Origin of the sequence: Collimonas sp., assembly GCF_035566375.1 — a bacterium.
In the GTDB taxonomy this organism is placed as follows: Bacteria; Pseudomonadota; Gammaproteobacteria; order Burkholderiales; family Burkholderiaceae_D; genus Collimonas.
In genome coordinates, this window is the sequence record NZ_DATMRK010000068.1 from 1 (window position 1) to 45,522 (window position 45,522).

48 protein-coding genes and 3 tRNA genes are annotated in these 45,522 nt (G+C 56.9%); 21 read left to right on the forward strand and 30 right to left on the reverse strand.

Going from position 1 to position 45,522, the window contains the following annotated elements:
• Together VNZ60_RS20840 and VNZ60_RS20845 are read right to left on the reverse strand one after the other, a co-directional pair.
• A partial coding sequence (locus VNZ60_RS20840) for an MFS transporter (protein ID WP_325662593.1) occupies nucleotides 1-1,097 on the reverse strand: 1,097 nt, incomplete at its 3' end.
• Between the two features lie 243 nt (nucleotides 1,098-1,340).
• Complete coding sequence (locus tag VNZ60_RS20845; protein WP_325662595.1) at nucleotides 1,341-2,255, reverse strand: LysR substrate-binding domain-containing protein; 915 nt, start codon at nucleotides 2,253-2,255, stop codon at nucleotides 1,341-1,343.
• A 258-nt stretch (nucleotides 2,256-2,513) separates the two neighbouring features.
• On the opposite strand from VNZ60_RS20845, the gene VNZ60_RS20850 reads away from it, so the two are divergent.
• From VNZ60_RS20850 to VNZ60_RS20870, 5 genes are all read left to right on the forward strand, one after another.
• Nucleotides 2,514-2,954, forward strand: a complete 441-nt coding sequence (locus VNZ60_RS20850) for a hypothetical protein (RefSeq protein ID WP_325662596.1) — start codon at nucleotides 2,514-2,516, stop codon at nucleotides 2,952-2,954.
• A complete protein-coding gene (locus tag VNZ60_RS20855; RefSeq protein ID WP_325662598.1) occupies nucleotides 2,951-3,211 on the forward strand; it encodes an acyl carrier protein in 261 nt (86 codons plus the stop codon). Before VNZ60_RS20850 ends, VNZ60_RS20855 begins: the two co-directional genes overlap by 4 nt.
• Nucleotides 3,208-3,342 carry a hypothetical protein gene (locus tag VNZ60_RS20860; protein ID WP_325662599.1) on the forward strand — a complete coding sequence of 45 codons (135 nt, stop codon included), beginning with the start codon at nucleotides 3,208-3,210 and terminating at the stop codon, nucleotides 3,340-3,342. Before VNZ60_RS20855 ends, VNZ60_RS20860 begins: the two co-directional genes overlap by 4 nt.
• Before the next feature lie 246 nt (nucleotides 3,343-3,588).
• The gene (locus tag VNZ60_RS20865) at nucleotides 3,589-4,278 is read left to right on the forward strand and encodes a hypothetical protein (RefSeq protein ID WP_325662601.1); all 690 of its coding nucleotides are present in this window, start codon (nucleotides 3,589-3,591) and stop codon (nucleotides 4,276-4,278) included.
• Nucleotides 4,279-4,314: 36 nt separating this feature from the next.
• Entirely contained in the window at nucleotides 4,315-5,214 is a 900-nt protein-coding gene (locus VNZ60_RS20870; RefSeq protein WP_325662603.1) for a recombination-associated protein RdgC, read from the forward strand.
• A gap of 42 nt (nucleotides 5,215-5,256) precedes the next feature.
• Here VNZ60_RS20870 and VNZ60_RS20875 read toward each other — a convergent pair whose 3' ends face one another.
• The gene (locus VNZ60_RS20875) at nucleotides 5,257-6,387 is read right to left on the reverse strand and encodes a GGDEF domain-containing protein (protein ID WP_325662604.1); all 1,131 of its coding nucleotides are present in this window, start codon (nucleotides 6,385-6,387) and stop codon (nucleotides 5,257-5,259) included.
• 327 nt (nucleotides 6,388-6,714) lie between these two features.
• Between VNZ60_RS20875 and VNZ60_RS20880 the strand changes: the two genes are divergently transcribed.
• Nucleotides 6,715-7,233: a hypothetical protein gene (locus tag VNZ60_RS20880; protein WP_325662606.1), complete on the forward strand. Its 519-nt coding sequence runs from the start codon at nucleotides 6,715-6,717 to the stop codon at nucleotides 7,231-7,233.
• Nucleotides 7,234-7,524: 291 nt separating this feature from the next.
• On the opposite strand, the gene VNZ60_RS20885 is transcribed toward VNZ60_RS20880, so the two are convergent.
• The 3 genes from VNZ60_RS20885 to VNZ60_RS20895 form a co-directional block, all read right to left on the reverse strand.
• A tRNA-Asp gene (locus VNZ60_RS20885) sits at nucleotides 7,525-7,601 on the reverse strand.
• Nucleotides 7,602-7,635: 34 nt separating this feature from the next.
• A tRNA-Val gene (locus VNZ60_RS20890) sits at nucleotides 7,636-7,711 on the reverse strand.
• Between the two features lie 86 nt (nucleotides 7,712-7,797).
• Complete coding sequence (locus tag VNZ60_RS20895) at nucleotides 7,798-7,956, reverse strand: hypothetical protein (protein WP_325662607.1); 159 nt, start codon at nucleotides 7,954-7,956, stop codon at nucleotides 7,798-7,800.
• A gap of 106 nt (nucleotides 7,957-8,062) precedes the next feature.
• On the opposite strand from VNZ60_RS20895, the gene VNZ60_RS20900 reads away from it, so the two are divergent.
• The 7 genes from VNZ60_RS20900 (at nucleotide 8,063) to VNZ60_RS20930 (ending at nucleotide 11,725) form a co-directional block, all read left to right on the forward strand.
• The gene (locus tag VNZ60_RS20900) at nucleotides 8,063-8,533 is read left to right on the forward strand and encodes an energy transducer TonB family protein (protein WP_325662609.1); all 471 of its coding nucleotides are present in this window, start codon (nucleotides 8,063-8,065) and stop codon (nucleotides 8,531-8,533) included.
• A gap of 152 nt (nucleotides 8,534-8,685) precedes the next feature.
• Nucleotides 8,686-9,096, forward strand: a complete 411-nt coding sequence (rnk, locus tag VNZ60_RS20905) for a nucleoside diphosphate kinase regulator (protein ID WP_325662610.1) — start codon at nucleotides 8,686-8,688, stop codon at nucleotides 9,094-9,096.
• Nucleotides 9,097-9,207: 111 nt separating this feature from the next.
• The gene (locus tag VNZ60_RS20910; RefSeq protein ID WP_325662612.1) at nucleotides 9,208-9,717 is read left to right on the forward strand and encodes a hypothetical protein; all 510 of its coding nucleotides are present in this window, start codon (nucleotides 9,208-9,210) and stop codon (nucleotides 9,715-9,717) included.
• Between the two features lie 176 nt (nucleotides 9,718-9,893).
• The gene (locus tag VNZ60_RS20915) at nucleotides 9,894-10,193 is read left to right on the forward strand and encodes an ElaB/YgaM/YqjD family protein (RefSeq protein ID WP_325662614.1); all 300 of its coding nucleotides are present in this window, start codon (nucleotides 9,894-9,896) and stop codon (nucleotides 10,191-10,193) included.
• 24 nt (nucleotides 10,194-10,217) lie between these two features.
• On the forward strand, nucleotides 10,218-10,604 hold the full coding sequence (locus VNZ60_RS20920) for a phage holin family protein (protein WP_325662615.1): 387 nt from the start codon (nucleotides 10,218-10,220) through the stop codon (nucleotides 10,602-10,604).
• Between the two features lie 14 nt (nucleotides 10,605-10,618).
• Nucleotides 10,619-10,996 (forward strand): hypothetical protein, encoded by a 378-nt coding sequence (locus tag VNZ60_RS20925; protein WP_325662617.1) that lies wholly within the window; start codon nucleotides 10,619-10,621, stop codon nucleotides 10,994-10,996.
• A 66-nt stretch (nucleotides 10,997-11,062) separates the two neighbouring features.
• Nucleotides 11,063-11,725 (forward strand): YiaD family glycine zipper/OmpA-like lipoprotein, encoded by a 663-nt coding sequence (locus VNZ60_RS20930; protein ID WP_325662619.1) that lies wholly within the window; start codon nucleotides 11,063-11,065, stop codon nucleotides 11,723-11,725.
• A gap of 144 nt (nucleotides 11,726-11,869) precedes the next feature.
• Here the strand turns inward: VNZ60_RS20930 and VNZ60_RS20935 are convergent, their stop codons facing one another.
• Nucleotides 11,870-12,472, reverse strand: a complete 603-nt coding sequence (locus VNZ60_RS20935) for a c-type cytochrome (protein WP_325662621.1) — start codon at nucleotides 12,470-12,472, stop codon at nucleotides 11,870-11,872.
• Nucleotides 12,473-12,672: 200 nt separating this feature from the next.
• On the opposite strand from VNZ60_RS20935, the gene VNZ60_RS20940 reads away from it, so the two are divergent.
• Nucleotides 12,673-12,748, forward strand: a tRNA-Arg gene (locus tag VNZ60_RS20940).
• Between the two features lie 66 nt (nucleotides 12,749-12,814).
• Here the strand turns inward: VNZ60_RS20940 and VNZ60_RS20945 are convergent.
• Complete coding sequence (locus tag VNZ60_RS20945) at nucleotides 12,815-14,284, reverse strand: AlkA N-terminal domain-containing protein (protein ID WP_325662623.1); 1,470 nt, start codon at nucleotides 14,282-14,284, stop codon at nucleotides 12,815-12,817.
• A gap of 164 nt (nucleotides 14,285-14,448) precedes the next feature.
• Here VNZ60_RS20945 and VNZ60_RS20950 point away from each other — a divergent pair, with 164 nt between their 5' ends.
• Nucleotides 14,449-15,300 (forward strand): isocitrate lyase/PEP mutase family protein, encoded by an 852-nt coding sequence (locus VNZ60_RS20950; RefSeq protein WP_325662625.1) that lies wholly within the window; start codon nucleotides 14,449-14,451, stop codon nucleotides 15,298-15,300.
• 90 nt (nucleotides 15,301-15,390) lie between these two features.
• Here VNZ60_RS20950 and VNZ60_RS20955 read toward each other — a convergent pair whose 3' ends face one another.
• From VNZ60_RS20955 to VNZ60_RS20965, 3 genes are all read right to left on the reverse strand, one after another.
• Nucleotides 15,391-15,750 (reverse strand): hypothetical protein, encoded by a 360-nt coding sequence (locus VNZ60_RS20955; RefSeq protein ID WP_325662627.1) that lies wholly within the window; start codon nucleotides 15,748-15,750, stop codon nucleotides 15,391-15,393.
• A gap of 127 nt (nucleotides 15,751-15,877) precedes the next feature.
• Nucleotides 15,878-16,747, reverse strand: coding sequence for a class I SAM-dependent methyltransferase (locus tag VNZ60_RS20960; protein WP_325662629.1), 870 nt, complete (start codon nucleotides 16,745-16,747; stop codon nucleotides 15,878-15,880).
• Nucleotides 16,748-16,847: 100 nt separating this feature from the next.
• Nucleotides 16,848-17,477, reverse strand: coding sequence for a response regulator transcription factor (locus VNZ60_RS20965; RefSeq protein ID WP_325662631.1), 630 nt, complete (start codon nucleotides 17,475-17,477; stop codon nucleotides 16,848-16,850).
• Nucleotides 17,478-17,731: 254 nt separating this feature from the next.
• Here VNZ60_RS20965 and VNZ60_RS20970 point away from each other — a divergent pair, with 254 nt between their 5' ends.
• Complete coding sequence (locus tag VNZ60_RS20970; RefSeq protein WP_325662633.1) at nucleotides 17,732-18,439, forward strand: response regulator transcription factor; 708 nt, start codon at nucleotides 17,732-17,734, stop codon at nucleotides 18,437-18,439.
• Nucleotides 18,440-18,445: 6 nt separating this feature from the next.
• Here the strand turns inward: VNZ60_RS20970 and VNZ60_RS20975 are convergent, their stop codons facing one another.
• On the reverse strand, nucleotides 18,446-18,787 hold the full coding sequence (locus VNZ60_RS20975; RefSeq protein WP_325662635.1) for an L-rhamnose mutarotase: 342 nt from the start codon (nucleotides 18,785-18,787) through the stop codon (nucleotides 18,446-18,448).
• Nucleotides 18,788-18,810: 23 nt separating this feature from the next.
• On the reverse strand, nucleotides 18,811-19,575 hold the full coding sequence (locus tag VNZ60_RS20980) for an SDR family oxidoreductase (protein WP_325662637.1): 765 nt from the start codon (nucleotides 19,573-19,575) through the stop codon (nucleotides 18,811-18,813).
• Between the two features lie 215 nt (nucleotides 19,576-19,790).
• Between VNZ60_RS20980 and VNZ60_RS20985 the strand changes: the two genes are divergently transcribed.
• Nucleotides 19,791-20,585, forward strand: a complete 795-nt coding sequence (locus VNZ60_RS20985) for a FadR/GntR family transcriptional regulator (RefSeq protein ID WP_325662639.1) — start codon at nucleotides 19,791-19,793, stop codon at nucleotides 20,583-20,585.
• Nucleotides 20,586-20,612: 27 nt separating this feature from the next.
• Here VNZ60_RS20985 and VNZ60_RS20990 read toward each other — a convergent pair whose 3' ends face one another.
• From VNZ60_RS20990 to VNZ60_RS21000, 3 genes are all read right to left on the reverse strand, one after another.
• A complete protein-coding gene (locus VNZ60_RS20990; RefSeq protein ID WP_325662641.1) occupies nucleotides 20,613-22,655 on the reverse strand; it encodes a primosomal protein N' in 2,043 nt (680 codons plus the stop codon).
• Between the two features lie 842 nt (nucleotides 22,656-23,497).
• Nucleotides 23,498-24,577, reverse strand: coding sequence for a uroporphyrinogen decarboxylase (hemE, locus tag VNZ60_RS20995; RefSeq protein ID WP_325662643.1), 1,080 nt, complete (start codon nucleotides 24,575-24,577; stop codon nucleotides 23,498-23,500).
• A gap of 107 nt (nucleotides 24,578-24,684) precedes the next feature.
• Entirely contained in the window at nucleotides 24,685-25,599 is a 915-nt protein-coding gene (locus tag VNZ60_RS21000; protein ID WP_325662645.1) for a LysR family transcriptional regulator, read from the reverse strand.
• Between the two features lie 161 nt (nucleotides 25,600-25,760).
• Between VNZ60_RS21000 and speB the strand changes: the two genes are divergently transcribed.
• Nucleotides 25,761-26,714: an agmatinase gene (speB, locus tag VNZ60_RS21005; RefSeq protein ID WP_325662646.1), complete on the forward strand. Its 954-nt coding sequence runs from the start codon at nucleotides 25,761-25,763 to the stop codon at nucleotides 26,712-26,714.
• A gap of 60 nt (nucleotides 26,715-26,774) precedes the next feature.
• Here speB and VNZ60_RS21010 read toward each other — a convergent pair whose 3' ends face one another.
• Nucleotides 26,775-27,629 (reverse strand): AraC family transcriptional regulator, encoded by an 855-nt coding sequence (locus VNZ60_RS21010; protein ID WP_325662648.1) that lies wholly within the window; start codon nucleotides 27,627-27,629, stop codon nucleotides 26,775-26,777.
• Between the two features lie 128 nt (nucleotides 27,630-27,757).
• On the opposite strand from VNZ60_RS21010, the gene VNZ60_RS21015 reads away from it, so the two are divergent.
• A complete protein-coding gene (locus VNZ60_RS21015; RefSeq protein ID WP_325662650.1) occupies nucleotides 27,758-28,714 on the forward strand; it encodes a phytanoyl-CoA dioxygenase family protein in 957 nt (318 codons plus the stop codon).
• 27 nt (nucleotides 28,715-28,741) lie between these two features.
• Here VNZ60_RS21015 and VNZ60_RS21020 read toward each other — a convergent pair whose 3' ends face one another.
• The 7 genes from VNZ60_RS21020 to gabT form a co-directional block, all read right to left on the reverse strand.
• Nucleotides 28,742-29,911: an MFS transporter gene (locus VNZ60_RS21020; RefSeq protein ID WP_325662672.1), complete on the reverse strand. Its 1,170-nt coding sequence runs from the start codon at nucleotides 29,909-29,911 to the stop codon at nucleotides 28,742-28,744.
• A gap of 266 nt (nucleotides 29,912-30,177) precedes the next feature.
• Nucleotides 30,178-31,632: an NADP-dependent succinate-semialdehyde dehydrogenase gene (gabD, locus tag VNZ60_RS21025; protein ID WP_325662652.1), complete on the reverse strand. Its 1,455-nt coding sequence runs from the start codon at nucleotides 31,630-31,632 to the stop codon at nucleotides 30,178-30,180.
• 234 nt (nucleotides 31,633-31,866) lie between these two features.
• On the reverse strand, nucleotides 31,867-32,700 hold the full coding sequence (locus tag VNZ60_RS21030; protein WP_325662654.1) for an ABC transporter permease: 834 nt from the start codon (nucleotides 32,698-32,700) through the stop codon (nucleotides 31,867-31,869).
• Between the two features lie 4 nt (nucleotides 32,701-32,704).
• The gene (locus VNZ60_RS21035; RefSeq protein WP_325662655.1) at nucleotides 32,705-33,994 is read right to left on the reverse strand and encodes an ABC transporter permease; all 1,290 of its coding nucleotides are present in this window, start codon (nucleotides 33,992-33,994) and stop codon (nucleotides 32,705-32,707) included.
• Between the two features lie 95 nt (nucleotides 33,995-34,089).
• On the reverse strand, nucleotides 34,090-35,130 hold the full coding sequence (locus VNZ60_RS21040) for an ABC transporter substrate-binding protein (RefSeq protein WP_325662657.1): 1,041 nt from the start codon (nucleotides 35,128-35,130) through the stop codon (nucleotides 34,090-34,092).
• 49 nt (nucleotides 35,131-35,179) lie between these two features.
• Complete coding sequence (locus tag VNZ60_RS21045) at nucleotides 35,180-36,301, reverse strand: ABC transporter ATP-binding protein (protein ID WP_325662674.1); 1,122 nt, start codon at nucleotides 36,299-36,301, stop codon at nucleotides 35,180-35,182.
• A 46-nt stretch (nucleotides 36,302-36,347) separates the two neighbouring features.
• Nucleotides 36,348-37,700 carry a 4-aminobutyrate--2-oxoglutarate transaminase gene (gabT, locus tag VNZ60_RS21050; protein WP_325662659.1) on the reverse strand — a complete coding sequence of 451 codons (1,353 nt, stop codon included), beginning with the start codon at nucleotides 37,698-37,700 and terminating at the stop codon, nucleotides 36,348-36,350.
• 107 nt (nucleotides 37,701-37,807) lie between these two features.
• Between gabT and pdxR the strand changes: the two genes are divergently transcribed.
• Nucleotides 37,808-39,298, forward strand: a complete 1,491-nt coding sequence (pdxR, locus tag VNZ60_RS21055; protein WP_414648933.1) for a MocR-like pyridoxine biosynthesis transcription factor PdxR — start codon at nucleotides 37,808-37,810, stop codon at nucleotides 39,296-39,298.
• Between the two features lie 45 nt (nucleotides 39,299-39,343).
• Nucleotides 39,344-40,117, forward strand: coding sequence for a transporter substrate-binding domain-containing protein (locus tag VNZ60_RS21060; protein ID WP_325662661.1), 774 nt, complete (start codon nucleotides 39,344-39,346; stop codon nucleotides 40,115-40,117).
• Between the two features lie 65 nt (nucleotides 40,118-40,182).
• Here VNZ60_RS21060 and VNZ60_RS21065 read toward each other — a convergent pair whose 3' ends face one another.
• From VNZ60_RS21065 to atpD, 6 genes are all read right to left on the reverse strand, one after another.
• Nucleotides 40,183-40,995, reverse strand: a complete 813-nt coding sequence (locus VNZ60_RS21065; protein WP_325662663.1) for an SGNH/GDSL hydrolase family protein — start codon at nucleotides 40,993-40,995, stop codon at nucleotides 40,183-40,185.
• A 198-nt stretch (nucleotides 40,996-41,193) separates the two neighbouring features.
• Nucleotides 41,194-42,000, reverse strand: coding sequence for a PPK2 family polyphosphate kinase (locus VNZ60_RS21070; protein WP_325662664.1), 807 nt, complete (start codon nucleotides 41,998-42,000; stop codon nucleotides 41,194-41,196).
• A 26-nt stretch (nucleotides 42,001-42,026) separates the two neighbouring features.
• The gene (locus VNZ60_RS21075; RefSeq protein WP_325662666.1) at nucleotides 42,027-42,491 is read right to left on the reverse strand and encodes a CoA-binding protein; all 465 of its coding nucleotides are present in this window, start codon (nucleotides 42,489-42,491) and stop codon (nucleotides 42,027-42,029) included.
• A gap of 139 nt (nucleotides 42,492-42,630) precedes the next feature.
• Nucleotides 42,631-43,401 (reverse strand): basic amino acid ABC transporter substrate-binding protein, encoded by a 771-nt coding sequence (locus tag VNZ60_RS21080; protein WP_325662668.1) that lies wholly within the window; start codon nucleotides 43,399-43,401, stop codon nucleotides 42,631-42,633.
• Nucleotides 43,402-43,601: 200 nt separating this feature from the next.
• Entirely contained in the window at nucleotides 43,602-44,027 is a 426-nt protein-coding gene (locus VNZ60_RS21085; protein ID WP_325662670.1) for a F0F1 ATP synthase subunit epsilon, read from the reverse strand.
• 90 nt (nucleotides 44,028-44,117) lie between these two features.
• Nucleotides 44,118-45,518, reverse strand: coding sequence for a F0F1 ATP synthase subunit beta (gene atpD / locus VNZ60_RS21090; RefSeq protein WP_092354792.1), 1,401 nt, complete (start codon nucleotides 45,516-45,518; stop codon nucleotides 44,118-44,120).
• Nucleotides 45,519-45,522: the final 4 nt, after the last annotated feature.

Here is a 45,522-nt window from a genome sequence, read left to right on the forward strand (position 1 = left end):
AAAATCTCGGAAAACACCGCCAGAATCGGGCCTTCATAAACAGAAATAAGCAAACCGAATACAAGCTGAAAAACGATTAACGAGTACAGACCTGGTGATGCATTGATGTACGTAAACATCGGATATGCCAGTATCAGTATCAGCGCCGCGGCAGCGCTCATGAATATGCGTCGGCCAAAGCGATCGGACAGTGCCCCGAAGATGGGAGTCAGGACCAGCACCATCAGACCGCCAACCATCAACGCTATAAACCCAGTAGATGGCGGCAATTTCAGAATTTTTACTGAATACGTTGGTATGTAAAACAGAAGAACGTAGGAGCAAACCGTCCACAGGATGACCAACCCGAAACTGGTCAACGTTTCACGACGATAATTCCTTAGCACTTCCCGAAAGGGCGTTTTCGTTCTGCCTGCGACTGCTTCGAAGGCCGATGACTCTGCGATTCGATTTCTGATATAAAACCCGATTGGCCCAATCAGAAGTCCCAGTAAGAACGGGACTCGCCAGCCCCAGCCCTCCAAGTCTTCCACACTAAGCATAGTCGATAGACATACGCCTAGAGCAGCGCCAAGCACGACGGCGACGCCAATACTGGCCTGAATCCAGCTGGAGTAATATCCCCGACTTTTAGCTGGCGCGTACTCCGTCAGGAAAGCCGTGGCGCCACCCATTTCGCCTCCAGCGGAAAAACCTTGCAAAAGTCGGGCCATAACGATGATGATAGGAGCCCAAATACCAATCTCACGGTATGTTGGGGCAAACCCGATCATAGTGGTTGCCACCGTCATCAAGAGAATGGTCAGCGACAGCGCCGCCTTTCGTCCAACTTTATCAGCATATATGCCCAGCATGACCCCGCCCACCGGACGCATAAAAAAACCAACGCCAAACGTGGCGACGGACAATAGCAGGGACGTCAAATCATTTCCGGTCGGGAAAAACAATCTTCCAATAGTGACGGCGAAAAAACTATAAACCGTAAAATCAAACCATTCAAACCCGTTGCCAACGATGACGGCAATGATCGCCTTACGGCGCAAAGTCGCCTCATCCGCAGTTTTACTACCTCGTAGATCTAGATCCATCACTTTCATTGATAATTTTCCTCTGGTGTTTTGGCACTTTTCGTGAACAATCAAGCAAAATACCTTGATGCTCATCATCCTAAATTAAGGGGTCAAATAAGATAAAACGATAAATACTCATGCATTGACCGCGTTTTACTCATAGCAGAACTGATTTTTGACAGCACGGCGGGACTTGATTTCACTCTCAAAGTTGTTTTGTAGAGGCACTATACTTCGGACCAATTTCAAGCAGAATTTCGCAGGTTCTTTTTAGCTTGCACCTGTCAACGTTGACAGTATCTGAGATTCAACCCAGCGACTAAAAATGTTGACGACCGGATTTTCACGATGTCCTTGTGGACAAACGAGATAGTACCCACCTCCATGACTTGCCGAGGCATTCGACGCCTTAACTAGTTGTCCGTCATCGACCAGCGGATCGATCATTTTTTCCCAGCCAAGCAATATGCCCTGCCCATTCACGGCCATCTGTACGAGTATTGGATACTGGTTTGAGATAAGGGTATTTTTTAGCTTGGCAACCTTGACTCCGCAGAGCGCAAACCAGTCATGCCAGCTCATCCATTGCCGTTGCTGTTCATCCGCAACCAAGAGCATTTTATTGATCAGGTCGGCGGGATTAAGCCTCGCCATGCCTAAATAGTCCGGAGAACAGAAAGCAAAGACCTTTTCGTCGATAATTTTCTGAAGAGATAGTCCTGGTGGCAGATCATCTCGCAGATAATAAATACCAACATCGAACTCATCAGCGGTCAGCCGGACGACGCTTTCTCGAACAAGAATTCGAATAGAAATATCGGGATTCATGGCGCGAAAATTGGCGATACGTGGCGCCAGCCAAAGATTAGCTGTGCCCGATGCGCAAGCAATAGTCAGTATAAAATTACTCTGCTTTTTCATGGCCTCAGCGGTATGGCCGGCACAGTCGGTCAGGACGCTGTTGATTTGCTCGGCATACCGCTGGCCCACAACGGTCAGCCTTAGAGTTCTATGCTCCCGAACGAACAATTTACGGCCAAGGAATTTTTCTAATTGTGAAACCTGTCGGCTCACTGCCCCCTGAGTTACGTGTAGCTCTTCTGCTGCCTTAGTAAAGCTACCGTGGCGAGCCGCTGCGTCGAATGCTACTAAGGATTGCAACGGCGGTAATGGAAAAATGCGCATCTATCTGTGGTTCCGAATAAATTAAAACTTTAACAACGCCATTTTAATGCACTCCCTTAGCCAAACCGGCTTAATGTTAATTTTTGGGGCTGGCAAGTACGTCCACGACTTCGCGTCACCTAGCTGAATCACCCACTTAGTTTTTTGTTTGTTGTCCTTGCTTGAAAAAATTTGCCATTTTTATTAGCAATTGCTTGATTTATATAATTAGCATATGCTAAAGTTCGTCCATCAACACAAAACAAACGGAGCAACCAAATGAGCAATGCTGCATCGGATATAACTCAAATCGCTGAATTCCAGCGGCAACAGGTTCTGCACTCTAGGAACGATGCAGATACGGCGCGCCTGGACTGGTGCGAAGCAAATCTAAATCACGTCGGATGGATTGGAACCAGGGTTGTCATCGAAGACCACGCCGGCGTATCCGAAACTGCGGCAACTTTCCGCCGGGCCATCGACGTCGCAATGGAGCGCGCTCCATTTAAGCTGGGCGATGTTTCCAGCATCGCCGGCCACGCGACAGCACCGGCCGCCCCTGCCATCGACTTGACCGCCCTCCGCTACGAGGCGCTGATCGACCTGGTAACCGGCAAGCATGCGCAGCAGTTCCTGACCGAGATGTGCTGGGATGGCAGCGCGCCATCACGCAAGCAGCTGGAAGGCAAGCTCGACAAAATGATCAAGGCTGCACGATGAGCGCCGCCCGCACAACTGCTGTCGGCATCCGCGAGCGTGTTTTGGCGATTTTGGCAGACGAACTTACTCATCCTGGCGAACCGCTGGACGTCTATGTCGCAATCAGCGCCCTAGGGGCCGACTCTCTCGATGCAATCGAACTCACTATGGAAGTCGAGTCCGAATTCAAGATCAGCTTCTCGGACGACGAATGGTTCACAGCTGAGATGACCGCAATGCAGATCGTCGAGCGGGTAGTCGCAAAGGTGGCCAAATGATCTGCAGGATCCGCTGCGACTACGGCAACAACAATGTGGTGGTGCTGCAGGCCGTCGGCCAGCCCGCCCAGCTGGAACAAGCCGCCTACGACGATGGCGCCCTCGGCGTGACGGTGATGGTGCTGTCATGAAGCGCTACTGCATAGGCTTCGCCCTCGGCGCGCTGACCATGTTTCTGGCCGTGCTGTACCTGGCAGCGACCGCCCCGCCGGCCCGCTCCTCCCCGATGAAAGCAGCCTGTTATCGGGTGATCACATGAGGCTCGATGACTTCTTCCGCTTCTACGGTGTGTATCGCCGGGCTGGCAACACAATTTTAACTTCACTCAGGCTAGCAAGCGACCGCGTGTTCGGCCCTTCAACTAACTAGGAAAGTTCATGGAACAACTTCAGCAGATAGTCAGCGATTCATTCGCAAAAATTGTGTCGTCCGGCGTCATCGAGGCCGCGATCGAGAAGAAACTGACCGAGACGATCAATTCGATACTCGACTCTGAACTCCGTTCGTATTCAGACTTTGGAAAACAACTCGGCGCACAGGTCAAATCAGCCCTCAACGTGGACTTTGCCAATCTTCAGCTACCTGGCTACAACGATCTGATCCTCAGCATCGTCCGAAAGCAAGTGAATGCACTGGTCGCCAAATCCGCCGCGTTGCATGTCGAGGAACAAATGACAGTATTGCTCGCGTCGCCGCCAGCTGAAATCAAGCTCTCAAAGCTCGTAGCTGATTTCATTGAGGCTAACAAGCCGGATGGATGTGCGTGCGGGGACTCTGATCATATCTCACTGTTGGTCGAAAAAAGTGACTACGACTATTGCCACATTTATATGGACAAAGACGCAGGGAAAAGCAGATACAGCTGCGACATTCAAGTGCACGTCAACACTGACGGTCGGGTCTACAGCTTGAAAATCGATGACAAAGAAATTGGAAAATCTCTGTTCGTTGGCCCGATGTATGGCTTTGATCTCGACCTATTCCAGATGTACGCGGCGGGGACAAAACTAATTGTCGATGGCGACGAACACAGCATCGATACCTACTACCCCGGCCACGATAACTAAGAGCCCCATCCCACAACATCCCAAAGGGTCAAGTCCATGTTCTTCAAGAATCTGCAAATCTACCGCATTCCCGCGCCATGGTCTATTTCTGCCGCGCAGCTGGAAGCCTTCCTGGCGCCGCAGGCATTCGCCAAGTGCAGCAGCCTGGAATTGCAAAGCAAGGGCTGGTTGTCGCCGCGCGACAACGGCATGCTGGTGCACACCGTCAACAGCCAGATGATGATCTTGCTGGGAACCGAGAAGAAGCTGCTGCCGGCCACTGTGGTCAACCAGGTGACCAAGGAGCGTGCCGCCGAGATAGAGGACCAGCAAGGCTATGCGCCGGGCCGGAAGCAGCTGAAGGATCTGAAAGAACAGGTCACTGATGAGCTGCTGCCGCGAGCCTTCAGCATCCAGCGAAGCCCCTGGGTCTGGATCGATCCGGTCAACGGCTGGCTGGTGATTGACGCCGCCAGCCCGACCAAGGCGGAGGAAATCCTCAAGCTGTTGCTGGCCTCGGTCGACAAATTGCAGATTTCCGGCTTGCGCACTGCACACTCGCCGCTGACCTCAATGACCAACTGGCTGGCCTCCGATGAAGCGCCGCACGGCTTTACCGTCGACCAGGACACCGAATTGCGCGCCGCCGGCGAAGGCAAGGCAACGGTACGCTACGTGCGCCACACCATCGAAGCCGACGACGTCCGACGCCACATCGCCTCAGGCAAACAGTGCACACGGCTGGCAATGACCTGGGCCGACCATATTTCCTTCATCCTGACTGAATCGCTGGCGATCAAACGCATCGCGCCGCTGGATGTGCTGAAGGAAGGCAACGACGTCAGCAGCAAGAATGACGATGAACGTTTCGACTCCGACATGATGCTGATGACTGGCGAGCTGAGCAAGATGCTGGGCGACCTGGTGTTTGCGCTGGGCGGCGAACCAGCGGTCTGAGGGACGGTCTGAAAAGCGGGGCTTAAAACCCCCGCACAGCCCTTAGAAAGCCCTGATGGTGGTGCCGCCGTCGGAAGACTCGAAGGAATCGGGGCTGATCATGACGCGGTTGCGGCCTGCCGCCTTGGCGCCGTACAGCGCCATGTCGGCGCGCTGGAAGGCCTCGTCTATGCTCTCGCCAGGGCGGAAGTCGGTGATGCCGATGGATGCGGTCAGAATGATGTCCTTGCCGAATCTGCTCCAGTCGTACATTTCGGTCTCGGCGCAGATCCGGTCCAGCGCAGTCACGCCCTCTTGCACCGTGGTGCCGGTCAGCACCAGCACGAACTCGTCGCCGCCATAACGGGCAAAGTGGTCGCTCAGGCGCATTTCGTTGCGGACGATCTCGACAAAGGTCTTGAGCACCAGATCGCCGGCGGCATGGCCAAAATTGTCATTGACCGACTTGAAGCCATCGAGATCCAGGATGGCGATGCAGAACGGCGTGCCGCCGCGCTGGAAGCGCTTTTGCTCGACCGCCAGGATTTCCATCAGTGAACGACGGTTTTCGATGTTGGTCAGCTCGTCGCGGGTGGCCAGTTCCTGCACCCGCTTCATTGCCTGCACCAGCTGCTGGTTCTTTTCGGTAATCTTGCGCTGCATGCGGCTCAGCATATTGGTCAGATAGATGCAGCGGCCCAGTGTCAGGATGAAGGACAGGCACACCAGCAACTGGCTGAAATTACTCGCCACCGGAAATTGCAGGTGCGAACCCGCCAGGCTGAAAGCCAGCACCAGCGCCAGCGAACCGATCAGCCAGCTCACTACATACCAGAAGGTACTCAGGCCGAGCACCCCGAAACCGTAAATGACGAAGAAATTGATCAGGAACAGATAGCCGACCTGCGGCGCCAGGATCACAAATCCGGTCTGCAGCAGCAAAGCGCTCACCACCTGCGCGAAAGTCAGGCCAGGATCCTTGTAGCGCCGATTGAAGCCGCTTCTGATCATCAAGTAGTAAATACCATTGATCACCACCACGGCCATGCCATACAGCAGCGTGATTTCCGGCTCAATTACCCCGGCGCGGGCAAAACCCCATAACAGCATGGCGTCTAGCAGGCCGCTCAAGGCGACGCGCCCGAGCATGCCTAACGCCATCGCATTTATTTCTTTTCGTCGTTGCGGTTTCATGTCTCCGACTTCCCTTTGGTTGCCATTGGTTTCTTTACCATCCTTATAGGCAACAAGCAGCCACGCATGAGAGACAGCAATTCATTCTTTCGGAGAAATGGATGCAGGACACGGAATTAAAGGGAAACAATAATGCCATGTTTTGACGATCGCACGACTGCGGGGTTAAGTTATGTATCAAAATTGTTGCACTACAGATATTCTATCGCTTACTGGAAATTTAAGCCGCATCTTCCTTGCCTGACAAAGTGTCGAAGCGGGCCGGCAAAAGTGGCGCAGTAGGTAAGCAATGGAGCGTCTTTTGTGTTTTAAGGGGATCAGGGCAGTATGAGAGTCATTATTTTATTATTAGTTGCCACCGGGATTGGTTATTGGTACTGGAATCGTCAAAATTCCATCGACGAGGAAAGCGTCGCACGCTTTTACGACACCGCTACCGAGCATGTCCTGAATGGCCGCGGTAAAGACTTGTGCGCGATGCTGACCAAGGATTTCACCCGCACCGGCGTCAATTCCACCAGCCAGGGGCGGATCCAGGAAAACGCCGACAAGGAAGAAACCTGCGACAAGTACAACAAGATGTTTGCATCGCTGGCGCAAGCCGAACGGCAAGGTGGAGTGTCGACCAATTACCAGGTCGCCATCGAGCAGATCGAGATCAGCAAGGATCGCAAGAGTGCCGAGGTAAAGGTCGCTACCAATATCAGCATGGCGCTTGGGCCGGTCGGCAGGATCGCCGAGACCAGGGATAAAAGCAGCGAAACGCTGGTGATCCGGAATGGCAAGCTGATGCTGCAAAAATCCGAGGGCAGCGCGATTACCCGCACCATCGGCGACCGGTTTTGATAGCCGATTGAAATTGCGGGCGAAAAAAAAGACGACCTCGCGGTCGTCTTTTTTATATGGATTCTTGAAATAAAAACGCCCGCTTGCGCGGGCATTTGTATTCTTGGCGGAGTGGACGGGACTCGCCTACACGTTGCAGGCCGCTGCTGCGCTTGCAAGCGCAGCCCTTCGATTCCCGCCGGAAGCCACGCAGGTGGCTTCCTCCACTCCACAGAGCGATATTCCCGCAAACGGGAATATGAAATTGGTTCATGAAATAAAAACGCCCGCTTGCGCGGGCATTTGTATTCTTGGCGGAGTGGACGGGACTCGAACCCGCGACCCCCGGCGTGACAGGCCGGTATTCTAACCAACTGAACTACCACTCCTAAACTGCTGCTTCATTTCGATCGATCGTCTGCTTGGTGGGTGCTGAGAGGCTCGAACTCCCGACCTACGCCTTGTAAGGGCGCCGCTCTACCAACTGAGCTAAGCACCCAAAATGCACACTTAGTCAGACTTTCTTTCTTGCGTATGTCACTACGCCTGAAGGGGGCAGATTGTACAACGGTTTTTTTAAATTTGCTAGCGCTTCGTCACATTTTGTTTTGAAAAGTTTTTTGAAGCGCCAAATTTCCCGCCATCACCCCGCTTATTTGCTTGGTCAGCCGCGCTTGCGACACGTCTTGAATGCCCTGCTATTTTTTTCAAAATTGTTTTTTCGAAGAGGAACAGCCAGTTCATGTTGACTGTCGAAAGAGGACTACGGCACGATGAGACTAGTTGCCGCCGGAAATCAATAAAGTTGTTAAATAGAAATCGAACCTTGCTCTACCTTAGGGAGACTGCCATGAATGCCAGGATCAACATTGGCTTGTACTGCGTGAGCGCCATCATGCTGGCAGCGTGCACCATCACCAGACTGATAGAAGCACCGCCGCCTCCCGCCACCACTTCGAACGCAACCTCGACTGCTACCTCGCTGGAAGACTACAAGCGTGGGCTGGCGCAAAGAATTGTCGAGGTCAACTCGACCCAGGTGTACGTCGGACGACCGCAGGCATTATTGCGCGCCGTGATTGTGCTGAAATATTTTGTGAGCGCCGACGGTCAATTACTGCGCACCGAAATCATGCGATCCAATAAAGATCGCAATGCCGAAGCCAGCGCCATGGCTGCGCTGCGCCGTGCCGCTCCCTTCCCCAAACCCGATAGCAGATTCCTGCGGCGCGGCGAAGTCGAAATCGCGGAAAGCTGGCTGTTCAACGACGATGGCCGGTTTCAGCTACGTTCTATCGCCGAACGGCAGATGGACGAGTAGCCGCCGCCCGCTGGCGGCGATTGCGTGCGACTTGCTTCGCGCACGCTTCTCGCCTACCATCGAGCTACCAGCCCGAACGCAATGAAGGACTCCGCGTGACACTTCACCACGCCGCGTTCGCACTTCCCCCTTTTCTACGAGACAGCACATTAATGGATATTCAACCGCCACTTATCATCTCCAGTTTCGATCTGGAACGTATTGAACAATTGCTGGAGTCGAGCGCCTACCGCAACCTGCCTGGCATCGAGGCCTTGCAAAACGAGTTGGGCCGCGCCACCGTGGTGGCTCCCGAAGAAATTCCGCCGGGCGTGATCACGATGAATTCGACGGTGCGTTTTATCGATGAGCTCAGCAAGGCGGAATACAGCATGACACTGGCCTATCCGGGCCCATCCAACCCGCCGGATGCGGTATCGATCCTGGCACCGGTCGGCAGCGCCCTGCTGGGCCTGTCGAAGGGACAATCGATTTCCTGGCAGGGTCCGGGCGGCCGTCCATTACAGTTGCGGATACTGGAAGTGACATATCAGCCGGAAGCCAACGGCGAATTTCACCTTTAACAGCGGATGCAATAGCGCAGCGCCGTTCGGCGGCGCTGCGGCAGGTTTTCAAGACGCGGGATTTTCGCGTCTGTTATATAAAGAATAAAGTCGGAATAAAGACAGGTCATCATGTTAAGCGCAGACTATCAACGCCCCGCCAAGCTCTATCGATATTCGGAGCGGCAGTGGCTGGAACGTTCCCTGACGCTCGGAGAATTCCGATTACGTCCACCCGCAGAAAGTCTGCAAATCAGTAATCTCCACCATTCGCGCGGCTCGACAACCCGGGCCACGCCGCAGTTGCTGACCTTGAGCATGAGCAGCAGCGACGACGCCAGTTTGTTCAGTGCGTTCGCACCGTCGGACTGCTGCCTGGTGATTCACAACACCGAGCAATTCGGCGAACTGATTCATCGCGCCGCGCAGAGAGTGCTGCCGAACTGGGCCGGAATCGACGCCGCAGTCAGCTATGGCCAATCCAGCCCTTTGGGTAGCGCCTTCAGCAAGGGCAAACGCGATGCGTCTCAGCATGAATGGTTATTTGCCTGGAGGCCGGCGCAAGCGACCATCACCCTGCGTCCTATCGTTATCCAGATCGGTAATATCGAAGCGATTGCCGAACTGCGCGACAGGAAATAAGGCATGATTGCCGCAACGTCGGCTGCACCGTTCACTGCCAAATAATGTTAAAACAACACTTTGTTGGTAGGTGAGCACAGGAGCCTGTATCATCAATGCGCCTAAACTGTTTGCGCCGCAGCTTTTACAAAAGCGGCTCGCTATACTTGAAATTTACGAATAAAGGAGTCAACACGATGCACAGATCCACTCTGAGAACCCGCAGCGATATCCGCAGCCTGGTCGAAGATGCGCAAGAACTGTTTCGCGCAGCTGCCACAACCACCGGCGAGAAAGCCGAAGAGCTGCGTAACAAAGGTTTGGAACTACTCGACTCTGCTGTATCTAAGGCACAGGATGTACACGCTGCAGCAATCGACGCCGGCAAGGAAATCGCCGCCACCACCGACGACTACGTCCAAGAGAATCCGTGGCGTGCGATGGCTATTTCGGCCGGCATCGGCTTGCTGGTGGGCCTGGTCATTTCCCGTAAATAATCGCAGCATAACTATCAGGCTCGCATGAACCCACAACAACCCAAGCAAAGCAGCCCGGGTCTGGTGTCCGGGCTGGTCGGCACCGCCAAGAACCTGTTTGCACTGGTGATCAGCCGCATCGAACTGGCCGCCCTGGAATTCTCCGAGATCGGCTCCCATCTGCTCAAGCTGATGCTGATCTGTGCGCTTGGCATTGTCGCCTTGTGGTTTGCCCTGGCTTTCTGGAGCGGCCTGGTGCTGGTGCTGGCGTGGGAGGCCCTGGGCTGGAAAATACTGCTGATCCTGGCGGTGTTCTTCACTATCCTGGCCGCGGGCACAGCCTTTTATGTGCGCAGCGTTTTGCGCCAGGGCCGGCTCGGCTTGCCGGTCACCATGGCCGAGCTGCGCAAAGATCGCGACGCCCTACTTTGAACACGGGAGCCGACATGAGCAGACATCCAGGACTGGACAGCCACCTCTCAACCGCCGAGCGCAGGCAAAAGCTACTGCAGGAAGGCGCCGCCTTCCGCGCCGACATGGTCAAGTCGCGCGATATCGTCCGGGCCAATCTGAACAGCAGATCGCTGGCGACCATTTTGCTGGGTCGGATGACCGGTATCGCTTCTTCGGTATTCGGTGATCCAGGCAGATTCAGGGCCAGCAATTTACCGGCCATGCTGCCCTTGCTGTTGACTGGCGCCTCATGGCTGTCCAAACGCTGTACTCGCAAACCCCTTCTTATCGGCGTGGCCGTGCTTGCAGCAATCGGCGGCGCTGCTTTTATCAGCAGTAGAAATAACCAGGCAACAACGGATGATGAATAACCGGATCTCCGGCAGGAGACCCGGTTTTTTTCTGATGCTGTCTCAATCATAGAGAGGAAAGACCATATGAATAAATTCAAGATAGGTGCCCTGGCTCTGGCGGTTACCATGGCAACCGCAGGCTGTGCCGATATGTCGGAAACGCAACGCGGTACAGCGATGGGCGCCGGCGCCGGTGCTGTGCTTGGCGGCCTGGTGGGCGGCATCGCTGGCCCCGGCGGTGCAGGGCGTACAGCTGCTGGTGCTGCGATCGGCGCTGCGATTGGCGCGGTGGGCGGCAATATCTGGTCTAAGCACATGCAAGACCAGAAAATGGCGATGGAAAGAGCCACTGCGGGTACTAACGTACAGGTTACCCAGACTGCCGATAATCGTCTAAAGGTCAACGTCCCGGCCGATACCGGCTTCGCTACCGGCAGAGCAGACATCAATCCCGCCCTGCGCCCGATCCTGGATCAATTGGCCTCGTCCCTGGCACAAAATCCAGCGGCTCTGATTGAAGTCTATGGCCACACAGACAGTACTGGCACCGATGCTATCAACGGTCCGTTGTCACGCCAGCGCGCGCAGAACGTCAGCAGCTATCTGAGCAGCCGCGGCATTGCACCTAACCGTATCACCATGGATGGACTCGGCTCCAGTCAGCCCCTGGTTGCCAACGACACAGCGTCAAATCGTGCAATGAATCGTCGTGTCGAAATTTATACCAGAGAGCAAGCCCCTCAGTAAGAGCGACAAAAACCAGATTGATTTGTATGCCGGCTGACAAGGATTGCCTGATCTCGTCGGCCTGAAAACAAGATCAGGAATCTTGGACAAAAAAAAGCCCCTTGAATTTCTTCAAGGGGCTTTTTTGTAGCTTGCCGCTCTGGCTTATTTTGCTGCGGGCTCCGACGCTGCGCTGGCTGCGGCAGAAGCGGCGGCACTTGCCGAGGCGTCGGCAGCAGCGGCTGGCGCTGCAGGAGCCGGTACTTCAGGTTCCTTGAACTTGCCGCCGGATTGGTTGGCCATGTAGACCACGGCGCGCGCAACTTCGATATCGTCCAGGTCAGGATTACCGCCCTTGGCCGGCATCGTCCGCAAGCCATGCAAGGCATAACCGACTACCTTGTCATAGCCATCGGCCAGACGCGGCCCCCAGGCGCCAGCATCGCCGACCTTGGGAGCACCGGCCAGGCCAGTTCCGTGGCAGGCCTTGCAAGTCGAGCCGAAGACGGCTTCGCCCGACAGCAGTTGCTTCGGCGCGTTGACATCTTTGAAAGTGAAACCGGCATCGGCAACCGGGCTGATACGGGTAGCGATCGCCTCCGGGGTCTGTCCTTCAGACCCGGCGCCGACTTTCTTGCCGGCGGTAACGTATTGCACCAGCAACACGATGCAGATGATGGGGACCAAAAAGCCCGCTGCAATGGCAATGATCAGTTGCTTCGGTGTCCTGATCGCGGATTGATGTTCTTCGTTATGTGCGTCGCTCATGATTCCCTCAGTGCAATTTTCAAAGCCGTAGCCGGATAGGCGCCAAAAAACCGTCCAAATCGCCCAAACAGCACACGATCCCCTGCCAAACCCTTGATTATAGTCGCAATAATTACTATTTGGAACGACGAACCGTTGCTTTACATGGACGCGCGCGCAGAAAAACGGTATCCTTCATGCCTCTTCACCGTTCCTCTTATGCGGCTGTAGCTCAGTGGATAGAGTATTGGCCTCCGAAGCCAAGGGTCGCTGGTTCGATTCCAGCCAGCCGCACCAGTAAAATCAACGACTTACGATAAATCAATACCGTAAATTCTTGATTGCTCTGGAAAATTCCTTAGATCAGACAAGCGACGCCCAAAGATGCTGTGCCGCATAGGCGCGCCATGGCCGCCAAGCTTCGGCCCGAGCAGTTATTTCCTTTGCATTTGGCCTGACTCCTTCATGAACCGCGATCGCTTGCATCAAAGCCACATCCCCAGCCGGAAAGGCATCAGTCTCGCGTAACTGGCGTATAGCGATGTACTGTGCGGTCCAGTCGCCAATACCTGGTAGTTGGCGCAGCTTGATCACGGCTTCCTCCAGGCTGGCGCGGGTGTCCAGCAATTGCGGGTCAGCTACCAGAGCCGCTGCCACCGCAGACAGGGTTGCAGCTCGCATTTTTGGCATGCCTAGCGTTGCCAGGTCTGCTTCGGCCAGGCGCGCAGCTTGCGGAAATACATGGCTCAACCCGGGTCGGTCGGCGCTGGGAGCGCTGAGCGCTTCGCCATACTGCGCTACCAATTTCCCAGCCAGCTTGATGGCGGCGGCTACGGTAATTTGCTGGCCCAGTACTGCCCGCATCGCCAGTTCGAAGCCATCCCAAGCGCCCGGTACGCGCAAACCCGGACGGGCGGCGGTCAGCCTGGCCATCAAGGGATCCGCCGATAGTTGGCGGCTGATGATTTCAGGATCGGCTGCCAGGTCGAACATTCTTCGCAAACGGGCGATGATGGCGGACAACGATGACAATCGCGGGAAGCGTATGGTGACTTTCAGCGCATGGCCCTCGCCCTGTTGCACCGCCAGCGTGCCGTGCGCGCCATCGAGGCAAATCGTGCGGTAGTAGCAACCGTCGGCCACCCGTTCCAGGCCGGCGATCGCACGTGCGTTCAAGAACGCCAGCATGGCAGGCCAGTCATAGGGCGGACGATAACGTAGCAGGAGCGTCACCCCGCCCTGCGCGGATTGCTCGGGCTGGTTGCCATGACGCAATGCACTGGGCGGGCGCTGGTACAGATCGTGGAAAACTTCGTTGAAACGGCGGATGCTGCCAAAGCCCGCAGCGAAGGCGATTTCGGTGATGGGCATACGGGTTTCGTGGATCAGCTGCTTGGCCAGCAACACTCTACGCGTCTGCGCTACGGCAACCGGCGACGCCCCCAAATGCTGTGCAAACAGACGGCGCAATTGCCGCTCGCCCACGCCTAGGCGCTCTACAAGCGCATCCATTCCGTTTTCATCCAAAACCCCCATCTCAATCAAAACCAGTGCGCGCGCAACGGTATTCGATACACCCGTGTTAGACACGCCGCACCAAGCGCCCGAATCGGGCGCGGCTTCGGGCCGGCAACGCAGGCAGGGACGAAAACCCGCCTCCTGCGCGGCAGCGGCGGTCGGGAAGAACAGCACGTTTTCCGATTTGGCAGTACGCGCAGGGCAAATCGGACGACAGTAGATACCGGTGGTTTTGACGGCGATGAAAAAGCGTCCGTCAAAGCGCGCATCGCGGCTGGCTAACGCTCGGTAGCAGGTGTCATGATCGAGTTCCATCGCCGCATGATCGCGCCAATATTTTCTACTGTCTAGCGGTTTTCGGACATCACCAGAAAGACGATAAATCAATATGACGGCGTCCGAAAAGCGCCAGTTCAAAACTTTGGAACGGGAAATAATCTGTACCCGTTTGTACTCGTGAACGGCCACTGGAGAAATGCATGCATATGCCGACAAATAAACAGACAGAGCTCGCCCATCGCTTCCGCAACCTTAACCAGCAAGGTCATTTCTTGCTCGCCAATGCCTGGGATATCGCTAGCGCCCGCATCTTTGAGGAAGCCGGCTTTCCCGCAATCGGCACCACCAGCGGCGGCATCGCCTATGCGCACGGCTATCGCGATGGCCAACTGATCAAGCGCGATGAAATGTTGCGCCACATAGCTGCGATCGTCGGCGCAGTGGCGGTTCCGGTGACTGCCGATATCGAGGCCGGTTACGGCGCTTCGCCGCAGGCGGTGGCAAATACGGTTCAGGGCGTGATTGAAGCTGGTGCTGTCGGTATCAACCTGGAAGACAACAGTCATGGACTTGGCGTATCGGCCTTGTTTGGCGTGGAGGAACAGTCGGCCCGTATCGCCGCAGCCCGTACTGCAGCCCGACAAACCGCTCTGCCGTTATGGATCAACGCTCGCACGGATACGTATCTGCTGGGTTTGGGTGATGACGCCGAGGCGCGCTTTGCCATGACGGTGGCACGCGCCAACGCTTATCTGGCAGCCGGCGCGGACATGGTCTTTGTGCCGGTATTGACCGACTCTGCACTGATCAAACGCATGAGCGCCGCCGTATCTGGCCCGATCAGCCTGATGGCCATGCCGGGGGCGCCTTCGGCGGCCGAGCTGTTCGCCGCTGGTGCGCAGCGCGTGAGCCTGGGCGTCTGTCCGATGCTGGCGGCAATGGGCGCGATCCGGGATATTGCTTGCGAGGTGCGCGCCCATGGAACCTGGCAAGCCATGCAACGCAGTTTTTATGGTTTTGCGGAGGCTGAGGCGCTATTTGCCGCACCTTGAAAATCCAGGCTCAGAAACATGATCGAGCACATGATCAAGCAATTGTCGATGGATGAGTTGACGACAAAATTTCCTGCCGCGAACCGATATTTATTTGCCGTTCAGCGCCGACCACAATCGCGGGCCGCCATCGCCAAAACGATCGTCAAAACGCTGTAACACAGCCTCGCGCACTGGATCCGACAAGCTCGGATATTTATCGCCCTGTTCTATGGCAGCGTATTCTTCGCCGGCCTTGGCAGGGTCTGCCGGAATGTGAAATTTGACGATGAAATCCTCTTCCCACTGCTCCGTTACCTTGGCGACGAGTGCTGCGCGCGCTGCATGATTCAACACACTGAACTCATCAGCACCGGCGGTAATGCGCTGCACCGTCTCAGTCAATCCTTCCTCAGTCGGCGGGGCCTTGGTGAACTCTTTAACGGCATGTGAGCCACTCGTCTTACTCATGTCACTCTCCTTGGGTTAAGTGGTGTGATGGTGGACGGCCCGCTTGCGGCAGGCAAATGCTGCAGTATCGTTAGGATTGAATTCCGCTTTTAAGCACCCGTTTTATGCGTCATTTATGCGTCATTTATCAGGGCGCGGTAAAAAACCGTTGCTGCATTTCTTCCAGCCCCAGGGTATGCAGTACTTCTTGCAGGCGCTCGGTCGGCCGCTTGCGGGGCAGATCGCGGTAACTGGCAATGATCAGTTCATTCTTCATGGAATGCTCCCAGCCTACCAGTTCCGTTACGCTGACTTGATAACCGTGTGCTTCCAGTTGCAAGCAGCGCAGCACATTAGTGACCTGGCTACCGAATTCGCGCGTATGCAGCGGGTGACGCCAGATTTCGGTCAATGCTTCTTTCGCCAGCGATTTACCCTTGTTCTTCTTCAACACTGACGCCACTTCGGCCTGGCAGCAAGGCACCAGCACCATGAAACGAGCCTGCTTCTTCAGGCCGAACTGAATCGCATCGTCAGTCGCAGTATTGCACGCATGCAAGGCGGTGACGACATCGATCCGGGCCGGCAACAAAGCTGATTCTATCGATTCCGCCACCGATAAATTGAGGAATGACATACCGGGAAATTCCAAACGCTGCGCCAGTTCTTGCGATTTCTTGACCAGCTCTTCCCGGGTTTCGATGCCGAAGATGTGCGAGTTGTCAGTCAGTGTCTTGAAAAACAGGTCGTACAAGATAAATCCCAGATACGATTTGCCGGCGCCGTGATCGACCAGTTGCACTCCGCTCTGTTCTTGCTGGATCTCCTGCAGTAAAGGCTCAATGAATTGATATAAATGATATACCTGCTTGAGCTTGCGGCGGCTGTCCTGATTTAATTTTCCGTCGCGCGTCAGGATATGTAATTCTTTGAGCAACTCTATCGATTGACCAGGGCGGATTTCGTGCTTGGACGGTGGTTGATTGAGGGAGTTGGATTCTTGCTTGATGCCATTCATGGAACTTGCTTTCTGTCGGCCGGACTGACCGGCTAGTCCGTCAAGTATAACGGCTTCAGCGGCATCAGGTCTTCTAAGCACCTGCATCCGGCCAGTTTTTTTAGGCGCAATGAGCAATACGTTCCATGGTGCAAGAATACCTGCCCAATTCGATGTCGTTGCGCAGGCCCATTTTTTTCATCGCCGATGCTTTTTGCAAACCCACGGTTTTGACGCTCTTGTTGAGGCGGTCGGCGATTTCCCGCAGGCTGTTGCCGACCACGTACATCTCCAATACCTCGGTTTCGCGCTTGGTCGGCAGCCTGCCGCTAGGACCCTTCTTCAGTAGCCGTAACGCCGACTTGCTGATATACGGAGCCGCCTGTGAGCCTTCCAGCATGGCACGGCCGAGTTCGGCAATTTCGTCGCTTTTGTGCAGCAAACCCCTCACACCGCAATTGCTAAGCTGATACAGCACCGCGGGTATGTCGATCATGGTCAACACAATCAGTTCTAGCGAGGCGTGATCGCGCTTTAGCTGCTTGAACAAGGCGCAGCCGCGGCCAATGCGATTGATCGGCAGAGAAAACTCCGTGATCAGCATGTCGCATGGCGTATCTTGCAAACGTTCCGTCAGTTCTGACGCCGAGGATGCTGTAGCAACTACGGCAAAACCGGGCATCTGCTCGATGTATTGCCGTACCCCGGAAATGATGATTGGCTGATCGTCAGCCAAGATGATCTTGATCATGCAATTTTCTCCCGCAACAGATGGATGATGATCGTCCTAGGTTTCCACTTATCGTTATTGATTAGGACATCGGATTTACATAGTATTAATTACATATTATTAAATATATAAGTATATTTCTTAAATGTGTAGCCTAATTGATAACTGCACGACAAAGTAACTAAAATCAATCCCGTTGCTCAACGGTGCCGGGGAGCTCGCTCTTTTCCGGCCTCCCTCCGATCCTGTCGGAGACTTTCAATGGAGGAATAAATGTGAAGATTGTTCTAGCGGACGATCACCCCGTGTTTACCGCAGGGGTGCGCAATTATCTCGATCACGTGCCGGATTGCGAGGTCGTAGCCAGCGTCACCAGTTCGGATGCGCTGGTCCGTTGCCTGGAATCGACACCCTGCGATCTGGTTATCACCGAATTTTCGATGCCGATGGTACGTGTCAGCGACGGCTTGCATCTGCTGTCATATATCAGGCGCCACCACCCGCAAACCTGGCTGGTGGTGCTGACCATGAACGCGTTTCCAGTAGTGCTGTACCAGATCGTCAATAGCGGTGTGAACGGCCTGCTGCACAAAAGCGATGAGATTCCGGAAATCGGCAAAACCATTCGCCATCTCGGCAACAGCTCGCCTATACCGTACATGGGGCCATCGTTCCAGGCTCTATTGCTGAACGGTATTGACGGCCAGATCCAAAGCGGTATTCCCAGCCCGCGCGAAACCGAGGTGTTGCGTCTGTATGCTGCAGGTAACAGTCTGCGCGATATCGCCGAGAGCTTGCACAAGAGCGTGAAAACGGTCAGTTTGCAAAAAGCTTCGGCGATGAAAAAACTCGGCTTGGAGAATGACATCGAACTGGGCCGCTACTGTGCCACGGTCAGCGGCGATATTGTCCAGCCGCTGGGATGCGGCGATTGGTTTCTTTCGAATGCCGAGAGCTGCTGCGATGAAAAAATCGTAGTCTGAAGCGCCTTAGGGCTGCTGCTTCAGATCAAAAATCTGCGTCATCGCTACCCATTTTTCTCCAGCTGGGGTCCACGGTGTGGCGGCTTGGAATTGCCACATCAGTGTTTCCCATTCTTGTACCTTGGGATTGTTGCGCGCGGCGTTCGCGATGCGCTCCGGACTGTAAATCGCGTCGTCGGTTTCCATCAGCATCACCAGGCGCGTGCCCAGCCGGTAGATCTCCATGCCAAGCACGCCATGTTGGCGCAGATGGACAGTGATCTCGGGCCAGATACGGTGGTGATGCGCTTCATAACGGTCGATCAGATCGGCATCGTTTTTCAGGTCCAGCGCCAGGCAGTAACGCATATTTTCGACACTCGCTGTGTTAATTAGTTGGACCAGCCACCGTCGATCACATGGATGGCGCCGGTGGTAAACGCCGATTCGTCAGAAGCCAGGTACAGCGCCAAAGCAGCGATTTCCTCGGTCTTGCCGATCCGCCCCATAGGTTGGCGGGCGACAAACGCGGCCTCGATTTGCGCGATATCGACGTCTTGCTGGCGCGCCTGTTCGGCAATCCGCTGCCGCAACGACGGCGACTCGACCGTGCCCGGGCAAATTGCATTGCAGCGTATGCCTTTGGCGACAAAGTCAGCGGCGACAGCCTTGGTCAAGCCGATCACCGCCGCTTTGGTGGCGCCATACACGAAACGATTAGGCACCCCCTTTACGCTGGATGCGGCCGACGCCATATTGATGATGGAGCCGCCGCCCTTGGCCAGCATGCCTGGTAACAGGGCGCGGATCAGGCGGTACATGGAGGAAACGTTGAGATCCCACGAAAAATTCCAGTCCTGCTCGCTGCAATCGAGGATGCTGCCGTGGTGTACAAACCCGGCGCAGTTGAATAGCACATCGAAAGCTGGTTCTGCTTGCGCCAGCGCCGTCACTGCGGCGGCGTCGGTGACGTTGAGCTGCACCGTCCGGATCTGATGGCCGGCGGCACTCGCAGCGCTGGCCGTTTCCGCTAAAGAATCGGGATTGATGTCGGCCGCCAACACCTGCGCTCCCTCGTGCGCAAACAACAAGGTGCTGGCGCGGCCGATACCTTGGCCCGCAGCTGTAACCAGAACGCGCTTTCCTTGTAGTCTCATACGGCTGTCTCCGCTAGGCTTGCCTGGATTAATGTTTTATACTGAAAAGGTTCATTGGCTGGACCAATACTAGCACACCAGAAATTCCGGAAGCAAGCTGCCTGGCGATCCGTCCCGTTATTTATTGGCGGCAAACTATTAGTGCCGATGCCATCTGCTTCGGCCCGCAGCCACCGCGCCGTGGCACAATACGAAAAATATCTTTCCTTGCCGCCATGCCCATACAAGTTATACACAACCGCCGCCTGTATCAACAAATTGCCGATCAATTGCGTGACATGATTGATCGCGGCGAATACGGACCCGGCGACAACCTGCCGCCCGAGCGCGAATTGGCCAAACAGTTCGGCGTCAGCCGTACTTCGGTGCGGGAAGCCTTGATCGCGCTGGAAGTGATTGGCATTGTCAGCGTGCGCGTCGGCAACGGCGTGATGGTATTGCCGCGTGCGGAGGACGCGGCCACGCATAACGGCGGCAATCAACCAGCGGCCTTGCAACAAGCGGCGCATCGCAGCGGCTGGGAACTCGATCCGGAACTCGATCTGGAAATCAAGCTTGAACTGGATGACGAGATCCCGCCCTTCAAGTTGCTGCAGGCAAGACGCCTGGTGGAACCGGAAACAGCCGCGCTGGCTGCGGTGAACGCCAGCGATGAACAACTGCACAACATCGCCGAAGCGTATGCGCGCAATGTCGAGGACAACCGCAGTGGCTCACACACCCATCCGGGCGACCGCCTGTTTCATATCCGTATCGCCGAGGCCAGCGGCAACCCGGCCTATCTGTTGCTGGTCAGCCATCTGCTGGGGCGCAAATACGGCATGATGTTTCAGCGTCTGCAAACACTGTATAGCTCGAAGGACATGCCGAATCGTTCAGAGCATGAGCATTTGCTGATCCTGGAAGCGCTGCAAGCGCGCGATGCCGTAGCTGCGCGCCGTGCGATGCGGGCGCATATGGATTCTGTGGTGCGGATTTTTTCTCGCTCGGTGCCGGAGCAGAGGCACTAAGCACCAAGCGCAAGACGCAAAACCGCATCAGATATCGACCGGATCCACTTCCAGCGACCATTTCGCGCGCGTCTTCAGCTGCCGCAACTGAGCCATCCAGTCAGTCAGGAAAGCCTGCAAACCGGGACGCGACGGGCACTCGATCAGCAATTGCGCCCGATCGACATTGGCAACCCGGGTCATGGTCATCGGAATCGGGTCATGCATGGTGATGCCGTCGTGCTCGATGCAGTTGGCTGCCTGTTGCAAGAACTCGATCGCGGTTTCCAGCTCTTTCGCCTCAGCCCTGAGCAAGGCTTGATAGATGTAGGGCGGCAGGCAAGCCTGCGCGCGCTCCTCCAGCAAGGAAGTGGCGAAGTGATCGTAATCGTGGGCGATCACTGCCGCATACAGCGGATGCTGCGGATAACGCGTCTGGATCAGCACCTCGCTAGCACTGCCCCCCTCTTTTTGCGCAGCGCGGCCGGCGCGTCCCGCTACCTGCATCAATTGCGCAAACAAACGCTCGCTGGCGCGGTAGTCATGGGAAAACAGGGCTGTATCAGGATTCAGGATGCCGACCAGCGTCAGGTTTTTGAAATCGTGCCCTTTGGCGACCATCTGGGTGCCGATCAGGATATCGACTTCGCCGTTGTGCACGCTATCGAAAGCCACTTGCGCACTACCCTTGCGACGGGTCGAATCAGCATCGATGCGCAACACCCGTGCCTCGGGAAACATCGCTTGCAAACCCTCTTCCAAGCGTTGCGTGCCGCGTCCCAGCGGCTGCAGATCGACGTTGCCGCAGGTCGGACAGGATTTCGGAATCCTCAACTCCAGGCTGCAATGATGGCAACGCAGGCGATGTTCGGGTTTGTGCAACACCATGAAGGAGGTGCAACGCGTGCAATTGCTGATCCAGCCGCAAGCATCGCAGGCGATCACCGGCGCATAACCGCGCCGGTTCAGAAACAGCAAGGATTGCTCGCCGCGCTCCAGTCTTTTCTTGAGTGCGCTGACCAGAATCGAGGTTAGTCCCTCGCTGGGTTTGTCGCGCTCCATGTCGATCCGGCGCACCAGCGGCAATACCGCATCCTTGACCGCCCGCTCGCGCAGTTCGAGTTTCTTGTAACGTCCGGATTGCGCGTGATGCCAGGTTTCCAACGACGGCGTGGCCGAACCCAGCACAATCGGAATCCCCAGTTGATGGGCGCGCCAGACCGCCAGATCGCGCGCCGAATAACGCAGGCCCTCTTGCTGCTTGTAGGACGGATCGTGCTCCTCGTCGATGACGATCAGCTTGAGATGCGGCAAGGATGCCAGCACCGCCAGCCGGGTGCCGAGGATAATCCGTGCCTGCCCCAAATGCGCCGCCAGCCAGTGGCGCATGCGCTCGCCTTCCGCCAGTCCGCTATGCAAGGTTGCCACTGTCACGCCGGGGAAACGGGCGCGGATGTTTCCCTCCAACTGTGGCGTCAGATTGATTTCCGGCACCAGGATCAGGATTTGCGACGGGTTATCCACGCCATTCCCGCTATGCGCCAGGATTTGCGCCGCCGCCTGCAGATAGACCTCGGTCTTGCCGCTGCCGGTGACGCCGTACAGCAGCGTCGGCGCAAAGCCGGTGGCGCCGGCGATGGCGTCGGCCGCCTGCTGCTGCGCCGGGTTCAGTTGCGCCACATTGATCGGCGTAGCGTCGTGCGCGACACCGCTCTGCTGCAATTTCTTCAAACCGCGATCCAATGCCACGGTGGTCAGAGCACGCAGGTTTTTCGGCAAGCCGGGCAACGCCACTTCGCCCAGTGGCCTTTGATAGTAGTCGGCGGCAAACCGGCACAAGGCGAGCCATTGCGCCGACAGCGGCGGCAACTGATGGCGCACTGCTTGCACATTTTTTAATTTTTCAGCCGGAACCTCACTCTCGGCGCTGATGCCGACAATCAAACCGACCACTTCGCGTCGACCAAAGGAAAGTTGAACCAGTTGCCCGATTTGCGGCATGGCTTCGCCGTCGTCGCTGGCCTGCCAGCGATAGTCGAAGCTGCTATCCAAGGGGGTGTCGAGGACGATTTGGAGAATGCTTTGTTTCACGAACTTAATGTAATTCCCGAGGAAATAAGCTAACTATCGGTTTCATAAGTGCTTTCAAAAAAATATCCACAATATCTGTGGATAACTTTGTGGACAAGGTTGCGTAAACGACGTGAAAGCGCCTGTTTGCGCCGCATTTAAGCTTTTTGCCCAAACCGACATTAATAAAAATATCATTTACAATCAAAGACTTAAGTTGCACATTCAGAGCAAGGAAAAATTTTCCCATTCTCAAAAAATAGCCTTGCGGAAACACCGTTATGTGCATAACTAAATTCGGAATGCCCCAAAACAAAGCATAAGAAAGCAACTAGTGGGTAACAATCAGATCCACATTCAAGTTCATGGGCGCGCACCACTATGTCGCTTTTTTTTACAGCTCACCAAGTTTCGGATCGGAAAAATTAGCCCGATGTCAACTGCAAAAAACCAAGGACAAATCCTGATTCCTAAGAATCTACTTAAAGTAAAACATGAGGAAGTGCCCTAAGCATCGGTTTCATAAGCGCTTTTCAAATTATCCACAATGTCTGTGGATAACTTTGTGGGTAACCTGCTCTTGACAGGCTGCAGGCTCATATTTGATGCGGGTTTCAATAAACTGCCCAAACAAAAAGCAGAAAATAAATCGTTATAAATCAATTACTTACAAAACACTATCAAGTCGAAAATAATAAATATAGTTATAAATAATTGCCGTGGTGCAGCAGATTTATTTTGTGCATAACTAGCGCACGCCACAACCCGGATTGCTTACGAATGTGTTATGTGTGACACCATGTAACAACATTCCTCACCAAAAAGCAGCCATCGGAGGTTACGGCAAAGCCGTCGACAAGCTTCTATCCACGCAATTTACGGCTGATTTCATGGACCGCTTCAACCATCTCCGCAACCGACTCCGGCGGCGTGAATTGCGAAATGCCGTGGCCCAGGTTGAACACGTGGCCGCTGCCGGCTTGAGGTGCGCCGTATGCGTTCAGCAAACGCCCGACTTCGCTACGGATCTGTTCCGGATTGGCAAACAGCACGGCGGGGTCAAGATTGCCCTGCAAGGCGACGCGCTGACCGACGCGCGCACGCGCCTCGCTCAGATTGACGGTCCAGTCGAGGCCGACGGCGTCGGCGCCGATGTCGGCAATCTGTTCCAGCCACAAGCCGCCGCCTTTGGTAAACACAATCGCAGGAATCGGCACGCCATCCTTCTCGCGCTTCAGCTGGGACACGACCTGGCGCATATAGTCCAGCGAAAACTCCTGGTAAGCGCCGTCCGCCAGCGCGCCGCCCCATGAATCGAAAATCATGACGGCTTGGGCGCCGGCGTCGATTTGCGCATTCAGGTAAGCCGCCACCGCCACCGCATTGGTGCTGAGCACGTGGTGCATCAGGTCCGGGCGGTTGTACAACATGGTTTTGACGGTATGAAACTCACGCGAACCTTCGCCCTCAACCATGTAACAAGCCAAGGTCCACGGGCTGCCGGCAAAACCGATCAGCGGCACGCGGCCGTTCAGTTCAGTGCGAATTTGCGTGACGGCCTTGAACACGTAGTCCAGCTTGGCCAGATCGGGGCTTTGCAGCGCCATCACGTCTTTTTCATTGCGCAGCGGGCGTTGGAACTTGGGGCCTTCGCCGTCGGCGAAATACAGGCCCAGCCCCATGGCGTCCGGCACGGTGAGGATGTCGGAAAACAGGATCGCGGCATCCAGAGGGAAACGGTCGAGCGGCTGCAGCGTGACTTCGGTGGCGTAGTCCGGATTGGTCGCCAGCCCCATGAAAGATCCGGCGCGGCTGCGGGTCTTCCGATATTCCGGTAGATAGCGGCCGGCCTGACGCATCAGCCACAGAGGCGTGTATTCAGTTGGCTGGCGCAGCAGTGCGCGCAGGAAGGTATCGTTCTTGAGCGGGGCGAATTGTGACATAAGAGGCAATCTGAATGCATGTGATAACACTGCATTATCTCATCCAAACCGGCGGCCGCGGCATCGGTTGATTGTATGGCAGGTATATGGTCGCTATGTGGTCGACATCACGCCGCGTCCCGATGCACCGCAAGCAGATCGTCCAGAAACGCCTGCAGGACTTCACCCCGGCTGGATTGGCGGCGCACTACCATCTGCAATGCCACTTCATAGGAGAGTAAGGCCGGATTGAGGGCCGCCAGCAATCCTTGCTGCACCAAGGGGGCGGCAAAGTGTTGCGGCAGGAAGCCAAGATGTTGTCCCGACAGGATCAGGACCGCGACCGCCTCCATGTTGTCGGCCAGCGCCGTCACCCGCGTCGGCGTGAATACGCCGCCGGCGCTGTCGGCCTCTGGCAACGGATAGCTGCGCCAGACCCAGTCATGCTGCGCCAAAGCTGCGGCCGTCAATTTTCCGGCCTGGCTAAACAATGGATGAGCGGCGGCGCAATAGGCCACCTGATGTTCCGAATACAGGGGCAGATATTCCAGATTCGGCAAGCGATGCCAGAAATAACCGATGCCAAGATCGAGACGGCCATTGATCACCTCCTCTTCCAGTTGGCCCGGAGCCAGCACCGCCAGCGACAGCATGACTGCCTCGTCACGCGCCCGAAAGCGGGCGATGGCCTGGCTCAGGCGCGCATTGGCGCTCATGGCGGCATGGCCGATAAGGCCCAGATGCAATTGTCCGACCAGCTTGCGGCCGATCTGGCGCGCATCCAGGCAAAAGTGATCGATGTTCTCCAGCAACTGGCGGCTGGCCTGGGCAAATTGCTCACCGCGCGGAGTCAGCCGGAACCCGGCCCGGCCGCGCTCGCACAGACGAAATCCCAGCCGCGTCTCCAGCGTCGCCAGTTGCGTGCTGATGGTGGACTGGCTGACATTCAGGGCCGTCTGCGCAGCGGAAATACCGCCGGCGTCCAGCACCGACAGGAAGACGCGGATCAGACGCAGATCAAGATCGGATAACCGTTGGAGCATATAGCATCGGATAAGGGTAAAGGACGCATCGGGTCGGATCGATAATACATCTATTCGTATCAATGTAAGCGTTGCATTGCGCGCATTTTTTATAATGTAATTTGCCGCTAGAGTGATGGATATCTAGAAAACATAAACCCTTCCCCCTACCGGAGACGACCATGTCGGACACCCCACTTTATCAACCGCTTGGCGGCAACGACATGCCGCGTTTCGGCGGCATTGCCACCATGATGCGCTTGCCGCACGTGAACAGCAGCGCTGAACTGGACGCCTGTTTCGTCGGCGTCCCGTTCGATCTCGGCACCTCGAATCGCTCCGGCACACGCTTCGGGCCGCGCCAGATCCGTACCGAATCGGTGCTGCTGCGGCCTTACAACATGGCGACCCGCGCCGCCCCTTTCGATGCGTTGCGGATTGCCGACCTCGGCGACGTCGCGATCAATCCCTACAACCTGCTGGATTCGATCAAGCTGATTGAAACCGCCTACGACAGCATCGTCGCCTCCGGTTGCCGCCCGATTACGCTGGGCGGCGATCACACCATCGCCCTGCCGATCCTGCGCGCGCTGCATCGCAAATACGGCAAGATCGGCCTGATCCATGTCGACGCCCATGCCGATGTCAACGACACCATGTTCGGCGAAAAAATTGCCCACGGCACGCCCTTCCGGCGGGCGGTGGAAGAAGGCCTGCTGGATTGCCAGCGCGTGGTGCAGATCGGTTTGCGCGGCACCGGCTACACCGCAGAAGATTTCGACTGGTGCCGCGACCAGGGTTTCAAGGTGGTGCAGGTGGAAGACTGCTGGAACAAATCGCTGGCGCCGCTGATGGAAGAAGTGCGCGCCCGCGTGGCCGGCGGCCCGGTCTACCTGAGTTTCGACATCGACGGCATCGATCCGGCCTATGCGCCCGGCACCGGCACGCCGGAAATCGCCGGCCTGACCGTGCCGCAGGCGCTGGAGATCATCCGCGGCGCCTGGGGCCTGGACCTGGTCGGCGCCGATCTGGTCGAAGTGTCGCCGCCTTACGATCCGGTTGGCACCACCGCCTTGCTGGGCGCCAATCTGGCGTATGAGATGCTGTGTGTGTTGCCCGGCGTGCCGCGGCGTTAAACAATGGCGCCGGATCAGTTGCAGTTTAAGTGAGCGCCAACACTCGGATTCAGCTAGATATTATCTATATCTCTGTTTGAACTCGCGCGGGCTGACACCCTTGGCCGCACGGAATTGCCGGTTGAAATGGGTCAGGTTGCGATAGCCTGATTCCTGGGCGATCACGCCGATCGCCTTGTCGGTCTGGATCAATTGCTGGCAGGCGCTGCCGATCCGCAACTGGGCCAGGTAAGCCGTCACCGTCAACTGCGTGTGGCGTTTGAAAAAACGATGGAAAGCGCCCACCGACAATGCAGCGCGCTCGGCCAGCAACTCCACCGGCAGCGCCGACTGGAAATGGGCGTGCATATAGTCCAGCACCCGCCCCATGCGCTGGCGCTGCGTATCCAACACGATCGCAGCAGAAGCCACCGAGGCCAGCGGCTGCGCCAGTTCGTCTTGCGCCAACAGCAACAACAATTCCAGTAATATCGGCAAGCGTTGTGCCGGCGCCAGTTTCTCCATGCGCAGCATCAAGGGTCTGACGCGGGTGGCTGCCTCAGCAGAAAACTGCAATCCCCTGTCAGCCCGCTTGCCCAGTTGCAGCAGGCCGGCCAGTTCCGGCAAGCTGGTTTGCAACTGGATCAGCCAATCGCGAGAAAACCAGACCACCACCGCCAGCATCTGCCGTTCGGGCGCCAGGCGTTCGCTGGCCGACCAGGTATGCGGCAGGTTCGGCCCCAGCAATACCAGATCGCCATCCGAAAAATCCGCCAGATGGTCGCCGACATAACGTTGGCCACGCGCGTTCAAGGTCAGGGTCAGCTCGAACTCGGGGTGGTAATGCCAGAGAAACGGCAGCTCGGGCAACTCGCGCCACAGCAGTTGCCAGGAATGCCCGGGAGAGAGGGTGAGGTGTTCGTATTGCGGTCGCATTCTGACCTTCAAATGGATAGTTACATCAGAATAGTATCAATAAGCGGCAGTTGCGGCGAAATCGAGTGACGGCTGGCGGCAGAGAATTGCGTTGTAATCCTTGCCGACAAAACCCACCCGGAGACTTTATGAACCAAGCTTACGCCGCCGCCAAGCAACTTCTTAGCAATCCGTCTGTGCTCTACCCCGATCAGGAACAACTGCGCGACATACAAAAAGCCCTGCCGCTGCGGGTATTGTCAGCTGCCGATTTCCATCACTGGCAAAGCTATGGTTATGTCATCGTCAAACAAGCGGTCAGCGCCGCGCAGGTGCAACGCACCGTCGATTTCCTGTGGGAATTCCAGGAACTGGACCGCAACGCGCCCGAAACCTGGAACCGCGCGCAACTGCGCGATCACGAAATGAAGGAGTTGAACGGTTCCGGCATGGTCGAGGCCTATCATCACCAGACCTTCTGGGATAACCGCCAGACGCCGCGCATCGTCGACGCCTTCGTCGACATCTGGGATCGCCAGGACCTGTGGGTGACCATAGACCGCGCCAACCTGAACACGCCGAACCAGGGCGCCAGACGATTCGGCGGCTTTATCCACTGGGACGCCGACACTACACTGGAGCCGCTGCCGGTGAATGTCCAAGGCGTGCTGGCGCTATCCGACACGACGCCGGAAGGCGGCGGTTTCCAATGCATCCCGGAACTGTTCCAACACTTCGCCGAATGGCGCAAATGTGCAGCGAAGGATCGCAATCCCTGGCGTCCCGATCTGGAATCATTGCCGTGGCAGCCGCGCTTCATCCCGATGCAAGCTGGCGATCTGTTGATCTTCAATAGTTTGCTGGCGCACGGCATCAAGCCCAACACCTCGGCCGATCAAGTCCGGCTGGCGCAGTACATCGCCTTTACGCCAGCGCGCGAGGAACAGGCAGAACTGCGCGATTGGCGGGTGGAGAGCTGGCGGCAGCGGACGCCGCCGGATAGTTATGCCTTCCCCGGCGATCCGCGCGAATGGGAAAAAAACCGCTACCCGATGGCGCAGCTAAGCGAGCTGGGCGAAAAAATCCTAGGAAAAAAACGCTGGTAAAAACGGCCATGCGTCGCCCTTGCGCCCTTATTCACTCGGCGTCAGCGCCAGATCGTTATTCCGTTCGATAGCCGCCGACCACAAGGTCAAGCCTAGCGCCGCCGCCACTACCACTACGCCGACATATGGCAAGGTGGTCAGCTGAAAGCCGGCGCTGATTGCCATGCCGCCAAACCAGGCGCCGCCCGCATTGCCGAGATTAAAGGCGCCCTGGTTCAGGGTCGAAGCCAGGTTCGGCGCCGCACTGGCGCGTTCCACCACCAGCATCTGCAACGGCGGCACAATCGCAAAAGCCAGCACGCCCCAGATGAAAATCGTGATGACGGCCGGCAGCGGGGTGCGCATGGTCAGGGTAAATACCGTCAGGATTATCGCCAGCGCCACCAGGAAAGCGATCAGCGACGGCAGCAAACGCCAGTCGGCCAGTTTGCCGCCGAGCGCGCTGCCCACCGTCAGGCCCAGGCCGAACACCAGCAACACCAGCGTTACGGCATGCGGCGTCAGCCCGGTGACGTCTTCCAGAATCGGCGTGATGTAGGTGAATACCGAAAACAGGCTGGCCGACGCCAGCGCGCTGATCGCCAGCACCATCAATACCTGCCTATCCTTGAGCACGCCAAACTCTTGCAACAGGCTGGTCTTTTGCATCTCGATTTTCTTCGGCAGCCACAGCGCGAGCGCGATCGCCGCCAGCACCCCGATCACCGTCACCGCCCAAAATGTCGAGCGCCAGCCCAGTTGTTGCCCCAGCGCAGTGCCAAACGGCACGCCCAGCACATTGGCCAGGGTCAGACCGGCAAACATTAGAGCAATCGCCTGCGCCCGCCGGTTCGGCGCCACCAGGCCAGCCGCAACCACCGAGCCGATGCCGAAAAACGCGCCATGACAAAACGCCGTCACTACCCGCGCCAACATCAGCACAGTGTAATTCGGCGACAAGGCGCACAGCACATTGCCGATGATAAACAGGCCGATCAGGCTCAGCAGCGCCGTCCGGCGCGGCATGTTGGCGGTCGCGATGGCGACGATCGGCGCGCCTATCGTCACGCCCAGCGCATAACCGGTCACCAGCATCCCCGCCGCCGGGATGGTCACCCCCAGATCGCGCGCGACATCGGGCAGCAAGCCCATGATGACGAATTCCGTCGTACCGATGCCGAAAGCGGCAACAGCAAGGGCAAACAGGGGCAAAGACAGCATGATGATCATCCGGAAATGAAAAACCGCCGGGGAGTTTAAGCAACAACGTTAAACAGCGTGGCGGTCAGAGGCGCGCACCGGGGGCATGGTGCGAAGCAACATTATATCAACGGCGATTTATTTGTGTTAGCGCTACCAGATTTCGAGAGGAAAATGTGGCAAGCAGTAGGGAAAGTGTTGGATTTTAGCGAAACGCCGTGCCTTCCAGGCACGGCATAGTGCGGATGGGTGTCACACGAATTTGAACCGGGTCGCCGGAAACATCAAATCCCGCCCATGCACAGGTATTTGATCACCTGGTAATCCTCAATCCCATACTTCGATCCTTCACGCCCCAGGCCGGATTGCTTGACGCCGCCGAACGGCGCCACTTCGTTCGAAATGATGCCGGTGTTGATGCCGACCATGCCGCTTTCCAAACCCTCGGCGACACGCCAGATACGGCCGATATCGCGCGAGTAGAAATAACTGGCAAGACCGAATTCGGTATCGTTGGCCAGCGCCAGTACTTCATCGTCGGTCTTGAAGCGGAACAAGGGCGCCATCGGGCCAAAGGTCTCTTCGCGCGCCACCATCATGTCGGAAGTCACATCGGCCAGTACGGTCGGTTCGAAGAAACTCTGGCCGAGCGCATGGCGTTTGCCGCCGGCCAGAATGCGCGCACCTTTTTCTACCGCGTCGGCGATATGCTGTTCGACTTTGGCGACCGCTTTCTGATCGATCAGCGGGCCTTGTGTCACGCCCTCTTGCTGACCGTTGCCAACTTTCAGCTTAGCCACTGCGGCCACCAGTTTTTCGGCGAAAGCATCGTAAATGCCGTCCTGCACATACAGGCGGTTGGCGCAGACGCAAGTTTGCCCGGCGTTGCGATATTTGGACGCCATCGCGCCATCCACGGCGGCATCCAGATCGGCGTCTTCAAACACGATGAACGGCGCGTTGCCGCCCAATTCCAGCGACAGTTTCTTGATGGTGGCGGCGCATTGCTCCATCAGCAGGCGGCCAACGCCGGTGGAGCCGGTGAAGGTCAGCTTGCGCACGATCGGGTTGCTGGTCATCTCGGCGCCGATGTCGCGCGCGGAACCGGTTACCACGCTGAACACGCCGGCTGGGATGCCGGCACGCTCGGCCAGTACCGCCAGGGCCAGCGCAGAAAACGGCGTCGCTTCGGCCGGCTTGAGCACCATGGTGCAGCCGGCGGCCAGCGCCGGGCCGGCCTTGCGGGTGATCATTGCGGCCGGGAAATTCCACGGTGTGATCGCCGCGCAAACCCCGATCGGCTCTTTCACCACCACGATCCGCGAACTCGGCGAGGGCGATGGAATGGTGTCGCCGCCGGCGCGCTTGCCCTCTTCTGCAAACCATTCTATGAAGGATGCGGCGTAGGCGATTTCACCCTTGGCTTCAGCCAGCGGCTTGCCTTGTTCGACGGTCATGATCAGCGCCAGATCGTCGAGATTGGCTAGCATCAGATCATTCCATTTGCGCAGGATGATGCTGCGTTCCTTGGCGGTCTTGCGCCGCCATTGGCGCCAGGCGTCGTTGGCGGCGGCAATCGCGCGTTTGGTCTCGGCAGCGCCCATCAACGGTACGCTGCCGATGGTTTCACCGGTCGCCGGATTAGTCACGGGATGCGTGCCGCCATTATCGGCGTCGCACCATTCGCCATTGACATAGGCTTGCTGACGGAACAATGAGGGATCTTTTAATTGCATCATGGGGAGAACTCCTATGAACGTTGAAGGCACGCATATCCGCTTGCGATATGCGTGCTGAAAAGTGGTTGCTTGCGAGTGTAGTGCTTCGTAAGTAATGGAGCTTCAGAAATGGTGGATTTTTGTGTCAGGCTAGGCGCAAACCGGAGCGATAGTGGGGCTATCGCGAGGATTTGCAACGACGCCTGGCGCAAAAAGACGCCGTTTATGAAGTTTCATTATTTGCGAAGTACTGCACTAATACTTGGCGAGCGCCTTGTTGCGCCCGCGTATCCATTCCAGCACCAGCAGCAGGCAGGTCGAAAACACGATCAGGATGGTGGCCAGCGCGGCAATCGTCGGGCTGATGTTTTCCTTGATGCCGGTAAACATCTGCCGTGGCAGAGTGGCTTGTCCGGGGCCGGCGACAAACAAGGTTACCACCACATCGTCGAACGAGGTCGCGAAGGCGAACAAGGCGCCGGAAATCAAACCCGGCGCAATCACCGGCAAGGTAATCCGGAAAAAAGTAGAAAGCGGATTGGCGCCCAGACTGAGACTGGCGCGCACCAGGTTCTGGTTGAAGCCCTGCAACGTCGCCAACACCGTCGTCACCACGAACGGCGCACCGAGCGCCGCATGCGCCAGGATCAGGCCGGTATAACTATCGGACAAACCGATCTGCGCGAAGAACAGATAAACGCCGACGCCGACCACCACCACCGGCACCACCATCGGCGAGATCAGCACCGCCATCAGCAAACCCTTGCCGTGGAAATCCGCCTTGTTCAAGCCGACTGCCGCCAAGGTGCCAAGTATGGTCGCCAGCACAGTCGCCAACGGCGCCACGATGAAGCTATTTTTCGCGGCGCTGACCCATTCCTGCGAATGCACAAGGTTCTGATACCAGCGCATCGAAAAACCGTGGATCGGATACACCAGAAAAGTGCTGTCGCTGAACGACAGTGGAATGATGACCAGGATCGGCAGCAGCAGGAACAGCAGCACCAGCAGATTGAAGCCACGCGAAAAGAAAAACCAGACGCGTTCGGTCAAAGAAACATAGGGGGGAAATTGCGGAAATATCTTCATTTTCTTATCCCATGGCCACGTCGTTTTTGGTGAAGCGACGATACACGCCATACAACACCAGCGTCGCAGCAAACAACAGAGCACCCAGCGCGCAAGCCATGCCCCAGTTGATGGTGACATTGGTGAAATAGGCGATGTAGTAACTCACCATCTGCTCATTCGGCCCGCCCAGCAAGGCTGGCGTAATGTAATAGCCGACTGCCAGAATAAACACTAGCAAACCGCCGGCGCCGATGCCCGGATAAGTCTGCGGCACATACACGCGCCAGAAGGCGGCGAACGGATGGCTGCCAAGCGACACCGCAGCGCGCAGATAGGTCGGCGGAATCGCTTTCATCACGCTATACAAAGGCAGGATCATGAACGGCAGCAGGATGTGGGTCATGGCGATATACACGCCGATGCGGTTGAACAGCAATTCCAGCGGCGCCTGGGTCAGGCCGCTCACCATCAGGGCCTTGTTGACCAGGCCTTCCGATTGCAGCAATACAATCCAGGCCGCGACCCGCACCAGGATCGAAGTCCAGAATGGAATCAGCACCAGGATCATGAACAGGTTGGCGCGCCGTTCCGACATGGTCGACAGCCAGTACGCCAGCGGATAACCGAGCACCAGGCAAGCCAGGGTAGCAACCAGGCCGATCCAGAAAGTGCGGCCGAAAATCTTTTGATACACCGAGGCGCTGGCCTCGGCTTTTTCGATATGGCCGAAGGCATCCTGCTTCAGATCCAGCGCCGCCAGCAGGTAATACGGGGAATACGGCGCACCGTTCTTGGCGATCACTTGCCAGTACGGCAGCTGGCCCCATTGTTCATCGAGATCAATCAGCGCTTGTTTGATCTGCGTCGCCGGCAGCGGCTTGCCGTCGGCATCCAGCAGCGGCAAGGCACGCGAGGTTTTCATGATGATCGAGCGGGCGCCGGAGATTTCCGAATTGAGGCGGCGCGCCAGCGAACCGGCTGAGCTGTCTGCCTTGGCTTGCAGCAAATCGCTTGCCAGCCCGGCGTAGGCGGCGTCCGGCGGCGCGCTCTTGCGATCCCAGTTGCTTAATGCGGCCACGGTATGCGGCAGCGTAGTGGCGATTTCCGGGTTTTCGACAGCACGCTTGAGCAGCATGGCAATCGGTACCAGAAAGGTCAGCAGCAGGAAAATCGCCAGCGGCGCGATCAATGCCAGCGCGGCGGCGCGCTTACGAAATTGTGCCTGGCGCAATTCGCGCTTGAGCTGGGAATTCTGCGGTGATGCAGGCGGCGTCATGACAGAACCGACGCCGGCAGATGCAATAGAAGTCATGGTGATCCGGGTATGCTAAATAGTGAATTGCAAAGAACTGCCGCAAGCCACGGACAAACGAAAAACGAATGCGGCTTGCGGCCATACCGGTCTTCTTACTTGGCGGCCCAGGCAGTGAAACGCTGCTCCAGTTCTTCACCGTGATCGGTCCAAAACGACAAGCTCAGTTGCAAGGCATCCTTGGCATTAGTCGGCGAGGTCGGCAGATTAGCCAGTACCTTCGGATCCAGCAGCTTGAGCGCCTGGTTGTTCACCGGACCGTAAGCGATATTGCTGGCGTAAGCTTTTTGCGAGTCAGGCTTGCTGGCGAAGGCAATGAATTTCTCGGCGTCGGCCTTGTTCGGCGTGCCCTTTGGAATCACCCAGAAATCAAGCGTGTAGATGCTGCCGATCCAGCTCACTTTCAGGTTCTTGCCTTCCCGTTGCGCAGCGTCGATACGACCGTTGAATGCGGTCGACATCACGACATCGCCGGCCACCAGGAATTGCGGCGGTTGCGCGCCGGCTTCCCACCATTGGATATTCGGCTTCAGTTCATCCAGCTTCTTGAAAGCGCGATCAACGCCGGCTTTAGTGCCGAGCAATTTGTAGACATCTTTCGGCGCCACGCCATCCGCCATCAGCGCGAATTCCAGCGTGTATTCGGCGCCCTTCTTCATGGCGCGCTTGCCGGGGAATTTCTTGGTGTCCCAGAAATCGGCCCAGGTCTTCGGCGCAACTTTCAGTTTGTCGGCGTCATAGGCCAGCACGGTCGACCAGACAAAAGCGCCGACGCCACATTCATGGATTGCTGCAGGGCTGAAATCGGCCTTGTTGCCGATCTTGCTGAAGTCGATTTTTTCCAGCAAGCCTTCTTCGCAGGCACGGCCGATATCGCCAGCGTCCACTTCCACTACATCCCAGCTGACTTTCTTGGCTTCGACCATGGCTTTGACCTTGGCCAGCTCGCCATTGAATTCGACCACCGTGATCTTGTCGCCGCTAGCCTTGGCAAACGGATCGATGTAGGCAACTTTCTGCGCCGCGCCGTTGGCGCCGCCGAAATTGACCACCGTCAAGGCTGCCGCCTGGGCCATGCCGACTGCGGCCAGCGACAATACAATGCTGGTAAGAACAGGTTTGAATATCGACTTCATCACATCTCCTCGAGGATTGAAAAACAATTACAGAAATTGTCAGTTGGCGCTAAATAAATATGCGCAGGTGCTTGGGATCTATGTCCAATGCGACCTGGGTGCCTTCATATAATCCGGCCAGCGCCGGATCGTTCAAGGAAAGTTTGACGAAACAATCGTCTTGTTGCGGAATCGTGCAACGCACGCGCACGTGATCGCCAAAATAAATCAGGCTGCTGACGCTGACGCGCAAGGCGCTTTCTGGCGCATCGGCCAGCGGCAGCAAATGAATCCGTTCCGGCCGGATGCAAGCCACCACCTGCTGATCGACGCTAGCCTGGTTGGCGTTGAGGCCGCTCAGCAAACCGCCATGCGGCAAGCGCACGGTGGCGCTGCCGCCTTCGGTGGCCGCTAGCACGCCATTGAAGCGATTGTTATCGCCGATAAAGCCGGCAACGAATTGATTTTCCGGATATTCGTACAGACGATCGACCACCGCCAACTGCTGGATGATGCCCTGGTCGAAGACGGCAACCCGGTCCGACATGGTCAGCGCTTCGCTTTGATCGTGGGTAACGTAGACAAACGTCACGCCGAGACGCTTGTGCAAGGCTTTCAATTCCAGTTGCATGTGTTCGCGCAACTGTTTGTCGAGCGCCCCCAGCGGCTCATCCATCAGCACCAGCTTGGGATCGAATACCAGCGCCCGCGCCAGGGCGATCCGCTGTTGCTGGCCGCCGGAAAGCTGGGCTGGATAACGATCGCCGAACTTGCCCATCTGCACCATGTCCAGCGCTTTTTTCACCTTCTCGGCGCGTTCGCTGCCACTGATATTGCGCACCCGCAGTGGATAGGCCACGTTCTGCGCCACGGTCATGTGCGGGAACAGGGCATAGTTTTGAAACACCATGCCGATGTTGCGTTTATGCGGCGGCACTTTGTTGAGCAGCTGGCCATCCAGCCGGATTTCACCACCGGTTGGAAACTCGAATCCGGCCAGCATCATCAGACAGGTGGTCTTGCCGGAGCCGGATGGTCCCAGCAAGGTCAGGAATTCGCCGCGCTGGATATCCAGGTTCAGGTTCTTGACGACCAGATTCTCGCCGTCGTAGGTTTTCTTGACCCCGGAAAACTGCACCAGGATATCCGCTGTACCTGGCTTTTCGGCAACTTCCTTGGAAACCAGGGGCAGGTGGGTGGCGATATTTTCTTGCTTCAACTTATTCTCCCGACAAGCTTCAAGCGGCGGCAACGGTACGCATCGCGGCACTCAGAATGGCCAATGCTTCATCCATCAAGTTATCCTCTATGGTCAGCGGAAACAAGAAGCGGATCGCATTACTGTAGACCCCACAGCTCAACAACAGCAAGCCGTTTTTGAGGGCCTCGGTCTGTACCTTCTTGGTAAACTCGGGGTCCGGCTGGCGCGTGCTTGGCTGCAGGAATTCCACCGCCACCATCGCCCCCAGGCCGCGGATATCGGCGATCTGCGGGATCTCTGCGCGCAGTCCTTCCAGTACCTGCTTCAGCTTGGCGCCAAGCAGATTGGCGCGCTCGACCAGTTTCTCTTCTTCGATCACATCCAGCACCGCCAGCGCCGAAGCCACCGCCAACGGATTGCCGGCGTAAGTGCCGCCCAGGCCGCCGGGCGCCGCTGCATCCATGATCTCGGCGCGGCCGCAGACCGCCGACAAAGGCATGCCGCCAGCCAGGCTCTTGGCCATGGTCATCAGGTCTGGAATCACGCCGGAATGTTCCACCGCGAACAATTTGCCGGTACGGGCAAAACCGGTTTGCACTTCATCCACCACCAGCAAGATGCCATGCTCGTCGCACAATGCGCGCAGCGCCTGCATCAACGCCGGCGGCGCAGCATAGAAACCGCCCTCGCCTTGCACCGGTTCGAGGATGATGGCGGCCACACGCTTGGGATCGACGTCGGCCTTGAACAAGGTTTGCAACGCAGCCAGCGAACTTTCCACGCTGACGCCGTGCAGTTCAATCGGAAACGGCACGTGGTAAACCTCGGCCGGGAACGGACCGAAACCGACTTTGTACGGCACCACTTTGCCGGTCAGCGCCATGCCCATCATGGTACGGCCGTGGAAGGCGCCGGAAAACGCGATCACGGCGCTGCGGCCGGTGGCGGCGCGAGCGATCTTGACGGCGTTTTCTACTGCTTCGGCGCCGGTCGAAAAGAAGGTGGTTTTTTTGGCATGATCGCCTGGCGTGATAGCGTTGATGCGCTCGGCCAGTTCGACATAACTGGCGTAAGGCACGATCTGATAGGCGGTATGGGTGAATTTGCCGAGTTGCTCCTGGATCGCCGCTACCAACTTTGGATGGCGATGACCGGTGTTCAAGACGGCGATGCCGGCGGCGAAATCGATGAAGCGGCGGTTTTCCACATCCCAGATTTCAGCGTTGAGTGCGTGCGAGGCGTAGAAATCGCACATGACGCCGACACCGCGCGGGGTGGCGGCATTTTTGCGTTGATGCAGTGCAGCGTTGGTGTTTGAGTTCGGGTTTGAAGTTGCGGTTGTTGTAGCTCCGGCTGCGGCCGCGGCTGCGTGGTATCCGTCGTTTTTCATGCTGGCTCCTGGATGCGTTATGCGTTTTATGTACAAGCTTTGATGCATACTAAGGCCGGGCTGGATCTATAATATAGTGCCACTTTCAGTTTTCTAATGGAGCCACTTTGCGCATCGCCTCGCTCACCGATTTTTTGCTGATGCGCATCGAGCGTGGCGCCGATGGCACAGGCATGCCGCTCAATCGGCAAATTTACCAGGCAATCCGCGAAGCCATCCTTTCGCAGTTGCTGCCGTCCGCCTGGCAATTGCCGTCGTCACGCGATCTGGCGCGCGAACTGGGCATCTCGCGCAATACGGTGACCTATGCTTACGAGCAGCTGATTGCCGAAGGTTATCTGGAAACCCGCGCCGGCTCCGGCACCTTCATCGCCGACACCACCCCTGACCAGATTCCAGAAGTGCGCCTGAACACGCCACCGCTGACCGATCCCAGCGGCCAGTCGGAACTGTCGGCCCACGGCGCGCAACTGATCCAGCAGGCAGGCGTCAGCGATTTGCAATGGGGTGCATTCATGCCGGGAGTGCCGGACGTGACGCTATTCCCGAACAAAATCTGGAGCCGCCTGCAAAACAAACATTGGCGCCGTTCGCGCGCCGATCTGCTGACCTATGGCGAGGCCGGCGGCTATCTGCCGCTGCGTGAGGCAATCGCCGAATATTTGCGCATCGCGCGTTCAGTCAACTGCAACGCCAGCCAGGTAATCATTACCACCGGCATCCATCAATCGCTGGATATCGTCGTCAAACTGCTGGGGGAACATGGCGATAGCGCCTGGGTCGAAGATCCGTGTTACTGGGGCACCCGCAGCGTTCTCAACTCGCTTGGCATCAAGCCGGTGGCGATCCCGGTCGACGCCGAAGGCATGCGCATGCGGCTGGCCAACCTGCGCCAGCCGCCGCGCTTTATCTGCGCCACGCCATCCCACCAATATCCGCTGGGCATGGTGATGAGCCTGTCGCGGCGGCGCATGTTGCTGGAGTATGCGGCGACCCGCAAAGTCTGGATCATCGAAGACGATTACGATAGCGAATTCCGTTATGGCAGCCGGCCGCTGGCGTCTCTGCAAGGCATGGATACCGACGACCGCGTGCTGTACATGGGCACCTTCAGCAAAACCATGTTCCCCAGCCTGCGCATCGGTTTCATGGTGGTGCCGGAATCGCTGGCGAGCGCATTTGCGATCGGCGTTTCCGAGCTGTATCGCGGCAGCCAGGTGTTCATGCAGGCGATCATGGCCGACTTTATGACCGAAGGCCATTTTGCTTCGCATATCCGGCGCATGCGGGTTTTGTATGCCGAGCGCTTGCACCTGCTGCAAGCTGCCATCGAACGCCATTTCGGCGACCGCATCACGCTCACCGGCGGCGAGGCCGGCCTGCATCTGGCGCTAGGCCTGCCGGCGCAATGCGACGATCTGCAAATCAGCCGCGCGGCGCGTGCGGTGGGGATTGTGGCGCGGCCGCTGTCACGTTATTTCATGAATGCCGAGACCGCGCGCCAGGGCTTGCTGCTGGGTTATGCCTGCGTACCGAATGAGCAGATAGCGCCGGCTTTCGACAAGCTGGCGGCGATCATAAAAGCGCATTGGAAATGAATGTCGTCCCCATCCAGACTTAACCATCGCTACCAAGGAGAACCCATGAAGAAATTTATTTTTGCTTTCGCGTTAGCGCTCAGCGCGGCAACCAGCCCGGTCTCCGCCCAGATGGCGCCATCGCGGCTGGATGACATCATCAAATCCGGCAATCTGCGCGTTTGCATGACCGGCGATTACAAGCCGTTTACTTTTTTCAAGAGCGACAATAGTTTCGAGGGCATCGATGTCGATCTGGCCCGGTCGCTGGCCAAGGCGCTCGGGGTCGAAGCGCGTTTTGTCAAAACCAGCTGGACCAACCTGACCAGCGATTTCCTGGAGAAATGCGATATCGCGATGGGTGGTGTTTCGGTGACGCTGGAACGGCAAAAGAAAGTCTCGTTTTCAGCAGCGCACATGGTGGATGGCAAAGCCGCGATTGCGCGTTGCGCCGATGCCGCAAAATACCAGTCGCTGGCGGCGATCGACCAGCCGGCTACCCGCGCCATCGTCAACCCGGGCGGCACCAACGAGCGTTTCGCCCGCGCCAACTACAAGCAGGCGCAACTGATCCTGTATCCGGATAACGTCACCATCTTCGAGCAGATCGTGCAGGGCAAAGCGGATGTGATGGTGACTGACGCCAGCGAAACCCTGTGGCAGGCGAAGCTGCATCCGCAGTTGTGCTCGATTCGCCCCGAACAACCGCTGCAATTCTCGGAAAAAGCCTTCATGCTGCCGCGCGGCGACGTGCCGTTCAAGGAATTCGTCGATACCTGGATGCATCAGTTGAAAGCCAGCGGCGACTATGACCGGGTGTTTAATCAGTGGCTGAAATGAGCAGTGGCTGAAATGAGCAATGGCTAAAATAAGCGGTGGCTTCAATAGAAACTATCGACTAGCCATCAGCCCTGCTTGCTGGCCGACTGCTGCGCCAGCTTGTTCTTCTTGATCGATTTCAGATGCGCGGCGACAGCGGTCGCCAGCTGGCGCGCCCATAGGGAAACACCGCTGGCCGACGGATGAAAGCCATCGGAAGCCATCAGGTCATGGTCGTTGATATCGATCAGGATCGGCACCCGCGTTACGCGCAGATGGTTCAGGTCGGCGGGCAGAGTGGCAATCAACTCTTCCACGGTCTGGTCCAGCGCCTTGGCTTTCAGGCCGAGTACATAGCGCAACGGCTCCGGCAGCGCCGGGAAGGCGTGGATCGGCGGAATCCCGGAAATCACGATCAGGCGCGGCGCCAGATGCGCTTGCAGGTCACGCATCAGTTGCAGCAGCTCGGCCCGATAGCGGCGACAGGAGCGAAACGCGGTAGTGTCGTTGACGCCGAAAGCGATCAGCACGATGTCCACCTTTTGCGAGGCCACTTGCGGCAGCATGGTCTTGAGCGCGGTGCTCAGGGTAGCGCCGTTTTCACCCACCGCCTGCCAGGTCACGGTGCGCTGCAGGCGCATCGCCAGCGCTGCGGCAAACTGGCCGGTAATCGCCTCGTAATGGGTGGCGACGCCGACCCCGGCAACCGGCGATTCGCCGATGGTCAGCAGAGCCAGCGGCCGTTGCGGCGGCTCGGTGGCGCTGGCAATCTGAGCCTGGCCGATGGTCGGCCCCATTGCTTCGGGCAGGCGTGGTGTAAAGCGGCGCGTGCGACGGCCTTGTATGATCAGCCATGGCAAGAGCGGTAATGCAATCAGTTCCGGCAACCAGCGGCGCACTTCATGTCTCCTTGATTATTGCTATCTTCTTGGACCAAACCGTTTAGAGGCTGTTGCAAACACAGCTGGCGTTGTTGCGCCTCCTAGCCGTACTACTCGTACTGTCTTCGTCTGCGCGCCTAGCCATCTGTGTTTGCAACAGCCTCTTATATGATTTTTCTCAACGGCAAACAATTATAGTGGTTACTGGCCTTCGATTCATTCGATCTTCAAGCCTTTTAATTCTGGTTTGGCCGGCGGCGGTTTCAGTTTCAGATCGACCAGGGTTTCCAGCAGGATGCTGGCAACCGCCAGGTTGCGATGGGTCTTAGAATTGGCCGGGATCACATACCAGGGCGCATGGTCGGCGTCGGTCGCCTGGATCGCCTTGCCAAACAGTTCCTGATATTTATCCCAGCTTTTACGCTCTTCCAGGTCCTGCATATCGAATTTCCAATGCTTGCCCGGGTCGTCGATGCGCTCCTGCAAGCGTTCGCGCTGCTCGTCTTTCGAAATATGCAACAGGCACTTGATGATGACGGTGCCGGTTTCCGCCAGCATTCTTTCGAAATCGCGAATCTGGGCGTAGCGGCGCTCGCATTCGGCCTCATCGATCCAGTCGTGCACTCGCGTTATCAATACGTCTTCGTAGTGACTGCGGTTGAAGACCATGATATCGCCCTGCTGCGGCACCAGTTGATGCACCCGCCATAAATAATCGTGGGCCCGCTCGATGTCGGTAGGGGCTTTGAAATTGGCTATCTGGACGCCTTGCGGATTGATGACGTTAAACACATCTTTTACCGTGCCGTCCTTGCCACTGGTGTCGATGCCCTGCAACACCACCAGTACTTTGTGAGTCCGGCCGGCGTACAGCATCTCCTGTTGCGCCGCAATTTGCGTCGCCAGCGCCAGCACCAATTCCTTATCCTTGATCTTGTCGCCGCTGGAAAGCGGCTTCTGCGCGGCGTCGGCGTCCTTGATCCTGGTTTGCTTGCCGGCGCGGAATTGCTTGCATGCTTTCATTACTCTCTCTCCGTTTAACGCGATGCTTACAAAATCCCGTGCAGGTTTCCCAGCGCATGCTCAATCTTGATGCAGCTATCCATTTCCACCTGGATGCCGTTGAAACGCGCCTTGGCGGCAGCTGCTTCGTTAACGATACCGAGCTGCATCCAGATGCAGCGGGCGCCGATCATGATCGCCTCGCCGACGATAGGTGGAATATCCTCTGCCTTGCGAAAACAATCGACGATATCGATTTTCTGATTGTCCATAGCCAGCGCTTTCGCCGCATCGTACAGGTTGGCGTAGCAAGGCTCGCCGAGGATGTGAGCGCCTACATGCATTGGATTGACCGGGATGATCCGATAGCCGCGTTCCTGCATGTAGCGGGCCACGCCGTAGCTCGGCCGCTCCGGTTTAGTGGATAAGCCGACGATAGCGATGATGGGGTTGGCAGCGTTATGAGTGTTTGCAGATGCTGTGGCAAATGCGGTAGCGGATGTGTTTGGCATGGTTAGGTGATCGACCTGTCAGCGTAAGGAGAAGCCTGCTTGCGGAGCTTTGCGTGATCTTACCGCGAGAACCTGATTTCCTGCCAGCGGGCTCAGGGCAGGCTGCTCACCGCCCTGCCCCAGCCGCACAAAACGCGGGCTACTTGGCAAAGTAGCTGGCGTAAATCTTGTCGTAGCTGCCGTTATCGTGCAGGACTTTCAGAGCGCTGTTGATCTTGGCCAGCAAGGCAGTGTCGCCAGGCCGCACAGCGATGCCGTAGTACTCTTTTTCAAACTTATCGCTTTCGATCAGCTTGAAGCCTTTGTCCTTGTTGAATTTGAAATGATTCGCCACCGCGCCATTGTCTCCCACCGCGGCGTCCACACCGCCGTTATCCACTTCGTTCAGCAGCAACGGCAGGCTTTCGAAACGCACCAGGGCGCTGCTGTTCTTACCCAGCAATTTCTGCATGATGGTGTCGGCGCTGGTGCCGGCGGTGACGCCAACCCGGTTCGCCTGTTTCAGATCGTCCGGGCTGCTGATGTTTCTACCGGGCGCCACCAGAATCACTTGCTTGGCCTCGAAATACGGATCGGAGAAAATCATGCTTTGCTTGCGCTCGTCAGTGATCGTGACGCCGGAAGCGATGATGTCGATGTCGGCGTTGGCCAGGGTGGAAAAAATCCCTTCCCACGGCGTATTCACCCAGACGATCTTGATTCCAGCCTGGTCTGCCGCCGCTTGCATGATGTCGGCGTCAAACCCAACGATCTTGCCATTGGTGTCGATCGAACCGAACGGCGCAAACGCTGCATTCATGCCGACCTTATAGACTTTGGGAGTGGGCGGCGTGTCGCCAGGTTTGTCGCAGGCGCACAGGCCGATTGCGAGCAGAGCGATGGCCAGAAAATGCAGTAGCCGGATTTTCATCTGTTTCCTCCGTTATGTAGCTGTGGCCAGCTATAGATACACGCACCGATGCGTGAGGGCTAAAGCATCTTAGTGGAAGAACAGCGGCTGCGTCATTAAAAAAACGATAACAAATCACAAAGATAAGCGGCTCAGATAGCAAAAAAGCAGCCGAAGCTGCTTTTTCTTATTGCCACCCAAACTACCGGCGAATTGCCAAATCAACGTCCTTTTTGACGCAATTTCTGAATCGCTGCCAGTTGTGCAATAGCTGCCGACAACTCGGACTGTGCTTTTGCATAATCGATCAGGGATTCTTTATTGCTCAACGCTTCTTCGGCGCGACGCTTGGCTTCGCTTGCCTTCGCTTCGTCCAGATCGGCGCCGCGGATTGCGGTGTCGGCCAGAACGGTAACGTTATCCGGCTGCACTTCCAGCAGACCACCGGCAACGAACACAAACTCGTCCTGCGCCTGGCCTGCCACCTTGATCCGTACAGCACCCGGCTTGATGCGCGTGATCAGCGGGGTATGACGAGGATAAATCCCCAGCTCGCCCGATTCACCCGGCAACGCGACGAATTCGGCTTCGCCGGAGAAGATCAGCTCTTCCGCGGAAACAACGTCTACGTGAATAGTGTTTGCCATCTTAAACCCTTTGTTGTCCATCAAATCAACCATCGGCAAGCGCCACTGTGTCATTCCCGCGAACGCGGGGATGACGCGGCGAAACTTGCTTTAGCCGATTTTCTTGGCCTTTTCAATTGCTTCTTCGATCGTGCCGACCATGTAGAACGCTTGTTCCGGCAGGTGATCGAGTTCGCCGCTGGCGATCATCTTGAAGCCCTTGATCGTGTCCTTCAGCGAAACGTATTTACCTGGCGAACCGGTAAACACTTCAGCAACGTGGAAAGGCTGCGACAGGAAACGTTGCATCTTACGTGCACGCGCTACCAGCAACTTGTCTTCCGGCGCCAGTTCGTCCATGCCCAGAATCGCGATAATGTCGCGCAATTCTTTGTAGCGTTGCAAGATACCTTGCACTGCGCGGGCAGTTTCGTAGTGCTCTTGGCCAACCACTTGCGGATCCAGCTGACGCGAGGTCGAATCGAGTGGATCAACCGCAGGGTAGATACCCAGCGAGGCGATATCACGCGACAACACAACGGTGGAGTCCAAGTGAGCAAACGTAGTTGCAGGCGACGGGTCGGTCAAGTCATCCGCAGGAACGTAGACGGCCTGAATCGAGGTGATCGAACCGGTCTTGGTCGACGTAATACGCTCTTGCAGCTGGCCCATTTCTGAAGCCAGTGTAGGCTGGTAACCCACGGCGGAAGGCATACGGCCCAGCAGCGCCGAAACTTCAGTACCGGCCAGTGTGTAACGGTAGATGTTATCGACGAAGAACAGCACGTCTTTACCTTCGTCGCGGAAACCTTCAGCGATTGTCAGGCCGGTCAACGCCACGCGCAGACGGTTGCCTGGCGGTTCATTCATCTGACCGTAGACCATTGCCACTTTGGATTTTTCCGGATGTTCCAGATCGACCACTTTAGCGTCAGCCATTTCGTGATAGAAGTCGTTACCTTCACGAGTACGCTCACCGACACCGGCAAACACCGACAAACCGCTGTGTGCTTTAGCGATGTTGTTGATCAGTTCCATCATGTTCACGGTCTTGCCCACACCCGCGCCACCGAACAGACCAACTTTACCGCCCTTGGCGAACGGGCAAACCAGATCGATAACCTTGATGCCGGTTTCCAGCAATTCCTGCGATGGCGACAGTTCGTCGTAGGCAGGCGCTTTGCGGTGGATCGAAGCAGTGGTTTCGTGGCTTACCGGACCGCATTCATCGATCGGGTTACCCAGCACGTCCATGATGCGGCCCAGTGTTGCTTTACCGGTCGGCACCATGATTGGCTGGCCTGTGTTCTTGATTGTCATGCCGCGGCGCAAACCGTCGGATGTACCCAGCGCAATGGTGCGGACAACGCCGTCACCCAGCTGTTGTTGTACTTCCAGCGTCAGTTCCGAGCCATCCATCTTCAAGGCGTCGTAAATCTTAGGCATCGCGTCACGTGGGAATTCAACGTCCACCACAGCGCCGATACACTGAACGATTTTGCCATCAGCCATTTTC

Coding starts and splice junctions, on each gene's coding strand:
- VNZ60_RS20845 (WP_325662595.1), bottom strand. CDS start 2,255: ATGCGCATTTTTCCATTACCGCCGTTGCAATCCTTAGTAGCATTCGAC.
- VNZ60_RS20850 (WP_325662596.1), top strand. CDS start 2,514: ATGAGCAATGCTGCATCGGATATAACTCAAATCGCTGAATTCCAGCGG.
- VNZ60_RS20855 (WP_325662598.1), top strand. CDS start 2,951: ATGAGCGCCGCCCGCACAACTGCTGTCGGCATCCGCGAGCGTGTTTTG.
- VNZ60_RS20860 (WP_325662599.1), top strand. CDS start 3,208: ATGATCTGCAGGATCCGCTGCGACTACGGCAACAACAATGTGGTGGTG.
- VNZ60_RS20865 (WP_325662601.1), top strand. CDS start 3,589: ATGGAACAACTTCAGCAGATAGTCAGCGATTCATTCGCAAAAATTGTG.
- VNZ60_RS20870 (WP_325662603.1), top strand. CDS start 4,315: ATGTTCTTCAAGAATCTGCAAATCTACCGCATTCCCGCGCCATGGTCT.
- VNZ60_RS20875 (WP_325662604.1), bottom strand. CDS start 6,387: ATGAAACCGCAACGACGAAAAGAAATAAATGCGATGGCGTTAGGCATG.
- VNZ60_RS20880 (WP_325662606.1), top strand. CDS start 6,715: ATGAGAGTCATTATTTTATTATTAGTTGCCACCGGGATTGGTTATTGG.
- VNZ60_RS20895 (WP_325662607.1), bottom strand. CDS start 7,956: ATGAACTGGCTGTTCCTCTTCGAAAAAACAATTTTGAAAAAAATAGCA.
- VNZ60_RS20900 (WP_325662609.1), top strand. CDS start 8,063: ATGAATGCCAGGATCAACATTGGCTTGTACTGCGTGAGCGCCATCATG.
- rnk (WP_325662610.1), top strand. CDS start 8,686: ATGGATATTCAACCGCCACTTATCATCTCCAGTTTCGATCTGGAACGT.
- VNZ60_RS20910 (WP_325662612.1), top strand. CDS start 9,208: ATGTTAAGCGCAGACTATCAACGCCCCGCCAAGCTCTATCGATATTCG.
- VNZ60_RS20915 (WP_325662614.1), top strand. CDS start 9,894: ATGCACAGATCCACTCTGAGAACCCGCAGCGATATCCGCAGCCTGGTC.
- VNZ60_RS20920 (WP_325662615.1), top strand. CDS start 10,218: ATGAACCCACAACAACCCAAGCAAAGCAGCCCGGGTCTGGTGTCCGGG.
- VNZ60_RS20925 (WP_325662617.1), top strand. CDS start 10,619: ATGAGCAGACATCCAGGACTGGACAGCCACCTCTCAACCGCCGAGCGC.
- VNZ60_RS20930 (WP_325662619.1), top strand. CDS start 11,063: ATGAATAAATTCAAGATAGGTGCCCTGGCTCTGGCGGTTACCATGGCA.
- VNZ60_RS20935 (WP_325662621.1), bottom strand. CDS start 12,472: ATGAGCGACGCACATAACGAAGAACATCAATCCGCGATCAGGACACCG.
- VNZ60_RS20945 (WP_325662623.1), bottom strand. CDS start 14,284: ATGGAACTCGATCATGACACCTGCTACCGAGCGTTAGCCAGCCGCGAT.
- VNZ60_RS20950 (WP_325662625.1), top strand. CDS start 14,449: ATGCATATGCCGACAAATAAACAGACAGAGCTCGCCCATCGCTTCCGC.
- VNZ60_RS20955 (WP_325662627.1), bottom strand. CDS start 15,750: ATGAGTAAGACGAGTGGCTCACATGCCGTTAAAGAGTTCACCAAGGCC.
- VNZ60_RS20960 (WP_325662629.1), bottom strand. CDS start 16,747: ATGAATGGCATCAAGCAAGAATCCAACTCCCTCAATCAACCACCGTCC.
- VNZ60_RS20965 (WP_325662631.1), bottom strand. CDS start 17,477: ATGATCAAGATCATCTTGGCTGACGATCAGCCAATCATCATTTCCGGG.
- VNZ60_RS20975 (WP_325662635.1), bottom strand. CDS start 18,787: ATGCGTTACTGCCTGGCGCTGGACCTGAAAAACGATGCCGATCTGATC.
- VNZ60_RS20980 (WP_325662637.1), bottom strand. CDS start 19,575: ATGAGACTACAAGGAAAGCGCGTTCTGGTTACAGCTGCGGGCCAAGGT.
- VNZ60_RS20985 (WP_325662639.1), top strand. CDS start 19,791: ATGCCCATACAAGTTATACACAACCGCCGCCTGTATCAACAAATTGCC.
- hemE (WP_325662643.1), bottom strand. CDS start 24,577: ATGTCACAATTCGCCCCGCTCAAGAACGATACCTTCCTGCGCGCACTG.
- VNZ60_RS21000 (WP_325662645.1), bottom strand. CDS start 25,599: ATGCTCCAACGGTTATCCGATCTTGATCTGCGTCTGATCCGCGTCTTC.
- speB (WP_325662646.1), top strand. CDS start 25,761: ATGTCGGACACCCCACTTTATCAACCGCTTGGCGGCAACGACATGCCG.
- VNZ60_RS21010 (WP_325662648.1), bottom strand. CDS start 27,629: ATGCGACCGCAATACGAACACCTCACCCTCTCTCCCGGGCATTCCTGG.
- VNZ60_RS21015 (WP_325662650.1), top strand. CDS start 27,758: ATGAACCAAGCTTACGCCGCCGCCAAGCAACTTCTTAGCAATCCGTCT.
- gabD (WP_325662652.1), bottom strand. CDS start 31,632: ATGATGCAATTAAAAGATCCCTCATTGTTCCGTCAGCAAGCCTATGTC.
- VNZ60_RS21030 (WP_325662654.1), bottom strand. CDS start 32,700: ATGAAGATATTTCCGCAATTTCCCCCCTATGTTTCTTTGACCGAACGC.
- VNZ60_RS21035 (WP_325662655.1), bottom strand. CDS start 33,994: ATGACTTCTATTGCATCTGCCGGCGTCGGTTCTGTCATGACGCCGCCT.
- VNZ60_RS21040 (WP_325662657.1), bottom strand. CDS start 35,130: ATGAAGTCGATATTCAAACCTGTTCTTACCAGCATTGTATTGTCGCTG.
- gabT (WP_325662659.1), bottom strand. CDS start 37,700: ATGAAAAACGACGGATACCACGCAGCCGCGGCCGCAGCCGGAGCTACA.
- VNZ60_RS21060 (WP_325662661.1), top strand. CDS start 39,344: ATGAAGAAATTTATTTTTGCTTTCGCGTTAGCGCTCAGCGCGGCAACC.
- VNZ60_RS21070 (WP_325662664.1), bottom strand. CDS start 42,000: ATGAAAGCATGCAAGCAATTCCGCGCCGGCAAGCAAACCAGGATCAAG.
- VNZ60_RS21075 (WP_325662666.1), bottom strand. CDS start 42,491: ATGCCAAACACATCCGCTACCGCATTTGCCACAGCATCTGCAAACACT.
- VNZ60_RS21080 (WP_325662668.1), bottom strand. CDS start 43,401: ATGAAAATCCGGCTACTGCATTTTCTGGCCATCGCTCTGCTCGCAATC.
- VNZ60_RS21085 (WP_325662670.1), bottom strand. CDS start 44,027: ATGGCAAACACTATTCACGTAGACGTTGTTTCCGCGGAAGAGCTGATC.
- atpD (WP_092354792.1), bottom strand. CDS start 45,518: ATGGCTGATGGCAAAATCGTTCAGTGTATCGGCGCTGTGGTGGACGTT.